This is a genomic window from Magnetospirillum sp. 15-1 (genome assembly GCF_900184795.1).
Classification (GTDB): domain Bacteria; phylum Pseudomonadota; class Alphaproteobacteria; order Rhodospirillales; family Magnetospirillaceae; genus Phaeospirillum.
Window position 1 is genome coordinate 57,672 of the sequence record NZ_FXXN01000015.1, and the last position, 57,671, is coordinate 115,342.

The 57,671-nt window shown below is 67.8% G+C and carries 47 protein-coding genes, 1 tRNA gene and 1 riboswitch (2 of these 49 cut by a window edge); of the genes, 24 read left to right on the top strand and 24 right to left on the bottom strand.

The window, feature by feature from the left end:
* The 3 genes from CP958_RS02545 to CP958_RS02555 all read right to left on the bottom strand — a co-directional run.
* On the bottom strand, nt 1–853 hold the 5' portion of the coding sequence (locus CP958_RS02545; RefSeq protein ID WP_197706337.1) for an HD-GYP domain-containing protein. The gene continues 731 nt to the left of window position 1, outside the view; 853 of the gene's 1,584 nt are visible here — the first part of the coding sequence; it begins with the start codon at nt 851–853; the stop codon falls past the left edge of the window.
* A gap of 61 nt (nt 854–914) precedes the next feature.
* Complete coding sequence (locus tag CP958_RS02550; RefSeq protein WP_096700448.1) at nt 915–1,685, bottom strand: alpha/beta fold hydrolase; 771 nt, start codon at nt 1,683–1,685, stop codon at nt 915–917.
* Nucleotides 1,685–2,029, bottom strand: coding sequence for a PilZ domain-containing protein (locus CP958_RS02555; RefSeq protein WP_096700449.1), 345 nt, complete (start codon nt 2,027–2,029; stop codon nt 1,685–1,687). The genes CP958_RS02550 and CP958_RS02555 overlap by 1 nt, the downstream gene beginning before the upstream one ends.
* Before the next feature lie 317 nt (nt 2,030–2,346).
* Here CP958_RS02555 and CP958_RS02560 point away from each other — a divergent pair, with 317 nt between their 5' ends.
* Nucleotides 2,347–2,532, top strand: a complete 186-nt coding sequence (locus tag CP958_RS02560; RefSeq protein WP_096700450.1) for a hypothetical protein — start codon at nt 2,347–2,349, stop codon at nt 2,530–2,532.
* A 30-nt stretch (nt 2,533–2,562) separates the two neighbouring features.
* Here the strand turns inward: CP958_RS02560 and CP958_RS02565 are convergent.
* The 3 genes from CP958_RS02565 to CP958_RS02575 all read right to left on the bottom strand — a co-directional run bounded on the left by CP958_RS02565 (nt 2,563) and on the right by CP958_RS02575 (nt 4,484).
* Nucleotides 2,563–2,639 (bottom strand) — tRNA-Arg (locus CP958_RS02565).
* Between the two features lie 39 nt (nt 2,640–2,678).
* Nucleotides 2,679–2,987 (bottom strand): ETC complex I subunit, encoded by a 309-nt coding sequence (locus CP958_RS02570; protein WP_096700451.1) that lies wholly within the window; start codon nt 2,985–2,987, stop codon nt 2,679–2,681.
* Nucleotides 2,988–3,110: 123 nt separating this feature from the next.
* Nucleotides 3,111–4,484 carry a carbohydrate porin gene (locus CP958_RS02575; protein ID WP_242442704.1) on the bottom strand — a complete coding sequence of 458 codons (1,374 nt, stop codon included), beginning with the start codon at nt 4,482–4,484 and terminating at the stop codon, nt 3,111–3,113.
* Between the two features lie 68 nt (nt 4,485–4,552).
* Nucleotides 4,553–4,802, bottom strand: a riboswitch (cobalamin riboswitch).
* Nucleotides 4,803–4,881: 79 nt separating this feature from the next.
* Between CP958_RS02575 and CP958_RS02580 the strand changes: the two genes are divergently transcribed.
* The 9 genes from CP958_RS02580 (at nt 4,882) to CP958_RS02620 (ending at nt 15,840) form a co-directional block, all read left to right on the top strand.
* Entirely contained in the window at nt 4,882–6,654 is a 1,773-nt protein-coding gene (locus tag CP958_RS02580) for a helix-turn-helix domain-containing protein (protein WP_242442705.1), read from the top strand.
* A 390-nt stretch (nt 6,655–7,044) separates the two neighbouring features.
* A complete protein-coding gene (locus tag CP958_RS02585; protein WP_096700453.1) occupies nt 7,045–7,788 on the top strand; it encodes a response regulator transcription factor in 744 nt (247 codons plus the stop codon).
* 3 nt (nt 7,789–7,791) lie between these two features.
* Complete coding sequence (locus tag CP958_RS02590) at nt 7,792–9,183, top strand: hybrid sensor histidine kinase/response regulator (RefSeq protein ID WP_096700454.1); 1,392 nt, start codon at nt 7,792–7,794, stop codon at nt 9,181–9,183.
* 5 nt (nt 9,184–9,188) lie between these two features.
* Entirely contained in the window at nt 9,189–9,740 is a 552-nt protein-coding gene (locus tag CP958_RS02595) for a SiaB family protein kinase (RefSeq protein WP_096700455.1), read from the top strand.
* Nucleotides 9,741–9,747: 7 nt separating this feature from the next.
* Nucleotides 9,748–10,131, top strand: a complete 384-nt coding sequence (locus tag CP958_RS02600; RefSeq protein ID WP_096700456.1) for a DUF1987 domain-containing protein — start codon at nt 9,748–9,750, stop codon at nt 10,129–10,131.
* The gene (locus CP958_RS02605) at nt 10,124–11,140 is read left to right on the top strand and encodes an ATP-binding protein (protein ID WP_096700457.1); all 1,017 of its coding nucleotides are present in this window, start codon (nt 10,124–10,126) and stop codon (nt 11,138–11,140) included. Before CP958_RS02600 ends, CP958_RS02605 begins: the two co-directional genes overlap by 8 nt.
* A gap of 66 nt (nt 11,141–11,206) precedes the next feature.
* On the top strand, nt 11,207–12,661 hold the full coding sequence (locus CP958_RS02610; RefSeq protein ID WP_096700458.1) for a diguanylate cyclase: 1,455 nt from the start codon (nt 11,207–11,209) through the stop codon (nt 12,659–12,661).
* Between the two features lie 323 nt (nt 12,662–12,984).
* Nucleotides 12,985–13,746, top strand: a complete 762-nt coding sequence (locus CP958_RS02615) for a transporter substrate-binding domain-containing protein (protein WP_096700459.1) — start codon at nt 12,985–12,987, stop codon at nt 13,744–13,746.
* Nucleotides 13,747–13,839: 93 nt separating this feature from the next.
* On the top strand, nt 13,840–15,840 hold the full coding sequence (locus CP958_RS02620; protein ID WP_096700460.1) for an NADPH-dependent 2,4-dienoyl-CoA reductase: 2,001 nt from the start codon (nt 13,840–13,842) through the stop codon (nt 15,838–15,840).
* 31 nt (nt 15,841–15,871) lie between these two features.
* Here the strand turns inward: CP958_RS02620 and CP958_RS02625 are convergent, their stop codons facing one another.
* The 5 genes from CP958_RS02625 to CP958_RS02645 all read right to left on the bottom strand — a co-directional run bounded on the left by CP958_RS02625 (nt 15,872) and on the right by CP958_RS02645 (nt 21,592).
* Nucleotides 15,872–17,554, bottom strand: coding sequence for a CHASE domain-containing protein (locus CP958_RS02625; RefSeq protein ID WP_141400395.1), 1,683 nt, complete (start codon nt 17,552–17,554; stop codon nt 15,872–15,874).
* 86 nt (nt 17,555–17,640) lie between these two features.
* Nucleotides 17,641–18,828, bottom strand: a complete 1,188-nt coding sequence (locus CP958_RS02630) for an NAD(P)/FAD-dependent oxidoreductase (RefSeq protein WP_096700462.1) — start codon at nt 18,826–18,828, stop codon at nt 17,641–17,643.
* Nucleotides 18,829–18,838: 10 nt separating this feature from the next.
* The gene (locus CP958_RS02635; RefSeq protein WP_096700463.1) at nt 18,839–19,885 is read right to left on the bottom strand and encodes a hypothetical protein; all 1,047 of its coding nucleotides are present in this window, start codon (nt 19,883–19,885) and stop codon (nt 18,839–18,841) included.
* The gene (locus tag CP958_RS02640) at nt 19,882–20,382 is read right to left on the bottom strand and encodes a hypothetical protein (RefSeq protein ID WP_096700464.1); all 501 of its coding nucleotides are present in this window, start codon (nt 20,380–20,382) and stop codon (nt 19,882–19,884) included. The genes CP958_RS02635 and CP958_RS02640 overlap by 4 nt, the downstream gene beginning before the upstream one ends.
* Nucleotides 20,383–20,425: 43 nt before the next feature.
* Nucleotides 20,426–21,592 (bottom strand): GNAT family N-acetyltransferase, encoded by a 1,167-nt coding sequence (locus CP958_RS02645; RefSeq protein WP_096700465.1) that lies wholly within the window; start codon nt 21,590–21,592, stop codon nt 20,426–20,428.
* A gap of 137 nt (nt 21,593–21,729) precedes the next feature.
* Between CP958_RS02645 and CP958_RS26210 the strand changes: the two genes are divergently transcribed.
* The gene (locus CP958_RS26210; RefSeq protein WP_096700466.1) at nt 21,730–23,334 is read left to right on the top strand and encodes an FAD-binding oxidoreductase; all 1,605 of its coding nucleotides are present in this window, start codon (nt 21,730–21,732) and stop codon (nt 23,332–23,334) included.
* Here the strand turns inward: CP958_RS26210 and CP958_RS02655 are convergent, their stop codons facing one another.
* Nucleotides 23,335–25,137 carry an ATP-binding protein gene (locus CP958_RS02655; protein WP_096700467.1) on the bottom strand — a complete coding sequence of 601 codons (1,803 nt, stop codon included), beginning with the start codon at nt 25,135–25,137 and terminating at the stop codon, nt 23,335–23,337. It abuts the gene before it with no gap.
* Nucleotides 25,134–25,973, bottom strand: coding sequence for a phosphate/phosphite/phosphonate ABC transporter substrate-binding protein (locus CP958_RS02660; RefSeq protein ID WP_242442706.1), 840 nt, complete (start codon nt 25,971–25,973; stop codon nt 25,134–25,136). The genes CP958_RS02655 and CP958_RS02660 overlap by 4 nt, the downstream gene beginning before the upstream one ends.
* A gap of 367 nt (nt 25,974–26,340) precedes the next feature.
* Between CP958_RS02660 and CP958_RS02665 the strand changes: the two genes are divergently transcribed.
* From CP958_RS02665 to CP958_RS02680, 4 genes are all read left to right on the top strand, one after another.
* Complete coding sequence (locus CP958_RS02665) at nt 26,341–28,647, top strand: helix-turn-helix domain-containing protein (protein WP_096700469.1); 2,307 nt, start codon at nt 26,341–26,343, stop codon at nt 28,645–28,647.
* Between the two features lie 78 nt (nt 28,648–28,725).
* The gene (locus tag CP958_RS02670) at nt 28,726–29,316 is read left to right on the top strand and encodes a hypothetical protein (protein ID WP_096700470.1); all 591 of its coding nucleotides are present in this window, start codon (nt 28,726–28,728) and stop codon (nt 29,314–29,316) included.
* A 162-nt stretch (nt 29,317–29,478) separates the two neighbouring features.
* Nucleotides 29,479–31,167, top strand: a complete 1,689-nt coding sequence (gene nifA, locus CP958_RS02675) for a nif-specific transcriptional activator NifA (RefSeq protein WP_096700471.1) — start codon at nt 29,479–29,481, stop codon at nt 31,165–31,167.
* Complete coding sequence (locus tag CP958_RS02680) at nt 31,164–31,736, top strand: protein-tyrosine-phosphatase (protein ID WP_096700472.1); 573 nt, start codon at nt 31,164–31,166, stop codon at nt 31,734–31,736. The genes nifA and CP958_RS02680 overlap by 4 nt, the downstream gene beginning before the upstream one ends.
* A 3-nt stretch (nt 31,737–31,739) precedes the next feature.
* Here the strand turns inward: CP958_RS02680 and CP958_RS02685 are convergent, their stop codons facing one another.
* The 3 genes from CP958_RS02685 to leuA form a co-directional block, all read right to left on the bottom strand.
* A complete protein-coding gene (locus CP958_RS02685; RefSeq protein ID WP_170958807.1) occupies nt 31,740–33,422 on the bottom strand; it encodes a monovalent cation:proton antiporter-2 (CPA2) family protein in 1,683 nt (560 codons plus the stop codon).
* Between the two features lie 55 nt (nt 33,423–33,477).
* Nucleotides 33,478–35,160, bottom strand: coding sequence for a methyl-accepting chemotaxis protein (locus CP958_RS02690; protein WP_170958808.1), 1,683 nt, complete (start codon nt 35,158–35,160; stop codon nt 33,478–33,480).
* Nucleotides 35,161–35,357: 197 nt separating this feature from the next.
* Nucleotides 35,358–37,019: a 2-isopropylmalate synthase gene (gene leuA, locus CP958_RS02695; RefSeq protein WP_096700475.1), complete on the bottom strand. Its 1,662-nt coding sequence runs from the start codon at nt 37,017–37,019 to the stop codon at nt 35,358–35,360.
* A 421-nt stretch (nt 37,020–37,440) separates the two neighbouring features.
* On the opposite strand from leuA, the gene CP958_RS02700 reads away from it, so the two are divergent.
* Nucleotides 37,441–39,090, top strand: coding sequence for an ATP-binding protein (locus CP958_RS02700; protein ID WP_170958809.1), 1,650 nt, complete (start codon nt 37,441–37,443; stop codon nt 39,088–39,090).
* Nucleotides 39,087–39,536, top strand: coding sequence for a response regulator (locus CP958_RS02705; protein ID WP_277948860.1), 450 nt, complete (start codon nt 39,087–39,089; stop codon nt 39,534–39,536). Before CP958_RS02700 ends, CP958_RS02705 begins: the two co-directional genes overlap by 4 nt.
* A gap of 25 nt (nt 39,537–39,561) precedes the next feature.
* Here CP958_RS02705 and CP958_RS02710 read toward each other — a convergent pair whose 3' ends face one another.
* From CP958_RS02710 to CP958_RS27290, 4 genes are all read right to left on the bottom strand, one after another.
* Nucleotides 39,562–40,728, bottom strand: coding sequence for a hypothetical protein (locus CP958_RS02710; RefSeq protein ID WP_096700476.1), 1,167 nt, complete (start codon nt 40,726–40,728; stop codon nt 39,562–39,564).
* Between the two features lie 145 nt (nt 40,729–40,873).
* Complete coding sequence (locus CP958_RS02715; protein ID WP_096700477.1) at nt 40,874–41,989, bottom strand: DUF2336 domain-containing protein; 1,116 nt, start codon at nt 41,987–41,989, stop codon at nt 40,874–40,876.
* An 80-nt stretch (nt 41,990–42,069) separates the two neighbouring features.
* Nucleotides 42,070–42,771 carry a glutamine amidotransferase gene (locus CP958_RS02720; protein ID WP_096700478.1) on the bottom strand — a complete coding sequence of 234 codons (702 nt, stop codon included), beginning with the start codon at nt 42,769–42,771 and terminating at the stop codon, nt 42,070–42,072.
* Between the two features lie 101 nt (nt 42,772–42,872).
* Nucleotides 42,873–44,564, bottom strand: coding sequence for a methyl-accepting chemotaxis protein (locus CP958_RS27290; RefSeq protein ID WP_096700479.1), 1,692 nt, complete (start codon nt 44,562–44,564; stop codon nt 42,873–42,875).
* Nucleotides 44,565–44,799: 235 nt separating this feature from the next.
* Here CP958_RS27290 and CP958_RS02730 point away from each other — a divergent pair, with 235 nt between their 5' ends.
* From CP958_RS02730 to CP958_RS02745, 4 genes are all read left to right on the top strand, one after another.
* The gene (locus CP958_RS02730) at nt 44,800–46,614 is read left to right on the top strand and encodes an ATP-binding cassette domain-containing protein (RefSeq protein ID WP_096700480.1); all 1,815 of its coding nucleotides are present in this window, start codon (nt 44,800–44,802) and stop codon (nt 46,612–46,614) included.
* Nucleotides 46,611–48,314, top strand: coding sequence for an HlyD family type I secretion periplasmic adaptor subunit (locus CP958_RS02735; protein WP_096700481.1), 1,704 nt, complete (start codon nt 46,611–46,613; stop codon nt 48,312–48,314). Before CP958_RS02730 ends, CP958_RS02735 begins: the two co-directional genes overlap by 4 nt.
* Nucleotides 48,315–48,393: 79 nt before the next feature.
* Nucleotides 48,394–48,840 carry a carboxymuconolactone decarboxylase family protein gene (locus tag CP958_RS02740; protein ID WP_096700482.1) on the top strand — a complete coding sequence of 149 codons (447 nt, stop codon included), beginning with the start codon at nt 48,394–48,396 and terminating at the stop codon, nt 48,838–48,840.
* Nucleotides 48,833–49,696, top strand: coding sequence for a sigma-70 family RNA polymerase sigma factor (locus tag CP958_RS02745; RefSeq protein ID WP_096700483.1), 864 nt, complete (start codon nt 48,833–48,835; stop codon nt 49,694–49,696). The genes CP958_RS02740 and CP958_RS02745 overlap by 8 nt, the downstream gene beginning before the upstream one ends.
* Here the strand turns inward: CP958_RS02745 and serB are convergent.
* Nucleotides 49,669–50,565, bottom strand: a complete 897-nt coding sequence (gene serB / locus CP958_RS02750) for a phosphoserine phosphatase SerB (RefSeq protein ID WP_096700484.1) — start codon at nt 50,563–50,565, stop codon at nt 49,669–49,671. The genes CP958_RS02745 and serB overlap by 28 nt on opposite strands.
* A 135-nt stretch (nt 50,566–50,700) precedes the next feature.
* Between serB and CP958_RS02755 the strand changes: the two genes are divergently transcribed.
* The 3 genes from CP958_RS02755 to CP958_RS02765 are packed head-to-tail and all read left to right on the top strand — an operon-like array spanning nt 50,701 to nt 54,712.
* Entirely contained in the window at nt 50,701–51,948 is a 1,248-nt protein-coding gene (locus tag CP958_RS02755; protein ID WP_096700485.1) for a DUF1015 domain-containing protein, read from the top strand.
* Nucleotides 51,949–52,007: 59 nt separating this feature from the next.
* Complete coding sequence (locus CP958_RS02760; protein WP_197706338.1) at nt 52,008–53,411, top strand: DegQ family serine endoprotease; 1,404 nt, start codon at nt 52,008–52,010, stop codon at nt 53,409–53,411.
* Nucleotides 53,408–54,712 (top strand): replication-associated recombination protein A, encoded by a 1,305-nt coding sequence (locus CP958_RS02765; RefSeq protein ID WP_096700487.1) that lies wholly within the window; start codon nt 53,408–53,410, stop codon nt 54,710–54,712. Before CP958_RS02760 ends, CP958_RS02765 begins: the two co-directional genes overlap by 4 nt.
* An 87-nt stretch (nt 54,713–54,799) precedes the next feature.
* On the opposite strand, the gene CP958_RS02770 is transcribed toward CP958_RS02765, so the two are convergent.
* The 3 genes from CP958_RS02770 to hpnI all read right to left on the bottom strand — a co-directional run.
* The gene (locus CP958_RS02770) at nt 54,800–55,108 is read right to left on the bottom strand and encodes a GIY-YIG nuclease family protein (protein ID WP_096700488.1); all 309 of its coding nucleotides are present in this window, start codon (nt 55,106–55,108) and stop codon (nt 54,800–54,802) included.
* A gap of 101 nt (nt 55,109–55,209) precedes the next feature.
* Nucleotides 55,210–56,652, bottom strand: a complete 1,443-nt coding sequence (gene hpnJ / locus CP958_RS02775; protein ID WP_096700489.1) for a hopanoid biosynthesis associated radical SAM protein HpnJ — start codon at nt 56,650–56,652, stop codon at nt 55,210–55,212.
* Nucleotides 56,649–57,671, bottom strand: the 3' portion of a protein-coding gene (gene hpnI, locus CP958_RS02780) for a bacteriohopanetetrol glucosamine biosynthesis glycosyltransferase HpnI (RefSeq protein WP_096700490.1). Its footprint extends 132 nt past the window's final position; 1,023 of the gene's 1,155 nt are visible here — the last part of the coding sequence; its start codon lies off the right edge, out of view — the gene reads right to left on this strand; its stop codon occupies nt 56,649–56,651. The genes hpnJ and hpnI overlap by 4 nt, the downstream gene beginning before the upstream one ends.

A 57,671-nucleotide genomic window follows, 5' to 3' on the forward strand; every position in this document is an offset into this window, starting at 1 on the left:
CCAGCCGGTCGATGTTGCTGTGCAGTTCGCCCAGGTCCTGGCGGGCCATGACGATCCAATCCGAGCCGGGCAGGCGCTGGGCCAGCACCACGTCGCGCCCGCCGCCGGGATGCTGCATCTGCATGGGGCTGGCGTCGTCGGCGGCCAGCCCGAACGCCTCGCGCACCTCGTCGTCCACATTGGCACCGCCGTGCCGCCGAGGAAAGAACACCTCGGCCGCCGCCGCGCCGCCGCGGCCGAGGATGATTTCGCCGGTCTGGCCCAGGGCCTCCACGTCGGCGGCCATGGCGTGCAGCCCCTCGGCGTCGAACAGCAGCAGGTCGTGCCCCTCGCGGGTGCCGTCCCGTCCCAGGACCGGCGCCGAGGCCAGCAACACCCAGCGCCCCCCCACCATGGCCGGCGCCCCCAACGCGGGCGGCTCGCCGGAATCAGGCGTCCACAGTTCGGGCGGAATGGCCTTGCCCACCGAGACCAGGGGCCGGAAGTCCCGCCCCAGCCGGGTGATGCCCAGCATCTCGCGCGACAGCTTCATGGAATCGACCAGCTTGTCGGCGGTGAAGGCCCGAAGCTCGTCGGCGGTCATGGCGCCCCGGTTATGGGCGGCCAGGGCATCGCGGATGACGCTGCGGCTGGTTACCTGCCGGGCCAGATCGCCGGCGCGGGCCACGTTCTCCCGCAATGTCGCCACCTGCAGGTCGAGGCCGTGGTCGAAGGACTTGTCCGCCGCCTCGGCCATCTGGCGATGCAGGGGAATGATCGAGGCGAACGCCACGCCCAACCCCACCATGGCCATGGCCAGTACCGCATAGACGATGATATTGCGCTGCAGTTTGACAGCGTCGATGACCTGCACTCGAACCGACCTCCACCCTGGAATTTGACTTTTATCAAATCAACGCGGGGGGCCGCAATGGCTACAGGAAAGACCCGACGGCCGCCATGAAGCCCGATGGGTTGTCGGCATGGACCCAATGGCCGGCGCCGGCAACCTCGACGGTGGCGGCGCGGGGGAACAGTTCGGCGATCACGTCCTCGTGGGCCGGACGGATGTAGTCCGAGGTCTCGCCGGCCACGAACAGGGTCGGCCCGTCGTAACGGGTGCCCTCGGGGAAGCGGGGAAAGGCCAGGATGTCGTCCATGTGGGCGCCCAGCACCGCCAGATTGGGCCGCCAGCGATAGCCGCCCGCTCCGCCTTCCAGGTTCTGCATCAGGAAGGCCCGCACGCCCCGGTCGGGAATGGCGGCTGCCAGGGCGGCGTCCACCTCGCCGCGCGAGGTGACTTCGGCCAGCGCTACTCCGCGCATGGCCTTGATGTAGGGAGCGAAGGTATGGCTGTAGGATACCGGCGCGATATCCACCACCACCAGCCGCTCCACCATCTCGGGACAGGTCAGCGCCAGGGTCATGGCCGCCTTGCCGCCCATGGAATGGCCCATCACCGCCGCCCGGCCGCCCAGATGCTCGATCACGGCGGCCACCTCGCGGGCCATGAAGGGATAGTCCATGATCTCGGTCCACGGGCTGGCGCCGTGGTTGGGCAGGTCCAGCGCCAGAACCCGGCGGGTCTCGCCCAGGCTCTTGACCACCGCCCCCCAGTTGCGGGCCGAGCCCAGCAATCCGTGCAGGATCAGCAACGGTATCCCGTCCGGGGCATCGGCTCCGGCTTCGATGGCGTTGAGCTTCATCAGTGCCTGAACAGGTGGGACCGGCCGACCAGCAGGCGGCCGATATGGCGCCCCACCACCTTCATCAGCGAGAAGGTGGGGCGGACGAACTCCACCGCCACCCAGTCGGGTCCGAGGGCGCGTACCATGGCCACGCCCTTGGCCAGGGGATTGGGGTCCTCGTAGGCCGAGCGCAGTTCGAAGGTGAAGCGGTAGCCGTGATTGAGCAGGCCGGGCGGTCGCCGGAATTTCAGCCCGCCGATGGAGATGTCGACGACCTCGACCAGGATGCCGTCGAACAGCATGAACAGGCCCTCGCCCTCGTGGCGATCATCGATGCGGCGGTCGTTGCTGGCGGACTTCACGAATGCTTCCCCTCGCGGGTGGACGACGAACCAGTCTATCAGGGCACGCCGCCCGGCGCATCCATCCTGTTGGCCGCCCCTGCTCCTCCGATAATGGCACGGAGAATACCCCCGGAGAAATACCAATATCAAAAGTATGGTATTAAGCCCTTGGTAGATTTCAATTTTACGGAGTTTACGAATCTCATACCAACACTGGGGACTCTCCTTCCAATGCACGCCCAAGGAGCGTTATTGGAATTGCTATAATTCAGCCACTTCGAATTCTCCGGCAATGCCGGCGAAGCAACATAAAGACCTGAGAGTGGGGAAACGCCATGACCGAACAGCTCAACTCCGTCACCGTGACGTCGTCGCATACGCTGCTGAAGGCGGCCTTGGAGGATCTGGAGCGGGCGGTGCCGCACTCACGCCCCGGCGACAAGGTATCGCTGGTCGCCAATCAGTGGCAGGACACCTTCATCATGACGGCCCGCTACGGCTGGCTGCGGATGCCCCACTGACGCGGCCCGCGCGCCGTCGGCAACAGGCGATGGCGCGCCCTGCTGGGCTCGAACCAGCGACCTGCCGCTTAGAAGGCGGCTGCTCTATCCAACTGAGCTAAGGGCGCCCGTCGTCGCCAGATGGGCCCGGCGGAATTGGGGCCGCTTTAGAAGCGGCCGAATTCCAGCTTGTCGAAACGGAAATTGTCGGCGTAATTCTTGGGCTTCTGCAGACGGGCGTTCTCGGTGGCCACCGTGTAGTCCATGCCCTTCTTCTTGGCGAAGGCCACGGCCTCTTCCATGGTGGCGAACTTGACGCGGACCTGCGAGGTGGTGTCGGTCGAGCCCAGCCAGCCCATCAGGTTGTCGGGCTGCTTCGGAGCGGCGGGCTCGTATTCCAGGACCCAGGACTTGGCGTTGCCGTTCCGGCCGGATTGCATGGCGGTCTTGGCCGGGCGATAGATGCGGACCTGCATCAAAGTCTCTCCTGCTCGTCATAAGTCCTGGTACGGGCGGGACCGTTTTAAATCAAGGGGTTGGCACCCATCGTACGGTTCCGCCCGCAAGGTATAATCGACGCCTGGGGAATCCGCAAGAACCTACAGCTTGAACACGGTCCTCAGGCCGATCACCGTGGCATCGGGGATGGTCTTGGACGAGTTCTCGGGCAGGGTGGCGGTACCGCCCGGATGGACCACGTACTGGACGTCCGGCACCACGGTCATCCAGGGGGTCACCTGGTAGCGGTAGGTCAGTTCGACGACCGCCTCGTAATCATGGTCGGGAGCGGTGGCGGTGCCCAAACGCCTGGCATCGGCGTCACGGGCGGCCAGGGCCGAACTCATCCGGCCGAAGGCGAAGCCCATGGCGGCGACGTCGTCGTCGCGACCTTCGAACGGTCCCTTGTAGCTGAGGCCGGTATCGAAATAGAACGGCATCTGGTTGCGGTCGTCGGGCAGGCCGGTGACCCGCAAAAAGGCCGACAGGCCCAGATCCTCGGTTCCCGCCTCGCGGTAGAGCATGCCTTCGGCGATGCCGTAGACGGCCCAGTTGCCGCGATGAGTCTTGGCGGCACCGGCCGAACCGTCGCCCAGCGATACCCCGGCCAGATCATAGCGCTGGTCGGTGGCGCGGCCGTTATAGTACCAGCCGCCCAGCTTGAACATGGCCGGCAGCCCCGCCGCACCCTTATCCTGATTGAGGCCGTACTGCACCTCGCCCATCCACACCGGCGGCTGATCGACGGTGTAGTCGACGCCGCTGCGGTTGCGCTTCTGGGCGTCGCCGCCGGCATTGGTGCCGGGGGCCACGTTGCCGGTGAACAGACCGGCCAGCAGCGCCAGTTCGCCGGTCGGCTGGACCTTGAGCCGAGTGCCCAGATTGGAGATGGGATAGCCGCCGCCGCCGCTCTGCATGTTGGCGGCGAAGGCGCCGGGCCAGCCGAAGGCGGAGTTGATCAGGTTGGTGGCCACCACGGAGTTGAAGAATTCCTCCTGCATGGGCAGTTGGCCGAAGCGCAGCGACACCATGTCGTCCAGCGCGCTCTGCTGCAGCCACAGAGAGAACAGCCGGGTCGAGGGCGCCGCCTCGATGTCGCGGACCGGGATCAGGTTGCCGATGAAATTGGCCGACAACTGGCGGCCCTGGATGTGCAGGCCGGTGACGTGGAAGGTGCCGCCCTTCCAACCCACGGCCTGCTCCAGATCGGCATCCACGTCCACCTGGAGCAAGGCGTCGGCCACGGCGCGGCGCCTGATGCCGCCTGACGGATTACCCAGCATCTCGGCGGTGTAGGCGGCGTTCACCTTGACGCCCTTCTCGGCCAGATCGGAGCGCAAGCCGCCCCAATCGCCGGTCAGGGTATCGCGCTCCCAGAAGCCCTTGGGCGCCTCGGTCTCGGCCCGCGAAGCGGCGAAAGGCAGGCACACCCCGACGGCCACGGCCAGTCCGGTGACGAAAAATCCAGTCTTCATGTCAAAATCCACCCTCAAATAAGCGGCGCAGGTCCACCCACCTCCGGGACACCCCGCCCGGGGAAGCGCGCGCACGCGACGATGATGGCAGGTCTCCTGGCTCGCGGGTCAAAGGAGCCTGCCCCAGCCTTCCCGGTTCGATACGGCCCCCCGGTGGACGTCGGGGCCGAAACCAGTGGCCTTCTCGGCGGGCAGCTCCTCTCCGCCTACAGTTGCGGGGGCAGCCGCGGGTTCCAGGCGACAAGCCCTTGACCGCGTTCCCTTTTCACCTCGGGTCGCCCGTGGGCGGCCGTCGGAACCATCTGGCCGAAGATGTACCCGCGCCTGTGTCCTAATGCAAGTTGGACCTCTGCCCAGGCCTGGGTTAGAGTTCGCGCCCAATGGAGATACCCCTGGGGTGAGACGGACGGATATGGCCGAGGCCGATTCGCATTTGCCACCGGCTTCCGATATGGATGAAGACACGGCACCGCCGCCGCCGGCCGAGGGCGGCTGGCTCACGGTCAGCGAGTCCGTGACGCGCCCGCAATCCGGCGGCGGACTGCTTGCTCCGCTGGTGCGGGGATTGGGCCGGCTGGCCGCCAGTTGGCGCTATCTGGCCGAGCCGGCCGAACGCCATGCCCTGCTGCAATATGCGCGCGGCGGCCTGTCCCGCGTGGCGCAATCGTTCCATCGCTCCCCCATGACCGCCAGCATGGAGGCGGGGGAACCGCCGGTCGTGCTGCCCTCCGCCATGTCCGAGCCCGATGCGGTGCCGCCGTTCGATCCGGAAGCGGCGCTGGCCCGCCTGCGCTCGGCCCTGCGCCAGTTGCCGGAAAAGGGCGAGGTGGTGGTCCCCGGCAACCTTCAATCCCTCGACCGCCTGCTGGGCGACCCGCCGCCGGCCATGGATTTCGAGGCGGCCGATCTGCTGCACGATTGCTTTCCGCGCGGCACCCGCCATTCCGGCAACCGGGTGCTGCTGGCGGTGGCCCGCAACCTGACCCGCAATTTCGGCCGCCCCGGCCGCCTGCCCATGACCAGCGGCAAGGCCTGGACCATGCTCGCTCCGGCGGTCTTCGCCGACCAGATGGCGGCCCAACTGGCCGAGATCAGCGACTTCATCCTGACCTGGCAGGCCCAGGAAAAGAGCTTCCTGATCCTGGAATTCGCCGAGGTGGAGCTGATCGAATATCTGTTCGAGCATCTGCACCCCCGGCGCCACGGCGTCCTGCTGATCAAGGTGATGGAGTTCAAGGTGCTGTCCACCCGCCGCGCCGGGCTGCTGCGCCGTATTCCGGCGCGGGTCAGGCGCTTCGTCCAGCACACGGCGGGGGCCGATCCCTCGGTGCCGCTGACCTATGCCCGGGATTCCGCCATCCTGCTGGAGCTGATCGAGCGGCGGGTGGGCTTCCGGCCGGTGACCGAAGCCGCCGCCGCCGCCCGCGCCGAGGTGGAGAAGATTCTCGCCCGCCTCTCTCCCCCGTCCCCGGAGCCGGGAGCGTCACCGCCGCTCGCCCCGCCGCCGGCCAAATCCGATCTCGAGCAGATCATGCAGACGCTGGGGGCGCCCCCCGCCCCCGCCGCCCCCACGCCGGCTCCGCGGGAGATGCCGGACCGCATTTCCGCCACCTCGCCGCCCGTACTGCCGGTTCAGGCGGTCTCGGTCGCCGCGCCACCCCGCCCCGCCGCCCCACCCCGCCCCGCCGCCCTGCCGGTACCGGCGGTTCCGCTCCGCAAGCGCTTCGGCAACCGGCAGAAGACCGAGGCGGTGATGCGGGTGCTGGCCGGGGAAAGCCGCGAGCAGGTGGCCGCCACCTGCGGCGCGACGCCGGAGATGCTGGACGGATGGCTGGAATCCTTCCTCAGCGGCGGAAGCTCGGCCCTGGCTCCCAAGGCTCCGGCACGGGCCAGGCCGCGCCAGGCCCGGACCAAGACGGCGGCGGTGGAGTCCGCCTCCCTCGACGACCTCAAGAGCAAGCTGCACGCCCTGCTCCAGACGGTCGAGGTCCTCAGCACCCAGATCCAGGCCCTGCCGCCGGAGCCGGTGGCGGCCCCGCCCGCCGCTCTGCCGCCGCCCGCCCCGCCGCAAAATGCCGCCGCTCCGGCCGAGACTCCGCCCGGCTTCCCCGCCGAGGACCCCAATCCGCCGCCCCGGCCGAAGCGCAGCCGCAAATCCCCGCGGCGGTGAGATACCGTGGAAATCAAAGCCAATAATTGACACGCCTCGTCACGCCACGCCTTTTGGGTGGCGTCGGAATATAGGAAGACGATCCGCGCCGTTCCATCCTCTCCGCCTCGACGGCCGGATCACCCGGCGATAAGTCGGATCGGATGATCGATTCGGGAGGATATTCCCGTAAGGACTATATGCCTTACGGCTATATCGCGCCGGCTCCATGACGAAACATGACGGAGATCACAGACAGCCAAAGCGGCAGACTGCCTTGCTTCCATTGAAGCAAGGGGGTGTACTGCCCTCCGGCGCGAAACAACGCGTCACATAGTGCGACGACTTGTTATTGTACGTAACTCGGTGTTTATGATTTCCCTGTCGTAATTATTCTGGAGGCTTGACCCCATGGCGCGGATCGCGGTGGTCGAGGACGAAGCTCCTCTTCGGGCGGATCTGGTCGAGTACCTTTCGGCGTGCGGGCACGATGTGATCGGCTGCGGCGACGGCAAGGAGCTTGACCGCGCCCTGGATGAACGTCCCGTCGAAATCATCATTCTCGACATCAACCTGCCGGGAGAGGGGGGATTCTCCATCGCCGGCCGGCTTCGTTCCCATTCCGACATCGGCATCATCATGCTGACGGCGCGCGGCCTGAACGTGGACCGCGTGGTCGGTCTGGAGGTGGGGGCCGACGTCTACATGGTCAAGCCGGTGGAACTGCGCGAACTGGAAGCCCAGGTCCGCACCCTGGCCCGGCGCATGCGCGTCTCCCAGCCCGCCCTGCAGCACGAATCCCGCCCGGCCCCCGAGGCACCGCCGCCGCCATCCGCCGCGCCGGCGGTTCCCACCGAGTGGATCTACGACCAGTTGACCTGGACGCTGATCGCTCCCGACGGCAAATCCATCAAGCTGACCGGCAACGAGCGGGTCTTCGTCTCGCTGCTGGTGACCCGACCGGGTGAGCCGGTGTCGCGCGACGAGATCTTCCGGGCTCTGGGCAAGCGCGGCTGGGACCCGGCCGACCGCTCGGTGGATTCCATGGTCCGCCGCCTGCGGGCCAAGGGCGACCAGGCCTTCGGCCATCCGCTGCCCATCGAGTCGGTCCACAGCGTCGGCTATGCCTTCGCCGCGCCGGTCGGCCTGCGGTAATCCATGGCGGGACCGCGCAAACTTGCGTTAAAGCCGCGCGGCACCCCCTCCGCCCCCGCCTCCTCGGCCCCGCCGTGGCCCATCCTGATCGTCGACGACGACGAACAGGTTCTGCAGATGACCCGGGTCATTCTGCGCGACCTGTCGTATCTGGGGCGGCCGTTCAAGTGCATCGAGGCGGCCTCGGCCGCCGAGGCCGCCGCCATCCTCGACCTGCAGCCCGAAATTCCGGTGGTGCTGCTGGACGTGGTGATGGAGACCCCCGATGCCGGCCTGCGCCTGGTCCGCCACATCCGCGAGGAGCTGGGCAACCGCACCGTCCGCATCATCCTGCGCACCGGCCAGCCCGGCGACGCCCCCGAGCGCGACGTGGTGCTGGCCTACGATATCAACGACTACAAGAGCAAGGCGGAGCTGACCGCCCAGAAGATGTTCACCGCCCTGGTGGGCGCGCTGCGCGCCTGGGGCGACATCACCACCATCCAGCGCCTCGCCGCCGAACTGTCCGATCTCAACGCCTCGCTGGAGCGCAAGGTGGAGGACCGCACGGCGGAACTGCGCGAAAGCAACGAGGCCCTGGCCCGCTCCAAGACCCGCACCGAGACGGCGCTGATGCGCGAGACCGAGGCCAAGGGGCAACTGCGCCAATTCCTCTCCATGGTCAGCCACGAGTTCCGCACCCCGCTGGCCATCATCGATTCCTCGGCCCAGATGCTGCGTATCCGGGTCGAAAAGAGCGATCCCGGCGGCGTGGCCCGCCTGGACACCATCCGGGGCGGCGTGCAGCGGCTGTTGGGCCTGATCGACACCTGTCTGGCCGACGAGCAGTTGGACAGCGGCCGCATCGTGCTGCACGAGAAGTCCTTCGACATCGGCCCGATGATCGAGGTGACCCTGTCCCATTACCGGGTGGCGTCGCCCACCCACCTGTACCGTGCGGAGGCGGCTCCCGGCCTGACCGTGTGGGGCGACCCCGGCATGATCGCCCTGGTGATCAACAATCTGGTGGGCAACGCGGTGAAGTACTCCCCGGCCGGTTCCCAGGTCAGGGTCGAGGCCGCCTCCGACGGCGCCGACGTGGCCATCAGCGTCACCGACCAGGGCATGGGCATCCCGTCCGAGGACCTGCCAAACATCTTCGAGCGCTTCCACCGCGCCGCCAATTCCAAGGGCATCCCCGGCTCGGGGATCGGCCTGCACATGGTGCGCCAGATCGTCGAGATGCATGGCGGCACGGTGACGGTGGAAAGCCGGCTGAAGACGGGTTCGCGCTTCACCGTGCGCCTGCGCCCGTCGCCCGGCGCGGGAGCCGAGGGAATCGACCCGGTACAAGACGGCTTGAGCGCCCCCGCCCCCGATGATACCGTCGACGCTCTTGGTGAAGGCAACAGGTAGCCGGCATGCTTGCGAAACAGTACCGATCGTTCAAGCACGACCTCGACCAGCGCGGCATCATCTTCTCGTTCTCGGGCTATCTGTCCGAGGAGATCCTGTATTCCCTGGGCAACGCGCTGCGCCAGAAGATGACGCTGGAGGATGCCAACGTCACCACGGTGAAGAAGGTGTTCTCGGTCTTCGTCGAGCAAGCCCAGAACATCATCCGCTATTCGGCCGAGAAGCTGTCGGGGGACAAGGGGCAATCCATCGAGCTGTCGTCGGGCATGGTGACCATCGGCACCGAGAACGACCGGTTCTTCATCGTCTGCGCCAACGTGGTGATGGCCGCGGACGAGCCCCGGCTGCGGGAACGGCTGGAACGGCTGCGCTCCATGGATCGCGAGGCCATCAAGGCCTACTACAAGGAGCAATTGCGCGAGGCGCCCGAGGAGCAGAGCAAGGGCGCCACCATCGGCCTGATCGAGATCGCCCGGCGCGCCAGCGCACCCATCGAGTTCGATTTCGACCCCATCGATGACCAGAAGTTCTTCTTCTGCATGAAGGTCTCCATCTGAGGTGCTTATGGACAATTTGACGATCGCGGCCACCGAACGCTCGCCTGCGGTGGATTTCGATTTCGCCGCCGGGCGCCTCAGCCTGAAGGGCGAGTCCTATCCCGAGGATGCGTCGGCCGTGTTCGGCCCCATCTTCTCGGCCCTGGAGGCCTTTCTGGGCTCGGCCAAGGGCCGCGACGTGGCGTTCGACTTCGACCTGACCTATTTCAACAGCTCCAGCGCCAAGGCGCTGATGAACATGTTCCAGATGCTCGACCAGGCGGCGGAAGCCGGTTGCCGCATCACCGTCAACTGGGCCTACGCCCCCGACGACGACACCATGAAGGAGTTCGGCGAGGATTTCGCCGAAGACCTGAACCACGTCGCCTTCAACCTGGTCAGCGTTGAGTAGCTTCAACCTCTTCGACGCCGAGGAAAAAAGCCTCGAACAGGCCGAAGACCTGCGCCGGAGGCTGGAGCAGGCCCCCGAGCCGGTGCGCGACGGCATCGCCACGCTGATCGAGGCCTACAGCCGCAGCGTCCGCGAGCAGCGCCGTCTGGTCCGCGTCTCGGACCGCCTGCAGGCCCAGCTCGCCTCGGTCAACCAGGAACTGGGCAAGCGCAAGGCCGAGGCCGAGGATGCCCTGGAAACCCTGAAGGCCGCCCAGGAATCCCTGGTCCAGGCGGAAAAGCTCGCCTCGCTGGGCGCCCTGGTGGGCGGCGTCGCCCACGAGATCAACACCCCCGTGGGGATCGCCCTGTCCTGCGCCTCCCATCTGGCCGATTCCACCGCCTCCATGCGCAAGCTGTTCGAGGCCGACGACATCTCGGTCGAGGATTTCGAGCGCTTCATGGACACGGTCAAGGACACCACCGGCCTGATCCTGACCAATGTGGAGCGCGCCGCCGAACTGATCCGCAGCTTCAAGCAGGTGGCGGTGGACCGCACCTCGTCGGAACGCCGCCGCTTCGATCTGGCCACCTATATCCGCGAGACCCTGGCCAGCCTGGGACCGCACCTGCGCCAGGCGGGCCACACGGTGCTCCTCGCCTGCCCCGAGGGCATCGTCATGGACAGCTATCCCGGCGCCCTGTCGCAGGTGCTGGGCAATTTCATCATGAATTCCCTGGTCCACGGCTACGATTCCGGCCAGACCGGCACCTTGTCCATCACGGTGGAGCGCGACGGTGCCGAGTCCGTGCGCCTGACCTATGGGGACGACGGCAAGGGCATCCCCGACGAGCATCTGGGCCGCATCTTCGATCCGTTCTTCACCACCCGACGCGGCAGCGGCGGCTCCGGCCTGGGGCTGCACATCGTCTACAATCTGGTGACCGGTCCGCTGGCCGGCAGTGTCGCCGCCGAATCGCCGGCCGGGCGCGGCACCGTCTTCACCATCCTGATGCCCCTCAGCCCCTAACCATTCGTCACACTCCGGTGCAAACCGGGGGTGGCATGACCAATGGCCTGGGTAGAACATGAGACAATGAGCAACAACCCGAACGTCACGGGCCCTGCCCCGGCCGGCAAGGCCAAGCTTTCGCTGCGGCGGGCCGAACATCCACAGCCGACCGATGGCGCCGCGCCATGGCCGGTGCTGGTGGTGGACGACGACCCCGACGTCCATTCCATGACCCGGGTGCTGCTGCGCGACTTCAGCTTCCAGGGCAAGGGGTTCGAGGTGATCAGCGCCATGTCGGGCACCGAGGCCCGCGCCGTGCTGGCCTGCCGCCAGGATATCCCGGTGATGCTGCTGGACGTGGTGATGGAGACGCCCGATGCCGGCCTGTCGCTGATCCGCCATGTGCGCGACGACCTGGGCAACCGCCGGCTGGCCATCGTGCTGCGCACCGGTCAGCCGGGCGAGGCCCCCGAGCGCGACGTCATGCTGGCCTACGACATCAACGACTACCGCTCCAAGACCGAACTGACCGCCCAGAAGCTGTTCACCTCACTGATCGGCGGGCTGCGCTCGTGGATTCACCTATCGACCATCGAGGCCATGGCCTCGACCCTCGAACGCCGGGTGACCGAGCGGACCTGCCAGTTGGACGAGGCGCGGCGTTTCGCCGAAAGCCTGGTGGAACTGCTGCCCAATCCCCTGTGGTTCAAGGACCCCGACGGCTCGCTGCGCCTCTATAACCGCGCCTTCCGCGAGATGTTCGCCGTCGGCCCCGAGGACTGGCACGGCATGCCGGCCGCCGCCGTGCTGCCCCATCCCCTGGCCGATCTGGACCAGCAGGCCGATGACGGCCTGTCGAGGGGTGGGCAGGGGGGAATGTCGTTCGAGACCTCGCTCGACCGGGCGGACGGCACCCGTACCCTGGTGGTCAGCAAGGGCATGGTGCGCAGCGATTGCCGCGGCACTCCGGACGAGCCCATGGGCACCATCGGCATCGTCACCGACATCACCGAGCGCAAGCGGATGGAAAGCCAGTTGCGCCATCTGGCCACCACCGACGACCTGACCGGCTGCCTCAACCGCCGCGCCTTCTTCGTCACCGCCGAGCAGGAATTGGAGCGTTCGGGCCGTTACGGCGGCTCAGTCTCGGTACTGATGATCGACATCGACCACTTCAAGCAGGTCAACGACCGCTTCGGCCACGCGGTGGGCGACCGGGCGCTGAAGGCCGCCACCGCCGCCATCCGCGCCAATCTGCGCGAGATCGATTCCTTCGGCCGGCTGGGGGGCGAGGAATTCGCCGCCATGCTGCCCGAGACGTCGCTGGCCGGCGCACTGCTGGTGGCCGAGCGCCTGCGTCAGGCGGTGGCCGCCATCGACCTGCCGCTGGGCGAGGGTCAGCCACCGCTGCGGATCACCGCCAGCCTGGGCGTCGCCGAACGGACCTCCGAGGCATCCGGCCTCGACCAGATCCTGGCCCGCGCCGACACCGCGCTGTATCGGGCCAAGGCCGCCGGACGCAACCGCGTCCTGACCTAGAAAAAGCCGGCAACCGCGTCCTGACCCAGAGCGGCGCGCCTCAAATATGAGGCGCGCCGCTCCAGCGCCCGTTGAGGGCGCGGCCAAGGGCGCGGATGCGCCCGCCCGGCGAGGGACAATGATAAAGCCTATAGCGTGATGCACATTTTGGGCATCACGCTATAGAAAAAGCCGGCAACCGCGTCCTGGCTTAAAAACCCCGTCCTGATTAATCGCGTCCTCGCCCGAGGGTTCAACCACCCCTTCCCCATCCCGCCTACTTCCGTCATAGTGTGACGAGGCGTGACAGGCCGCACCGAAATGCGGCGAAGAGGGGATCGCGGATGCTGAGAATTTGCCTCGTCATTCTGGGCATGCTGGCGGCTCTGCCCGCCTGGGCCGGGCAGGTGATCAAGGTTGGCGGCTACGAGTTCGCCCCCTTCGTGGAGACCAACGCGGCGGGTCAGCCGGATGGGCTGGCGTTGCGCCTGATCGAGGCCATGAACGCCCACCAGGACCGCTTCACCTTCCAGTTCGTCCCCACCTCGCCCAACCGCCGGTACAAGGATTTCGAGGCCGGCCATTTCGACGCCATCCTGTTCGAAAGCCCCGACTGGGGATGGACCGAGCGCAAGCTGCCCATCCGGGCATCCCGCGTCTTCCTCGACGGCGGCGAGCTTTACGTCGCCCTGGCCCAGCCGGGGCGGGGGCAGGAGTTCTTCGCCGACCTGTCGGGCAAGCGCATGGTGGGGCTGCTGGGCTACCATTACGGCTTCGCCGGCTTCGAGGCCGACCCGGCCGTGCTGGCGTCGCGCTTCCGCATAACCCTGGTCCGGGACAATTCCGCCAGCATCGAGGCCATTCTCAAGGATCGTGGCGACGTGGCGGTGGTCACCGACGCCTATCTGAAGCGCTGGCTGCGCAGCCGGCCCGAGGCCGCCCCGCGCCTGCTGGTCTCCGAACGCTTCGACCAGCGCTACGCCCACCGCGCCCTGGTGCGGGCCGGCGGGCCGATCACCACCGAGGACATGGACAAGATCCTGTCCGCCATGGACCTGGACGGCACCCTGACCCGCCTGTGGCGCGAGTTCGGCATCAGGGACTGAGGCCCTCCCGCCCCCTTTTTCGAAACGCTCGAAATATTGCGCCCCACGCCACATCCGGCATAATGGTACCGCAATGCCATTATGAGGGCCGCCATGCGCTACCGCCATCTGCTGTCGCCGATCACCTTCCGCGGCGTCACGCTGCCCAACCGCATGATCATGGGCTCCATGCATCTGGGCTTCGAAGGCCTGCCCGATGCCTGGCCCCGGCTGGCCGAGTTCTATGCCGAGCGGGCCAAGGGCGGCATCGGCCTGATCGTCACCGGCGGCGTGGCCCCCAACGAGCAGGGCAATTTCGGCCATGACGGCACGGTGCTGACCTCCGAGGCGGAGCTGGGCGGCCACCGGCTGGTGACGGGGGCGGTACATGCCCAGGGCGGGCGGATCATCATGCAGATCCTGCATTGCGGCCGCTATTCCCGGCAAAAGGACATCGTGGCGCCATCGGCCATCCGCGCGCCCATCAACAGCCAGACCCCGCGCGAACTCTCCGATGCCGAGATCGAAAAGACGGTGGCCGATTACGCCCGCTGCGCCCGGCTGGCCATCCAGGCCGGCTATGACGGCGTCGAGGTCATGGCCTCGGAAGGCTATCTGATCAACGAGTTCCTGGCGCCGCGCACCAACAAGCGCACCGACCGCTGGGGCGGCGACCTGCACGGCCGCATGCGCATCCTGGTGGAGATCGTCCGTGCCGTGCGCGCCGCCCTGGGCGAGGTCCCCATGATGAGCGTGCGCCTGTCCATGGTCGATCTGGTGGAGGACGGCCTGACCGCCGACGAAGTGGTGGCCGTCGCCCGAGCCATCGAGTCCGAGGGCTGCGACCTGATCAACAGCGGCATCGGCTGGCACGAGGCGCGGGTACCGACCATCGCCCACACGGTGCCCCAGGGGGCCTGGAGCTGGGCCACCGCCCGGGTCAAGGCAATGGTCGGGATTCCCGTGGCGGCCAGCAACCGCATCAGGACCCCGGATATGGCCGAATCCCTGATCGCCGAGGGCCAGTGCGACATGGTCAGCATGGCGCGTCCCCTGCTGGCCGACCCCGCCTTCGCCGCCAAGGTGGCGGCCGGCGAGCCCGACGGCATCAACGCCTGCATCGGCTGCAACCAGGGCTGTCTCGACCCCATCTTCTCGGGCGGCGCCGCCACCTGTCTGGTCAATCCCCGCGCCGGGCGGGAAGGCGAGTTCATGTCGCGGCAGCCCTGCGAAACCCGGCGCATCGCCGTGGTGGGCGGCGGCCCCGCCGGTCTGGCCTGCGCCCTGGAAGCGGCCCGGCGCGGCCATCAGGTCGCCCTGTTCGACGCCTCCCACGAGTTGGGCGGCCAGTTCATCCTGGCCCGCGCCGTGCCGGGCAAGGAGGAATACCTCGCCACCCCCGCCTATTACACCCAGGCCTTGAAGCGGGCCGGTGTCGAACTGCATCTGGGCCGCCCGGCCACCGCCCGCGATCTCGCCTCCTACGGCCGCATCGTGCTGGCCACCGGCATACGGCCGCGCAAGCTCGACCTGCCCGGCGCCGACCACGAAAAGGTGGTGGGCTACGAAGACATCCTGTCGGGTCGAAAGAGGGCCGGCGCCCGGGTGGCGATCATGGGCTCGGGCGGTATCGGCTTTGATACCGCGCTGTATCTGGTCGGCGAGGATCACGAGACGGATTTCAACGCCGAATGGGGCATCGACCGCGCCTTCACCGGACGCGGTGGCCTGACCGAGCCGGTGGCCCCGCCGCCGGCCCGGCGCGCCATCACCATGCTGCAGCGCAAGGCCGAGCGTCCCGGTACCGGCCTGGGCAAGACCACCGGCTGGATTCACAAGGCCCACCTGCAACGCCACCACGTGGACATGCTGGCGGGCGTCACCTACCGCTTCATCGACGACCGGGGCCTGCACATCACCCTGAACGGCGAGGACAGGCTGATCGAGGCCGACACCGTCATCGTCTGCATCGGCCAGGAGCCGCGCCGCGATCTGGCCGACGAGTTGCGGGCCCTGGGCCGTGACGTCCAACTGATCGGCGGCGCCCGCGACGCTTCCAGGCTCGATGCCCTGGCCGCCTTCGAGGAAGGAACGCGGCTGGGGCTGGCGCTGTAGGCCAACGGTCTGTCTCGCCCGCCATACGCCGTCAGCCGGCCTGGCCACCGGAGAGGCTGGGCGGGACGACGCGGAAAGTGGCGCCCTGGCCCGGCTCGGACTCGGCGGTGATCGGGCCGCCGCCGTCATGGACGGCCCGGTGAACGACGTCTGCGATATCCATCTGGGAGGTAAGCCCCTCCTTCATGAAGGCGATGTTACCCCCCAAGTACTGGGTGGGAGTATTGATCTCATGGGCGATGCCGCCGGCCAGGGTGCCCAGCGCCTCCATGCGCTCGATCATGGTGGCCCGCTCCTTCTCGGCGGCGCGGCGTTCGGTCACGTCCTGCAGGCTGATCAGCGTCACCGTCCCCGAGACCGGCAATCGCCCAAGGGCATGCACGATCCGCCCCGATTCGCCCACCTTGAATTCCAGATCCAGGGATACGCGATCCAGGGCGGAGAAGGCATCGGCCAGACGCCGGCGCATGTCGGGCTCCACATGGGCGAAGACCTGATGAACGGCGCCGCCGATCATGCCCTCGGGCAGGTCCAGCATGGCCGCCGCCCCCTCGCCGATGGTGAGTTCGCCGGTGGCCGGCTGGTATTCCAGATGGCTGAGCGAGGCGATCCGCTGGGCATCGCCGAGGCGCCGCTTGGCCTGCTCCATATCCTGGGCAAAGCGCATGGCCACGTCGGCCCGGTCCATGCCCGCATTGACGTAGAACAGGTAGAACAGGGTCGCCAGCAGCCCAAGCCCAAGCGTGACGTGGGAGGCCAGCGGCCGGCCGTTCTCGGCGAAAGCCGGACCGGGACTGGCCACCAGCCTCCAGACGCGGCCCGCCACCTCGAAGGATTGGGCCACGTGGATGCCGGCCTGAAGATCCTCCAGGGTACGGGTCGAGGCCTTGGGCGCCAGCAGGCTGCTCTCCGGCGGCGCCGAGGTGTCGAACAGGTGCAGGTCCACCAGACGGGGCCGTTGCCCGTTTTCCTCCGCCGCCTCGGACGAGGCCACCAGATCGCCCAGGCGGAAAACGCCCGACACATAGCCGAGCAGATTCCGCCGGTTACGCCCGAGATCGTCGGTGCGCCCGCCCTGGTAGACCGGGGCCAGGACCAGCACCCCGTATTGCTCGCCGGTCTCCTGCACCAGGGTGATGCGCCCGGTCACCACCGGCCGGCCGCTGTCGCGCGCCGCGCTCAGCGCCGCCCGGCGAACCGGATGGGAGGCGAGATCGAAGCCCGCCGCCTTCTCGTTCCCCTGCAGGGGCTCGATGTAATAGACCGGGATATATTCCGGGCGGCGGGCCACGGGAACCGGATTGCCCTGGTCATCGCGCTCGAAGATGAAGAAGCCCGCGCGCCCCTCGCGCCGCGCCAGAATATTGTAGGTGGACAAGGTCTCGGGGCTGACGCGCGGGTCCCAGGACAGGGCCTGGATGAAATCGTGCTTGGCCAGGGTGGTCTCCACCATGCGGCGGAATCCCACCGCGTCGGTCGCCAGGGGAGGCGTGGCGGTAAAGTGGCCCACCACCATGTCCACGGCGTTCAACGCGATGTCCACGTTGGCATGCACCGCGACCAGACGCTGCTCGGCCAATTGGCGGAAGCGGGCTTCCTGGCTGGCCTGCTCCAGGTGCGAGACCATCAGGAACAGTACCGCCGAGACGCCGAATCCCAGCAGCGAAACAGGCAGAAGCCGGCGGACGATCCTGGCGGATGGTGACATGGGCATGGCGAATTCCCTTTCGACCCCAGGGAACACTCTGCCAGGACACAATACCTTCGGTCACCCCCAAATGGTGGTATGCATAGGTGTTATTACAGATTCATCCCGGCCACCCAGCCCGACGACCACGCCCACTGGAAGTTATAGCCGCCCAGCCAGCCGGCCACGTCCACCGCCTCGCCGACGAAGAACAGGCCCGGATGGGATTTGGCCGCCATGGTCTTGGATGAAAGACCGGCCGTATCGACGCCGCCCAGGGTCACCTCGGCGGTGCGATAGCCCTCGCTGCCCGCCGGAACCAGCGGCCACTCGGACAACAGGCGGGCCAACGTGGCCAGGGCGGCATTAGTCGACTGACCGATCGGTCGGCCCAGCAATCCGGCCCGCTCGGCCAGGGCGCGGGCCAGCCGGGCGGGCAGCCACTCGCCGACGATGGTCTCCACCTGGGCGTTGGGGCGGGCGGCCTTGCGCTCCAGCAGCCGGGCGCCGGCATCCTGGTCGGGCAGCAGATTGAGCAAGATCGACTGACCGGTCTGCCAATAGGAACTGATCTGCAGGATGGCCGGCCCCGACAGACCGCGATGGGTGAACAGCACCGCCTCGCGGAACCGCGCCTTGCCGAAACGCACCTCGGCGGGAACGGCGATGCCGGCCAGATCGCGCATCAGGTCGAGGTCGGCGCCGGTGAAGGTCAACGGCACCAGACCGGGCCGGGGCGCCACCACCGACAGGCCATAGCGCCCGGCCAGGGCATGGGCGAAGCCGGTCGCGCCAATCTTGGGCACCGACAGGCCGCCGGTGGCGATCACCAGGGCGGCGGCCTCATAGGTTCCCCGGCTGGTCGCCACCCGGAAGGGGCCGTCGCCGGTCACCGCGCCGACCTTGGCCCCCAGCACCATCTCCACGCCCCCCGCCCCGCATTCGGCCAGGAGCATGGAAACGATGTCACCGGCCGAGACGTCGCAGAACAGCTGGCCGTGCTCGCGCTCGTGCCAGGCGATGCGGTAACGCTTCATCAGGTCGAGGAAATCGGCCGGGCCATAGCGCTTCAGCGCCGAGGTGGCGTAATGGGGATTGGCCGACAGGTATTGGGCCGGTGTCACGGTGCGGTTGGTGAAGTTGCACTTGCCGCCGCCCGAGATGAGGATCTTGCGCCCCGGCTGGTCGTTGTGGTCCACCACCGCCACCCGCTTGCCGCGCGCCGAGGCCACGGCGGCACACATCAGCCCGGCGGCGCCGGCACCGATCACGATGACATCGAAGGGGGAAGAAAGGGTCATGGGCTGGGTTCTACCCCATCCGGTCGCGCCACTCCAGCAGGCGGTAGACGGCGCGGCCCAGGGTCGCGGCGTCGGCAAGGCCCGAGGCTGTAAGATCGGCATGGGCCAGATTGCCCAGACGGTAGAGCCGCCCACGGGGCACCGCCGCCGCCAAGGCCTCGCCCTCGCCCACCGGCACGATGCGGTCGTCGCTGCCGTGGATGACCAGCACCTCCGGGGCAAAACCCGACAGATCACGCGCGGCGAGGTCCAGGCGGCTGATCTCGTCGCCGATACCAGGCGGCAGGCCATCGATCAATTCCGGCACCCTTGCGGGATCGGCGTTGTCGAGCAGCGCCATGACCGCGCGCCCCTGGGGCCCCAGCCGCCCGGTCAGATCGCCGATGGCCGCACCCAAATCGGCCATGCGCCGCCGGGCGACGGCTTCCAGCAGGATGCGGTCGCCGGAATCGGTCAGGCGGCGGGCATTGCTCAGCACGAAGACCCACTTGCCGTAGGCATTGGGCTCCAGCCGCTTGCCCCGCCAGAAGCCGGTGGTGAAGAAGCCGATCACCCGGCGCGCGTCATAGGGCGGCCCCACCGCCACCATCACGGCGACCTTGGCCGCCACATCGGGCTCCAGACCGGCCAGCACCGCCGGGACGGCGGCGTAGGAGATGGCGGCCAATGCCACTTTGTTCCCCGGCGCGCGGCGCACCGCCTCGGCTACCTCGGCGGCATCGGCGGCCGACAGGGTCAGGGCCTTGGCCCCCGCCAGATCGGGCACCATCACCCGCCAGCCCGCCCCCACCAGGGCGGCGGCGAAGCGGACCAGACGGGGATCATCCTTGCCGGCGATCGCGGCGCCGGGCAGCAGCACCAGCACCGGCCCCCTCTCGCCGTGAAGATCGGCGCGCCCGCCGCCATAGGTCATGGAGCGGACGGCGGCAGGGGCGGGAGAGCCGGCCAGGGCCACCATCAGGCGGGCGGTATCGATGGCGCGGCGGCCGGGCGGCGACAGCAGGCCGAGGATGGCGACGAGAAGGAGGGCGACGACGATGAGGCCGGCGCGCCTCACACCTCGATCTCCCCCAGCTTGGCCTGGGTCTCCTTCAGGCGGTCGGCCTTCTTCTTCATGTCGTGCTCCATGCGCTTGATGCGCTTGTCCAATTCCTCGATATGGGCGAGGCGTTCGACCCGCTTCTGCTTGTTGTAGCCTGAGGTGAAGCGCTTGATGCCCCAATCGGCGGTGACGAAGAACAGGGCGGCGCCCGCCACCAGCACGATGATGGCCGCCACGCCGCCATAGGCGCTGTTGACCGCCACCATGGCGCCCCAGAAGCCGATGGTCACCAGCGACGACGCCGAGGCCAGCACCAGCCGGTTGACCGTCTGGTCATGGCGCGTCTGGCGTTTCTCGTGCTCGCGCATGGCGTTGACGATCTCTTCCTTGGCGATGGCCTGCCAGGTGCGGAACGACATGCCCTTGACCGTCCGGTTGTCGCGGATGGTCTGTTCCAGCTTGCGCACCAGATAATCGGCCTTTTGTTCCGGCGTCGGGCCTTCGGCGGCCAAATCCCGTCTCCCGCGGTGTCGAGGTCCGCAGTCTAAACGCGGCTCAGCCTTTCCGGAAAGGCCCTTCCATGGCCTGCTCGGCCATGTCTTCGGCCACCATGGCGCGCTCGTGGGCCAGATAGCGGGCCACCGGCTCGGCCAGGCCGGGATCGGCGATCCAGTGGGCGGAATAGGTGGGGACCGGCAGATAGCCCCGGCTGACCTTGTGTTCTCCCTGAGCGCCGGCCTCGACGCGGGCCAGGCCGTGGGCGATGGCGAAGTCCAGGGCGCGGTAGTAGCACGCCTCGAAATGCAGGAAATCCACCTGCCGCCCGCCTCCCCCGCCCCAGGTGCGGCCGTAGAGCGTGTCGGCGCCCAGCATGTTGAAGGCGGCGCCCAAGGGCTCGCCGTCGGCTTCCGCCCACACCAGCACCACGCTGTCGGCCAGGACCGAGGCCGACAACTCCTCGAAGAAGGCGCGGTTGACATAGGCGCGGCCCCATTTGCGGTCCACCGTGGCCTGATAGAAGGCATGGAAGACGTCCCAGTGCCGCGCCTTGACGTCGCCGCCCACCAGGGTGGAGAGGCTGACTCCCGACCGCGCCACCGCGTCGCGCTCCTTGCGGATCTGCTTGCGCTTCCTGGAGGACAATTGCCCAAGGAAGTCTTCGAAACTCCCATAGCCCTGGTTGCGCCAGTGATACTGGCTGCCCAGGCGCTGCAGATAGCCGGCCTCGCCCAGGCCGTCATACTCGGCCTCGGTCGGGAAGGTGACATGCGCCGAACTGACGCCCAGCCGCCGGGCCAGATCGATCATGGAGCTTGCCAGCACCCGGCGCAGCCGCTGCCCGTCCTCGGCCGGATGGACCAGCAGGCGCGGCCCGGTGACGGGGGTGAAGGGCACGGCGCATTGCAGCTTGGGATAATACTTGCCGCCGGCCCGCTCGTAGGCCTGGGCCCAGCTCCAGTCGAAGACGTATTCGCCGAAGGAATGGCTTTTGAGATAAAGCGGCGCCGCCGCCAGCAGCCGCCCCTCGCCGTCGCGCACCGCCAGATGGCGCGGCAGCCAGCCGGTGCGCGAGCAGGCGGACCCGGACCGCTCCATGGCGTCGACGAAGGCGTGGCGGATAAAGGGATTGTCCGTGCCGGCACAGGCATCCCACTCGGCGGCCTCGATCTCCGAGACGGCGGACAGGATGGTGACGGTCAGATGTTTTTCTCCATCGGGCATGCCCCGAAGATGAGGGCGATCGGGAGGAATTCCAAGATGTGCATGCCCGTCATGACGCATCCCGCCCCTTCGGGGAGTATCAATTCCTGTGCCGGAAGTGCTATGGGAGGGCCCGCACACCCCGAACCTCGCGGATCATGAGCGCTCCCATCGATTTCTCCTCGCTGCCCCAGGCGGAGTTGACCGACGACGGCGGCAAGCCCATCAGGGCCCGCCTGCTCGCCACCCGCCATATCGCGTCGGCGGTGGCCGAGGCGGTGCGCGCCAACTGGGCGGTGATGCCGGCCGGCGGACTGACCAGCGCCATCGGGTCCTATGACTACAAGGACGAAGAGATCGCCGGTTTCGCCGGCATCGTCGCCATCCGCCCCAAGGGCGCGCTGACCGCCGAGATGGTCGCCGCCGATACGCCGCTCGCCCGGATCGAGACCCATCAGGTGGCCATCGATGCCGGCAAGGGACTGGTATCGGCCGGTGCCGGCCTGACTTTCACCCAGGTCAACGCCGCCCTGGCCGAAGCCGTCGGCCCCAACGCCCGCGTCCTGGTCGACCTGACCAGCATCGGTTCGGCCTTCGTCGGCGGCGTGGTAGCGACCGGCGGCATGGGGCCGCTGCGCCTCAGCCCGCTGGGCACCCTGGACGCCGTCTGCGTGGCCGATGGCGGCGACGAGCCCCGTCTGGCCGAGGCCGAGGCCATGGCCGACGTGCAGGGCATGCAGGGCTGGACCGGCATGGTCACCGCCGCCCGTTTCCGCTTCTTCGAGGTCCCGGCCGGCGAGTTCGGTCTGGTGCTGCCGGTGCAGGGCTCGGACGTGGACACCATCGCCGGCCTGTTGTCCTGGCTGCGCCCCTGGACCCGCATTTCCCTGCCCGAAGCCGGTGGCCGCGTCACCGGCGAGGGCGGCGAGACCGTGCTGAACGGCATCGAGCTGGTCAGCCGCGATTCGCTGGAGACCTTCATCGAGCACTCCGAGGAGCCGGCCCGCTCCAAGGCGCAGGGGCTGCTGCAATCGTGCGAGTATGCCGGCGCCGACATGCTGGCCTGCCTGACCGGCTGGTCGGAACTGTCCATCGACGATGTGCTGATGAGCCTCCTGGACCCCGAGACCGAGACCATCGGCGGGGTGATGATCGATTTCGGCGTCGGCTTCTCGTCGGGGGCCGAGATGGAGACCTTCCGCGCCATCCGCGAGGGTGCCCCCGATCTGGCGCGGACCAAGGCGCGCGTCGTTCAACCCGGCAAGCTGAAGCCGTGGAGCACCTCGACCGACATCAATATCGTGCTGCCCGCCGATACCGGCGCCATCGTCGCGGTACTGGAGGCCTATGCCGATTACCGCGCCGCCATCCGTTCCCTGGCCCGCGAGTTGAAGGGGGCCGTCGAGGTCGAACTGTCGGCCTACGGCCATCTGTCGCCGTCGGGCATCGATCCCCACCACCGCGTCACCCTGTTCGCCGCCCTCGGCGCCGAGGCGGCCCTGGCCGGGGCGCGTCAGGCGGTGGCGGCCAACAAGCGGACCCTGATCCACGATCTGATGTTCGCCGCCAGGAGCCATACCCTGCGGGTGACCGGCGGCGAGAAGGGGGCGCCGTCCCTGGTGGAGATCGCCCGCGCCGCCGGCGGCGAGAACCGCCTGCCCGAGGACCTCAAGGCCGCCTTCGCCCGTACCCGCGCCGCCGTGATGGCGGCACCGGTCCAGTTCAGCTTCCGCGCGCCACAGGAATTGCGGACCGGCGACTGATCACAGCGCTTCGGACGGCGCCGCCGTGGGCAGCCAAATATGCACGGTGGTTCCCTTTCCGGGCTCGGACTCCAGCCACAGCCGGCCACCGTGAATCTTGACCACCTTCTGCGCCGAGGCCAGCCCCAGGCCGGCACCGGGAAAGGTCGAGCGGGAATGCAGGCGCGAGAACGGCCGGACGATGCTCTGCAGGTATTGCGGATCGATGCCGATGCCGTTGTCACGGATGTCGATGCGCCAGCCGTCCTCCATGGCCTCGGCGGTGACGGCCACCTCGGGCACCACGTCGGGCCGCACGAACTTGATGGCATTGCTGATCAGGTTCTCGAACAGGATGAACAGCAGCACCGGATCGGCATGGAGAATGGGCAGGTCGCCGACCCGGAACTCGGCCTTGGTCCCACCGGACATGGCGCGGCAATCGACGATGGCCTGCTCCACCACCCGGCGGCAATCCACCGGGGCGAAGGCGGCCATGGGGCGGTTGGAACGGGTGTAGTCCACCAGCCCCTTGACCAGCAGGCTGAGCTGGTTGGCGCCCTCGCGGATGAAGTTCATGCTGCTGATGGCCCGTTCGGGCAGGTCGGCACCGAACTCGCGGTCCAGGCGCTGGGTATAGGCCAGGATATAGCGGATCGGCTCCTGCAGATCGTGGGAGGCGGCGAACAGCATGCGTTCCAGTTCCGCCTTGGCTTCCAGCAGCATGTCGGCGCTGTGCTTTTGCACCGTCACGTCGCGGATGGACGAGCGCGAGCCCAGCGGCTCGCCCGCCCCGTCGAAGATGGGTTGCCACGACATGGCCACCCACTGGACCGCGCCCGCCTTGGTCAGGATGCGGAACTCCATGTCGTGGCCGGATAGTCCGCCCTTGGCGGCCGCCAGGAAATCACGCACCTGGGGGCGGTCCTCCTCGACCACCACGGGCAGGGGGAAGTCCGCCATGGCGTGGCATTCGGCCACGCTGTAGCCGGTGATGCGCTCCACCGCCGGGTTGACCCAGCGCAGGTGACCGTCGACGTCGAACCAGTTCTCCCAGGCATAGGTGTAGTCGGCGATGGCGCGGAAGCGCTTCTGGCTCTCGTCCAGGTCGAGGATGCGCGATTCCACCGCGCTGGACATGGAGTTGAAGGCCTGGGTCAGCACGGCGATCTCGTCCTTGCCCTCCAGTTTGAGGCGGATGGAGAAGTCGCCGCCCGCCACCTTGAGCGACGCCCGGGTCAGCAGGGTCAGGTGACGGGTCAGCCAATAGCCGATGGCGGCCAGCAGGGTGACGGTCAGCACCACCTCGCCGATGGCGATGCCGACGCTCTGATGCAGCAATTCACGCCGCGCGATGCCGAGGAAGGCGGTGTCCAGGCCATAACGGGCCTCGCCATAGCGCTGTCCCAGGAACACGATGTCGAAGGCGCCCCGGTACTCGCCCAGGTCGGCCGACAGCACCTTGTCGGCGGGCGGCAGCGGCGCCGCCGCGTCCCGGCCCCAGGCGGCCACCACCTTTCCGCTGCTGTTGGTCACCACCATGTAGGTGATGCTTTTGGAGGTGCCCCAGCCCTCGACGATGCTTTGCAGCGCCGCGTAGTCGCGCTCGGCCAACTGGCCCGCCAGGGTGATGTTGAACGAGGCTTCCTGCGCCTGCAGCCGGAGTTCGGTGCTGGAGCCGAGATGGCTTTCGATCAGACGGACGCTGTTGGTCACCAGCAAGGTCAGCATCACCACCTCGACCACCACGCTGAACACCAGCAGGCGGAGCCGCAGGGAGTTGACCGGACGGACGGACGGAGGGCGCGAATAGCCGAAGCTCAATTCCCACTCCTGCTCTTATGACTGATCATGTCGGCATAGGGACGGGCCCGCCTGATGTCGTCGGCGTCGATGGGAACCAGCCCCTTGAAGCCGCCGGCCTTGAAGAACGCCTTTCCCCGCTCGGTATCGCCAAAGCGGCCAAGCGCGTCGCGGATCACCCGGACGGCTTCGTCTCCCAGCCGGGCATGGGCCAGGATGAACTGATGGGGCATGTGCAGACGGCTGGGAAAGAAAACCACCCGGTCGCGCAGATCCTCGGGAACCTGCTGCATCACCGAAGGGCTGCTGATGGCCGCGTCGGCGTCGCCGATGGCCACCGCCCGGATGGCGGTGGAATGGCTGGCTACCTCGCGCAGGTCGTAATCCTTTCCCGCCCGCAGGTGGTAATCGACCCACAGCCAGGTTTCGGCCACCACCGACAGGGCCGCCAGCCGGTCGGCGGTCAGGACGCGCCGGCCGCGCAATTGCGCCGCCTCGCGCAATTCGCTGCCCTTGGGCACCACGATCAGCGGCGTCAGTTCCTGGTCGTAGTGGTACAGCGGCACATAGCCGCGATCATAGGCCAGCACCCCGAAATGGGGCGCGGCGACCAGCACGTCGAATTCCTCGGCCTGCACGTCGTCCAGATAGGCCTGGAAGTTGGGGGCGGTATAAAGCTCCACCGGACGGCCAAGGGCCTCCTGCAGATGCTGGCGCAGGGGATCGTACAGGCTGAGCAGGCTGAGCGTGGCGATGGTGGGCAGCAGCCCGACCCGGACGGCGCCCGAGGGCCGGGGCTCGGCGTCCGCCCCCATGGGCGCCATCGCCGTCACCAGAACCAGGACAACCCGGAACATGAATCGGCCCAAACCCGGAATCATTGTTCTCCCCCGCCTGAGGCGGCAACCATAGCATGCCCGAAACACCCGGCAAGTCTATTGAACGGACCGTCCCGCCGTTCCCGCCCGGTAGAATCCCAAGCCTTTTGGAATAGGTCGAAATATTTGCGCTCAAGACATAAACTATTAAAATCTCGGGCGTACCGTGTAGGGTGGAATTTCCTCCCCGATGGGGAATCGGGAAGGAAGCGACAGGCGGGGTTCGGGAGCCTCCAGTCGGACAAGCATCGTTATGAAGCTTAAGGGCGGTTGTAAGGGTAAGTTTTCCACCAAGCGCATGGCCTCGGCGCCGCGCTGGAGGAAAACTCGTCCTGAATCCAGATCCTTGCACCACCTGACCCCGTTCGAACGTCTTGCCCTTCGCGCCGCCCAGCGCCGCCGCCAGATGGCGGAACAGGCAGAGCAGGCCGTGGCCCCGGAACTGTCCGCCCCCTTGCCTCCGCATGGTCCCGACCTGCCGCCGGCCCTGCTGGCCGAACGTCTGATCGCCTGGTCGAGGAACGCCCTGCGCGGCTCCGGCTCCACCCTGGCCGAGCTTCCGGCCAAGCTGCCGCAATCCGGCCTCCTGGGAACGGTCTGCCGCATCCTGGCGGCTCCCTGGACCGGTCTGGTGGGCGGATTGCGCGCGGCCTTCGCGCCGGTCACCGCCGAGGGGGACCGCCAGCGCGGCACCTCGGCCTTCCACGGCCCGCCGCGGGAAGTCTCCGCCCCGGCCGGCCCCGCCATGCACGACGACAAGGCCCGCGCCATCATCGCCGCGGCGCTGGCCGAGGTCCCGGACAAGGGTGATCCGACCCTGCCCGCCGACCTGTCGGCCCTGGCGACGCTGCTGTCCGAGCCGCCGCCCACCGACGATTTCAGGGCGTCCGATCTGGTCCGCGACTGCTTCGCGCCCCAGGGTGCCGTCGGGTTGCAGAGCCGGGCGCTGTTGGGCGTCGCGCTGCGCCTGACCCGGGAATTCGGCCTGCCGACCCGCCTGCCGCTGGCGGCGGACCGGGCGTGGCGCATGCTCGACCCCATCACCTTCCAAGACGAGATGGCGGCGCAACTGGCCGCCATCCATGCCTTCATCTCCGACTGGCAGAAGTCCCAGCAGACCTTCCTGGTCCTGGAATTCGGCGAGATCAGCCTGATCGAATGGCTGTTCGAGAGTCTGCATCCCGGACAGCACACCGACCTGTTGTTCGAGGTGATGAACTTCAAGGTCCTGTCCAACCGCCGGCAAGGCATCCTGCGGCGCATTCCCCACCGGGTCCGCAAATTCGTCAAGGATGCGGGCGCCGGGCACGAAGCCGTCCTCTATGCCGCCGGCACCCATGCCTATCTGAACCGTCTGGTCACCACCCACGGCTTCACGCCCATCGTCGAAACCGCCGTCACCTGCCTGGAAGAGGTGGAGAAGGTCCTCGAGAAGCTGAAGCCGCCGGCCGCCCTGCCGGGACCGGCCGGGGAAGGCGAGGGTCAGGCCCTGGCCCGCATCACCCCGGTCAAGATGCCGGCCTCGGAACTGGCCGACCGGGCCATCGCCGCCGCCCAGACCAATGCGGCCCAGTCCGCTCCAGTCCAATCCGCTCCGGCCCGGCCGCTCTCGGCTCCCCCGGCCCCGGCCGCAGCCCCCGTGGCGCCGCAGCCCCTGGCCATCCAGCCGCTGCCGCCCCGGCCCGCCGGCCAGGAAGTCCCGGCCCAGGTCCCGGCCCTGGCGACGCCGCCCCAGGCGGCGGAAGGTGTCCGCCCCGCCGTCGTCCGCCTGCTGCCCAAGCACATCCGCGCCGGCGCGGTGCTGACCATCCCGTCGCGCTCGGCGGGACGGATTCCCATGGGCCGCATGTTCTCCACCGACGGCGCCACCGCCGCCTCGGTACCGGCCATCTCGGTCAAGAGCGAGCTGACCCGGCCGGCCGGCCGGCCATCGCGCCTGCCCGGCCCGATCGACGCCGTCATCCCGCCCAGCCTGCCCCATCTGGGGCTGCCCGCTCCGACGGTCGAGGCGGCGCGAGCCGCCCCGGCCCTGCCCGCCCCTCAGCCCGCGACTGCCGCCGCACCGCCCGCACCGGCGCCGACCCATACGCTGACCGGCCGGGTCAATCTGGCCCCGCCCGGCAAGCCCGCCCCGGCCGCAGCCCCCACGGCGGCGGCCCGCGTCGCCGTGATCAAGCCCGCGGCGCCCAAGCCCGCGGCTCCTCCGGCCGTCACCCGGCAGACAGCGGTCGCCGTGGCCGCTGCCACCCCTCCGGCGACAGCGGGCGACAACATCACCAAGCTGACCATGGTGCAGAAGCGGCGCCTGCCCATCACCCAGGCCCTCAAGCGCCAGTCGGTGATGCGGGTGCTGCGCGGCGAGGATGCCGAGGCCATCGCCCTGTCCATCGGCATCAGCCGCGCCAAGCTGGACGATTGGGTCGACAAGTTCATCGCCGCCGGTGCCGGCGCCCTGTCCACCAGCCGCAAGCGCAAGTCCGAGGAACTGACCGTCGACACCCTGCGGGCCAAGCTGGCCGAGGTCCTGGCCACCGCCCAGCTGATCGAGCAGGTGATGGAATCCTCGCTGCCCCGCCGTCCCCTGATGCTGGCGGCACCCCAGGAGACCTCCGGCGAAACGCCGCCGCGCCGCTCGCGGAAGAAGCAGGTCTGATCCTCCTTTTCCGAGCTTCGCCATGCCACGGGCAAGGCCTATGCTGGCCCTGAACCCGCGATCATCGGGAGAGCCGCCATGCGCAAAGCGCTCCTCCTTCTCCTCCTGCCCCTGGCGCTCGCCGTCCCGGCCGCCGCGCAGGAGATGTCCACCGCCACCGTCGTGCTGTTCGACGCAATCTGCCTGACCTGCCACGAGGGAGAGTGCAGCGGCCGCATGGCCCTGCGCACCGAACGCAGCAGCGAGGGTCTCGCCGGTCATGTGGCCGGCTATGCCGGCAAGCAGGACGAGGGTATGGTCAGCCGGCTCAAGACCCTGATGAGCCGCGTCAAGACCGAGTGCCGCATGCCGTCGCCGCCGGTGGCCGTCCCCGCCAACGGCATCTGGGACCCCGGCAGCCTGGCCCCGCTCACCCTTCCCGACCGCCAGCGGCTGTTCGTGCCCCTGGGCAAGCTGGCGCCCGGCTCCCACTCGGCCGTCTTCCGTCTGGCCGAGCCCCAGCGGTTGCGGCTGCAGGTGGTGGCCGACAGCTTCGACATCGTCCTCGACGAGGACAGCACCGTCGGACCGGCCGGCACCAGCATCCGCTGGCGGGTGGACGAGCCCGGCGAATATTTCCTGCGCATCACCGGCCGCCAGCCCATCGGCGCCCTGCATATCGGCCCATGAGTCTCTCCCCCCACCCGCTCGGGGAACCAAGCGGGTGTGGACGGCGGCCCGGCGATAGACTAAGAATTATGAGCAAAATCAAGAAAAGGTGGGGGGAGCGGGTCGCGGCGCATGGCTGCGGCGTTGTTCTCGTGTGATGGCCTATTGGTGGATTGAATGCGTATGACGGCCCAGAAGAGTGACGAAAGCGCCCTGCCGCTGATCGGCATCTATGAGATCAGCAAGATTCTCGGTGCCACCCTGGACCTGGACAAGGCGCTCCACGACGTCCTCAACGTGCTGTCCTCCTACCTGAACATGCGCCACGGCGCCGTGGTGCTGAAGGACGAGGCGGGCCAGGCCCATCTCGCCGCCGTCACCGGCATGTCGCTGCGTCTGGCGCGCGAAGGCGTGCTCAAATATCCCTTCGCCGCCGTGGAGAAGGTGGTGTCCACCGGCATTCCCATGGTGGTGCCCGACGCCGCCGAGGAACCGCTGCTGGCCGAATACATCGCCGAGAACGACGAGGCGCTGGAGGACGAGCGGGTGTCGTTCTTCTGCGTGCCCATCAAGACCACGGACAAGCCGTTCGGCGCCCTGTCGGTGGAGCGTTCGTGGGACGGCAGCGCCCAGTATGTGTTCGAGCATGACCTGCGTTTCCTCACCATGGTCGCCACCCTGATCGGCCAGACCGCCAGCCTGCACCGCAAGCTGGCCAACGACCGCGAGACCCTGATGACCGACGCGGCGCGCCTGCACAAGCGCATGGCCGAGGTCCGCCCGACGCTTCCCATCCGGGGACTCGAGGACGTGGTCGGTAATTCCGAGGCCATGGCCCGCGTCTTCGCCCAGGTGCAGCAGGCGGCGCCGACCAAGGCCACCATCCTGCTGCGCGGCGAAAGCGGCACCGGCAAGGAACTGGTGGCCCGCGCCATCCACATCCTGTCGGCCCGCGCCCAGAAGCCGTTCATCAAGGTCAACTGCGCCGCCCTGTCGGAAAGCGTGCTGGAATCCGAACTGTTCGGCCACGAGAAGGGCGCCTTCACCGGCGCGGTGGCCGAGCGCAAGGGCCGCTTCGAGCTGTCCACCGGCGGCACCCTGTTCCTGGACGAGATCGGCGAGATTTCCGCCAATTTCCAGGCCAAGCTGCTGCGCGTGCTGCAGGAGGGCGAATTCGAGCGGGTCGGCGGCAACAAGACGGTCAAGGTGGACGTCCGCCTGATCGCCGCCACCAACCGCGACCTGGAAGCCGGGGTGGCCGACGGCTCGTTCCGCGCCGACCTGTATTACCGCCTCAACGTGGTGCCCATCTTCCTGCCGCCGCTACGCGAGCGCTCGGGCGACATCCCGCTGCTGGCCATGTACTTCCTGAAGCAGTTCAACGAGGAGAACGGCCGGGGCATGGTCTTCTCCCATAACGCCCTCGAGGCGCTGCAGCGCTGCTATTTCCCCGGCAACGTGCGCGAGTTGGAGAACTGCGTCTACCGCACCGCCACCATGAGCAAGGGCGAGGTCATCGACGAGATGGACCTGTCCTGCAAGCAAGATACCTGTCTGTCCTCGACCCTGTGGCACAAGCGCAACCCCGCCGACAGGGCGGTCCCCACCCTCAGCGCTCCCATTCCGGTGCCCACCGGCCCCATGGCCGCGCCGCCCGCCGTGCCGGCGCCGGCGCCGGAGGTGGCGGCTCCGTCCGTCCCCGCCGCCGCCGCGTCCTCCGACGACGAGGACCTGTCCGAGCGCGAGCGTCTGGTCCAGGCCATGGAGCGTTGCGGCTGGGTCCAGGCCAAGGCCGCCCGCCTGCTGGGCCTGACGCCCCGCCAGATCGGCTACGCCCTCAAGAAACACAACATCGAGATTCAACAGCTGTGACGATCAGGCCCCCGCTGCTGCCCTTTCCGCTGACCATCTGCGGTATCGACGAACTGCCCGCCCATGCCGGCGCCGGAATCAGCCACGTGCTGACCATCCTGGACCCCGGCTGGCCCGACCCCGAGCATTTCGCCCTCTATCCCCCGCACCGCCGCACCATCTGGCGCTTCCACGACATCGTCAATCCGCAGGAGGGCCAGACCCACGCCACCGCCCGCGACGTGGAGGCCATTCTGGATTACGGCGCGGGACTGAAGGACGAGGCGGTGGAGCATCTGCTGATCCACTGTCACATGGGCATCTCGCGCTCCACCGCCACGGCCATCATCCTGATGGTCCAGCACAATCCGGGGCGCGAGGCCGATGCCTTCACCCATCTGGCGGCCATCCGCCCTTTCTCCTGGCCCAACTCGCGCATGGTGGGCATGGCCGACGAGATGCTGGACCGCCGGGGTGCCCTGATCGAGGCCATGCGCGGCCATCACCACGGCGTGGCCCGAATCCACCCCGACAAGATGCACTATCTCAGGAGCAGCGAGCGCGCCGCCGAGGTCCCGCCGGAGGAGTGACCCTCACTCCTCCGGCCGGCCGTAGCGGCGGTCGCGGTAGCCCTTGATGCTGCGCTCCACCGCCGCGTCGTCGATTCCCGCCGAGCGCAGCACCGAGCCGGCCATCTGCAGGCTGGCCTCCACCGTCTCGGGGATGACGGCGGTGGCGCCGATATCGCCCAGAATCTGTTCCTGGATACGGTCGCGGGCGCGGGCCACGATGGGCAGCCTGGGCGCCGCCTGACGGATACAGGAAATGGCGCGTTCGGCCTGGCGGGCCTCGTTGACGGTGATCACCGCCGCCCTGGCCCGCTCGATGCCCACCGAACGCAGGATACCGGTCCGTCCGGCGTCGCCGTAATAGACCGGCACGCCGTCGGTGCGGGCCTTGGACACCCGGTCCACATCCATGTCCAGCGCGATGAACGGGATATGGTGCTCGGCCAGCAGGCGGGCGATGGCGCGCCCCACCCGCCCATAGCCGGCGATGACCACGTGATCGCTCAGATGCCGCACCGCCTCGGGGATGGGCTCGCCGCTCCGTTCGGGAGTCAGGCGCAAGGACAGCCGCCGTCCCAAACCGGCCAGGGCGGGCGTCAGCACCATGGACAGCGCCACGCCGGCCACCAGGGCCTGCCCCAGCCCGCCGTCGAGGATTTTCAGTTCGAGGGCGCGGCCGAACACCACGAAGGCGAATTCGCCGCCCTGGGCCAGCAGGAACCCCACCCGCAGCCCATCGGCCAGCCCCACCCGCATCAGCAGGCACAGCAGGACCACCACCACCGCCTTGACGACGACGGTGCCCATGGTCAGGGCGAGGACCAGGTCCAGCCGGTCGGCGACGAAGGGCAGGTTGATGGACATGCCCACCGTCATGAAGAACAGGCCGAGCAGCAGGCCTCGGAACGGCTCGATATCGGCTTCCACCTGATGGCGGTAGCGGGAATCGGCCAGCAGCAGCCCGGCCAGGAAGGCGCCCAGCGCCATGGACATTCCCGCCTCGCCGGTCACCCAGGCCACCGTCAGGACCAGCAGCAGGTTGGCGGCGGTGAATACCTCGGGATTGCGGGCGCCGGCGATGAAGCGGTAGGCCGGGCGCAGCAGGAAGCGGCCGACCACGAAGATGGCGGCCATGACCAGAACCACCTTGCCGCCGGCCAGGGCCAGGGCCTCGGCGACGTGCCGCTCCTGGCCGGCCAGGAGCGGCAGCAGCACCAGCACCGGCACCACCGCCAGATCCTGGAAGATCAGCACGGCGATGGCGATGCGGCCGTGATGGTCCACGGCCTCGCCACGCTCCACCAGGATGGCCAGCACCGTGGCGGTGGAGGAAAAGGCCAGGGTCAGGCCCACCACCAGGCAGACCGCTCCCGACAATCCGAAGAAATAGCCGATGGCGCCGATGACCAGGGCGGTGACCACCACCTGGGCGAGGCCGAGCCCCAGGATGTAGCGGCGCATGGTGCGCAGGCGCGACAGCGGCAGTTCCATGCCGATGGCGAACAGCAGGAACACCACCCCGAACTCGGCCAGCGGCCGGGTGACCTCCAGTTCGACCACCGGACCGGGAGTATAGGGTCCCAGCACGATTCCCGCCGCCAGATAGGCCAGCACCGAGGGAATGCCGAAGCGCTGGAACAGCGGCACCAGGACCACCGCCGCCAGCAGCAGCGACAAGATATCGAACAACGCCCCAGAATCGTGCACGCCCTTACCCCTTCCGACCGGCTGGCCGGACAGAGTATAGAGCGGCCCAACGCCGTCAGATAGCCTTGGCGTCGGCCAGGAAGCCGGTGATCGTCCCGCGCAGCGACTGGGCGCGCAGGGCCAGGGACTGGGCCATGACGGCCATGTCGCCGGCCAGGGCGCCGCCCGCCTCCACCTGCCGCGATACCTTGGAAATGCTGTCGGTGACCAGACGGCCGCCCTCGGCCGCCTCCTGCACGTTGAGCAGGATGGCGTCGGTGACGCGGCCCTGTTCCACGGCGGCGTCGGCCACCGCCGCGGCGACGGCGTCGATGCGCCCGACGAATTCGGCGACGCGGCGGTTGGAAACCACGGCCTGCTGCACCGTATCCTGCATGGCCGCCACCTGCTGGCCGATCTCGTCGGTGGCCCTGGCCGTCTGGTTGGCCAGATTCTTCACCTCGCCGGCCACGACGGCGAAGCCCTTGCCGGCCTCGCCGGCACGGGCCGCCTCGATGGTGGCGTTGAGGGCGAGAAGGTTGGTCTGGGACGCGATGTCATTGATCAGGCTGACCACCTCGCCGATACGGCGCGCCACGTCGTCCAGGGATGCCATGGTGGTTCCCGATCCCTCCATGATCCCCACCGCATCGCGGACGATGGCCGAGGTTTCGTGGATACGCTCGGAGATGCCGAGATTGGAGGTCCGCAACTGCCCGGTGGCCGAAGCCACCTCCTGCACGTTGGCGGAGGACTGGGCGGCGGCGACGGCCACCGAGGCGCTTTCACGCCCGGCATCATCAACATTGTGGTGAAGATTCTCGGCGGTGGACGATACCGTCCGCACCACGTCGCCCACGTCGCCCAGCAGCGACTGGACCACCCGGTCGAATTCGGCGGTGCGGCGTTCCAGCCGCTCGGCCCGCTCGGCCCGCTGGCTCTGCTCGGCGCGGGCGGCGGCCTCCAGTTCCAGGTTGCGCCGCATGTTGTCGCGGAATACCAGCAGGGCACGGGCGATTTCACCGGTCTCGTCACCGCGCCCGGCGTCCACCACCGCCTCGTCCAGGTTGCCCTCGGCCATGCGCCGCGTCGCGTCGGCCACCCGTCCCAGCGGCCCGGAAACCGAGCGGCGCACCATGATCAGGGTCAGGATGCCGCCGCCCAGCAACGCGGTCAGGGCACCCAGCAGGATGCCGACCTTCAGTTGCCCGGCGAAGACGTCCATGGCCTGATGGTATTCCTCCACCTCGCGGTCGGCCGCGTCGGAATACTCGTCCACCAGCTTGCCCAGCCGCTGCCGGTTGGCGCGGTTGGCGTCGTTGTCGCCGAAGGTCCGCGCCGCCGGGGCGCCGCTCTCCAGGCCGAGGCGGATCAGTTCCCGCCGGAAACGGATGAAGCTGGTCAATTCCTCGTCCAGCTTGGCGAAGGCGGCGGCCTGGGAAGCCGGCACAGCCCCCCGCCACTCCACCGCCAGTTTCTCGAAGGCGTCGAGGGTCTTGCCCATGGGAGTGGCGAATTTCTTCACCTCGGCGGCGTCGCGCGCCATGTAGACGCCGCGGGAATCCATCACCACGGAATAGATGGCGGCACCCGCCTTCTGGCCGAAATCGGCCCGTCGCGAGGCGGCGAGAATATCATTGGTCCGCGCATCGTAGGTCGCGATGGCCCACTGGCCCAGAGCGGCGATCATCACCGCCACCACCGCCATCACCCCCATGAGAAGCTGAATCTTGACTCCGATGCGCAGTCGTCCGGCCATGGCGCCCTCCATTCTCGCCTGCGCGGCACACGGCACGGGAGCCGAGACAAGCCGCAACACCGCCAAGAGTGGCGGCGAAGCGGTAGGGGAGTCAACATATTTTACATACTTAATGTATATAAATGGGATGTAACTACCCTTTGTCTTCTGTATGCATTTGGAGCGAGGCGGCGTTATACACCGCCTCGCCGTATATTCTATGCTGCCCGGTTCAGGGCACTGACCACCGCCTTGAGCGAAGCCATGGTGATGGAGGGGTCGAGGGCGGCGCCATGGACCGAGGTGCCGCCCTCGTCGGCGATCTCCACATAGCAGGCGGCCTGGGCCTCGGAGCCCGAGCCAAGGGCATGCTCGTGGTAGTCGCGGACCTTGACCTTGCGGCCGAGGCCGGTTTCCACCGCATGGATGAAGGCGTCCATGGGGCCGTTGCCCCTGCCCTCGATGCGCTTCTCCACGCCTCTGTCGCGAACGGTGGCGGACAGCACCCGCGCGCCGTTGCGCCCCTCGGAATGGGTTTCGTACTCCACCAGTTCCAACGGCCAGTCCTTGAGGTAGGTCTGGGAGAAGGCGGCCATGATCTCGCCCGAGTCCAATTCACGGCCCACCTTGTCGGCCATGGCCTGGACCACGCGGGCGAAATCGATCTGCAGCGAGCGGGGAATTTCCAGCCCGTGGTCGCGCTCGAGCACGGCGGCGATGCCGCCCTTGCCCGACTGGCTGTTGATGCGGATCACCGCTTCATAGCTGCGGCCCACGTCGGCCGGATCGATGGGGAGATAGGGCACCTCCCACACCGGATCGTTGGCCTTCTTGCGGGCCGAGAAGCCCTTCTTGATGGCATCCTGATGCGAGCCGGAAAAGGCGGTATAGACCAGTTCCCCGGCATAGGGATGGCGCGGATGGACGGGCAGGCCGGTACATTGCTCGGCGGTGCGGCGCACCGTGTCGATGTCCGAGAGATCGAGGGCGGGATCGACGCCCTGGGTGTAGAGATTCAGCGCCAGGGTGACCACGTCCACGTTGCCGGTGCGCTCGCCGTTGCCGAACAGGGTGCCTTCCACCCGGTCGGCACCGGCCATCACCGCCAGTTCGGCCGCCGCCACGCCGGTGCCCCGGTCATTGTGGGGGTGGACCGAGACGATGAGGGAATCGCGGTTCTTCACCGTGGCGCAGAACCACTCGATGACGTCGGCATAGATGTTGGGGGTGGACATCTCCACCGTGGCCGGCAGGTTGCAGATCATCCGGCGGGTGGGCGTGGCGCCCCAGGCCTCGGCCACCTTCTCGACGATGTCCACGGCGAAGTCGGGCTCGGTGCCGGTGAAGCTTTCGGGAGAGTACTGGAACACCACCTCGCCCTCGGGGCGGGCGGCGGACAACTCGCGGATCAGCCCCACCCCGCCGAGGGCGAGATCGATGCAGCCCTGGCGGTCGATGCCGAACACGATGCGCCGCTGCGCCTCGGAAGTGGAATTGTACATGTGCACGATGGCCCGCCTGGCCCCGGCCAACGCCTCGAAGGTGCGGCGGATCAGTTCCTCCCGCGACTGGACCAGCACCTGGATGGTGACGTCGTCGGGAATGTGGCCGCCCTCGATGAGCAGGCGGATGAAGTCGAAATCGGTCTGCGAGGCGGCCGGGAAGCCCACCTCGATCTCCTTGAATCCCATGCCGACCAGGGTCTGCCACATGGCCATCTTGCGCTCGGAGCCCATGGGATCGATGAGCGCCTGGTTGCCGTCGCGCAGATCGACGCTGCACCACACGGGCGGGCGGGTGATGGTGGCGTCGGGCCAGCGGCGCTGGGCGAGACGGATGGCGGGATAGGCGCGGTATTTGGTGCTGGCGGCAGGCATCATGGCCCGGTTCTCCTTATGGTCGTCGTTTCTGCTGATATGGGGAGCGCGGCCCGGTCCTGGGGCCGCCGGGCGGCCGCGAAAGACCTTAAGCCCGGCGACCGGAGGTTAGTCGCAGCAGCGCCAAGCCGCCGAGCATGCGGCCCGGAGCGGAAACCAAGGAGGAGACGATGGAGAGATGAGACATTGCAGCGAACCCGACCCGAAGGCTGAAACCACGAAAACCCGGAACCGAACTTACGATTCCAGGGTGGATAGCAGCAGCAGGGTGGTCGCGTTGCGTGTCATAGTCCCGGCAGAGTGCCCGAAACGGATACCAGCGGTCAAGTCATAATACGTCAGGTATAATTGGGCATGTCGTGGGCGCCTGGAATAGGCTAGAATCCGACAAATCTGATCGCCACCACCGGCTGATGGACCGGCCATGCCCCTCGACGGCACCAGTGATCCGCACTCCCCCGCCGCGCCCAGGGCCGGAGGGTACAAGGCCGTCATCACCATGGCCCTCGTGGCCGTCGCGTGGATCGCCGTATCCCTGAGGATCGCCGGCTTCTACAACGACTATCGCGAGGCGCAGTTGCGCGGCCAGGCCTCGGCCCTGGCGGTCACCTCGGCGGGGGCGCTGACCAATGCGCTCAATCAGCGCCTTGCCCAGGTGCGGGGACTGGCCGCCTTCGTGGCGGTCAAGGCGGCCGAGCACCAGCCGGGTGAGATCGAGCGGGAATTCCCGGTCTTCGCCGCGTCCTACTACCAGCAGGTTCCCGGCATCCGGAACATCTCGGTCGCGCCCGATTTCGTGGTCCATCAGGTCTATCCCCCCGATGCCGGCAACCTGAAGGTGCTGGGCAACAACCTGCTGGAGGATAAGCGCCCCGGCTTCGCCGAGGCGGTCAACCGCGCCATCCAGACCAGGGGCCTGGCGGTGCACGAGCCGGTGGAGATGATCCAGGGCGGACTGGGCCTGCTGGCCCGTCACGCCGTCTTCGTGGGCGACCGGCCCTGGGGGGCGGTGGGCATGATCTTCACCGTCTCCACCATGCTGGAATCCAGCAGCATCGGTATCCTGGAAGGCTATACCTGGGGGCTGCGCACCGCCGCCGGAACCATGGTGGGCGGGGATGGCGGCATCTTCACCATGCGTCCGGTCTCGGTGCGCATCGACCTGCCCGATGGACACTGGGAATTCGCCCTGGCCCCCTCCGGCGGCTGGAAGGCGGCCGTGGCCAAGGGGGCCGAGGTGACCGCGCTGCGCTTCGGGCTGCTGATCATGGGCATCGGCATCCTGTGCCTGACCTGGATCGCCCTGCAGCGGCGCGAATCGCTGGAACGGCTGGTGGAAAGCCGCACCCGCCAGTTGACCGCCGCCAACCGGGAACTGGAGCGCTTCTCCTTCATCGTCGCCCACGACCTGCAGGAACCGCTGCGCTCCATCATCTCGTTCAGCCAACTGGTGGAACGGGGCCTGTCGGCCCAGCTGACCCCGGAGCAGCGCGAGTGGCTGAGCAGCCTGGGCACCGCCACCCGGCTGATGCGGGCGCTGCTGCACGACGTGCAGATCTATCTGGGCGAGAACGACGCGCCGTTGCCCAAGCGCCAGATCAACGCCGCCGAGGCGCTGACCACCGCCCGGCGCAAGCTGAGCGGCCGAATCCACCAGACCGGCGCCGTCATCGAGGCCGGAACGCTCCCCATGGTGTGGGCCGACCATCACCGCCTGAGCGAGGTGTTCGTCGCCCTGATCGGCAATGCCATGGAGTACCGCTCGCCCGACCGGTCCCCGGTGATCCGCATCTCCAGCCGGACGGAACGGGGATTCGAATTCATCGATGTCGCCGATAACGGCATCGGCATTGAAGAGGCCTATTTCGAGCGCATCTTCGAGGTCTTCCAACGCCTTCATTCGCGCATGGCCCATCCCGGCACAGGAATGGGGCTGGCAATCGCCAAGAAGATGGTGGAACATCTGGGCGGAACCATCCGGGTCCGTTCGACCGTCGGGCAGGGGAGCATTTTCTCCATCGTCCTGCCCTCGGCTCCGGCGTGGACCTCGAATGCCCGATTGGAGCGACTGTGACTGAAGCGAGCGAACAGCAATTCAAGGTCATGCTGGTCGAGGATGATCCCGGCGACGCCGGCCTGGTCAAGGCGGCCTTCGCCAGCAGTCGCTTCGCCTGCCGCATCGAGCATATTCCCGACGGAGTCGAGGCCATGAAGCGCCTGCGCGCCCTGGCCATCGAGGGGGCCACCGCCCTGCCCGACCTGATCCTCCTCGACCTCAACATGCCGCGCAAGAGCGGCCACGAGGTCCTGACCGAGATGAAGGCCGACGACGATCTGAAGGACCTGCCCGTGGTGGTGCTGACCACCTCGGACGCCGAGCGCGACGTGGCCGCCGCCTATCACAGCGGAGCTTCCGGCTTCGTCACCAAGCCGGTGGACGTGGATGCCCTGTTCGAGTCCATCCAGGGCATTCTGGAATACTGGTTCGGGTTGATGCGCCTGCCGGCCAACCGGCCGTAGACGGACACTCATTCTTCCCGAAGAGCTACAGGCCCTTCTCGAAATCCGCCGGTGCCCGCAGATAGGCTCCGAACACGTCGGGCAGCTTGGCGCGCAGGTCGGTATCGGGATCGTCGGCGTCCAGCTTCCACAGCTTGATCTTCTCGCAGAAGATCTTGACCAGCTTCTTGTTGCCGGGAACGCCGAAAATCTCGGTGAAGGTATCCTCGCCCAGCTTGTCCGTGCCGACTTCCAGGAAAATGGGAATCTGCGAGTAATTGAGGAAGCGGACGATCTGGTTGATGGACTCGCCCGACAGGATGTGCAGATGGCTGGCCATCTGTTCCAGGTCCTTGGCGTTCTGGACCTCCATGGCCTCGAGACGGTCGCAGTCGACGCACATCTCCCAGAACTTCTCGCCCATCTTGTCGTAGACGGTGCCGTGCAGGAAGTCGTAGCGCTCCTTGCCCAGAAAGGCGACGCCCTTGGCGGCCAGCGGCTGGGTGTCGAGCATCTCGCGCATCATGGCGTCGGACAGGATGCGCTTGGCCGAATCCATGGAATGGCGGCCGATATCGGCCAGGGCGGCGATGCCTTCCGGAGTGCGCAGCGTGGTGACGCCCCGGCCCATCTCGCGGATCAGTTTGACCGGCAGTTCGGCGAAGCAGGGGATCAGCGGCACCTGCCAGTCGTAATCCAGATAGTCCTTGATGGCCCCATAGAACTGGTCGGCCTGGGTGGGCGACGACTTGGGGACTTCCATATCGCCCCACTTGCCCGAGACCAGGGCCTGGATCTTCTCCAGCAGGTTCTTCGGCTCCTTCTTCGGCGCCATCTGGGCGGCCGGCTTGTCGGCGGTGCCGAAGCGCTTTTCCGCATAGGCCTTGGCGCCGGAACGCACCACCATGGAGATCACCTGATCCAGCGAGCGCTCGCAGCGCAGCAAGCCGTCATCGGTGGTGACCGCATTGCCGTCCCGGTCGACCAGCAGGTCCTGGAACTGTTCGCGCTTGGTCTTGACCAGTTGCATGCAGGCGTACAGCAGGTCCGGCGTGGCCAGTACGGCGGCATAGGGATTGGGAAAGGCGCCCAGGGCCGGAATCAGCTGGGTGACGCGGGTGGTCACCGGCCCCTTGATGGTCGTGATGATTTCCTTGCGGTTGGCCGCATCCTTGTCGAGCGGCTTGGCTGCAGGCTTCACGCTGCCGGACATGATTTTCCCCTCTTATCCCAGCAGGTCAATAAATTGGCCCGCCTATTGTCCCTCGGCCTAAGCGCGGGCGTCCGCCCGCTTGGCCGCCGCCCCAATGGCGGCCCGAGGCCGGCCGAGTTGTCTGGCAAAAAGTCGGCCGGCCCGATCAGTCGCCGAGCATGGTGGCCGGCAGTTGATTCATCTTGGACAGCAGGTATTCCAGGTCGTCGTTCTCGAACTCCACGCCCAGATCACCATACTGAGTCAGGATGCGCTCGATCATGCGGCGCGAGAAACGCTCGCGGTCGTTGGGACCGCCGTCGTATTCCATCTCGTAGGATACGTCGATGGCGGCGCGCATGGCGGCATAGAAGGCCTTGGGCAGGCCCGCCTTCTCGAACAGCGCCTCGAATCCCCGCTTGCCGGCGTCGTGGATCAGGGTGCGGCAGTTCTCCACCTTGATCTTGGCCAGCTTGGCGATGGCCACCTCGAAGAAGGTCAGGTCGCCCATGCACACGGCGCGCAGCATGATGGACGGCGTCAGGCGCCCCACGTTGTAGAGGTGGCCAACCAGCTGGGCCACGTCGCCTTCCGAATTGGACAGGCCGAGAACCGCCAGTTCGCGCGCCTGGATCATCATGGCGGCGGCGGCTTCGGGGGTGAGGTCGGGCCGCGCCATCAGGTGCTGGCGCAGGTTCTCCGACACCTTGGTCATCAGGCGCTCGGCCACCGTGATGGGCAGCACCTTGCGCTCGACCAGGGACTGGCCCACCTGCTCGGACTCGCCGTAGCGGTCCACCACGCGGTTGAGCGTGTTCTCGTTGAGATCGGCGCCTTCGTTGGAGACCAGGGTCGCCACCGCCGCCTCGTTGCCGGTATCCACCAGGGCGTCGGCCAGGCTGGCGGAGACGTGGTGGCGGCCGGCGACCGCCACCTGCTTTTCCGGGCTCTGGCTGTGGACGATCTCGATCAGATCCTCGTCGGTCAGCACCTCGGAGAATTGCAGCATGGGCAGCGACACGTCCTCGACGTCGCGAGCCAGCGACAGCGCCACGTCATGGGGAACCGTGGGGTTCTCCTTGAGCTGGCGGGCCAGCGCCTCGCGCACCCGCACCTCGGCATCGCGGACCATCAGACGGAAGATGTCCTCGGCCAGCTTGCGTTCGCCGTCGCTCAACCCCTGGTGCTGAGACGCGATCTTGTCGGCGATTTCGGCACGCACGTCCCCGGTCGGATTGGAGAGCAAGCGCTTGACGTCTTCTTCGTTGAGCTTCTGGTCCACGGCTGTGTTCTCTTGCCCCTTTGGGCGGACTATACAACGCTTCCCTTGCCCTGAACAGGCGGGAAGCCCTCGGACGTGACTTACATCATACCAGACAAAAACGCGGCCAGCACCCTCGGGGCGACCGATTCCAGCCCGGCGGCATAACGGGCGGTGTCGGCGCGCAGTCCGGGCACGGACAATCCCGGTACGCCGCCGATCTCCGAGGCGTGGCCGATGAACCAGCGCTCCAGCCCCGCCCCGGTGGCCTCCACATGGAATTGCAGGCCCAGCGCCGCCTTGCCCCAGGAAAACGCCTGGTTGCGGGTGACCGAGGTCGAGGCGAGCAGAGTGGCGCCGTCGGGCAGATCGAAGGTGTCGCCGTGCCAGTGCAGCACCGGAACCCCGTCCAGAACCGCCAGGGACGAGGCGCGACCGGCCCCGGTCAGCTCCAGGGCCGACCAGCCGATCTCCTTGATCCCGTTATTGGGATAGACCCGAGCGCCCAGGGCGCGGGCCATCAGCTGGGCGCCCAGGCAGATGCCGATAATCGGCCGGCCGGCCCGCAGCCGGGCCTCGATCAGCCGCAATTCCGGGCCGAGGAAGGGGTAGTTGTCATCCTCATAGGCACCGATGGGGCCGCCCAGCACCACCAGCAGGTCCACGGCGGAATCGTCGAGAGCACCGAGATCATCGAGACCGGCCTCGGCATAGCGGATGGAATAGCCGGCCGCCTCCAGCGGCGCCTGGAAGCTGCCCAAATCCTCGAACGCCACATGGCGGATGGCGACGCAGGTCTTCATGATTCCCCCCACCCGAAATCAGGGACAGCCCTCCCCGGCCGGAAACACTTCATACCCGACCGGGGTCGCTGCGTCGAGGCAGTCTTCCTATGCCAGGGGGTCTAGGCGGCTCGCACGTCCTTCAGGAAGGCCTCGATGGTCGAGCGCAGGTTGGACGATTGCTCGGCCAGGGTGCGCGACGCCTCCAGCACCTCGCGCGACGAGGTTCCGGTCTGGTCGGCCGCATCCTGCACCTGGACCACGTTGCCCGACACCTCGGCGGTACCGGCGGCGGCCTGCTCGACGTTGCGGGCGATCTCCTGGGTGGCGGCGCTCTGCTCCTCCACCGCGGCGGCGACGTCGCCGGAAATCTGCCCGATCTCCTCGATGACCTTGACGATGGTCCCGATGGTGCCGACCACCCGATGGGTCTGGTCCTGGATGGCGGCGATCTGGGTGCCGATCTCGTCGGTGGCCCGGGCCGTCTGGTTGGCGAGGTTCTTGACCTCGCCCGCCACCACGGCGAAGCCCTTGCCCGCCTCGCCGGCCCTGGCCGCCTCGATGGTGGCGTTCAGCGCCAGCAGGTTGGTCTGGCTGGCGATGTCGGTGATCAGGTTGATCACCTCGCCGATCCGCTGGGCGGTGTCGGCCAGTTCGTTGACCACCTCGCCCGCCTTGGAGGCCTCGCCCACCGCGTCTTGGGAAATGCCCGAGGAATGGGCCACCTGACGGCCGATCTCGTTGATGGAGCCCGACAGTTCCTCGGCGGCGGCGGCGACGGTCTGCACGTTGACCGAGGCTTCCTCCGAGGCGGCGGCCACGGCGGTGGCCTGATGGCTGGTCTGCTGGGCGGTGGCGCTCATGGCGCCGGCGGTGGACTGCAATTGCCCGGCGGCGGCGGCCACCTGCTGCACCATGGCGCTGGCGGCCGCGTCGAAATCGGCGGTCAGCCGTTCGATGCGCAGCGCCCGCTGGCGGGACGCCTCGTCGGCCTGCCGCTGCTTTTCCTCCAGTTCGCGCTGGCGGATCAGGTTGGCGCGGAAGACCTCCATGGCGGCGGCCATCTCGCCGACCTCGTCGGCGCTGCTGGCGGCGGGAATGGCCACCGAGGTGTCGCCCTTGGACAGGCTGTCCATGGCCCCTGTCATGGCCACCAGCGGCGGCACGATGGAGGCGGCGGTGCGCTGGGCGGTGATCATGGCGGCGAGCAATCCGGCGATCACCGCCACCACCGCCACGGTGATCATCGTGTTGACCAGACCCGACACCTCGGCGGAATCGGCGTCGAGCATCTGCTTCTGGTTATCGATCATGCCGCCCGAGCGCTTGCCGTCGGCGCCCTTGACCCCCGAGAACACGACGACCAGCTTGTTAACCCGCGGCACCGCCTCGGCCACCAGCACATCGATGGCCTCCTTGGTGGCGCCCAGTCCTTCGGCCTTGGCCTGCGCCACCTTCAGTTCCAGCAGCAGGGTGCGCGCTTCCTTCCAGGAATCCTGGTTGCGGGGATTGGTGAAGCGCGCCATCAGCGCATCCATCTCGGCAATCTGGCCGTCAAGATCCTCCCAGGCCTCGGCCCGCTCGGTCTTGAAGGAATCCTTGCCGGTCAGCAGGTAGCCGCGCAGGGCGGCCAGCGACGCGTACATATGTCCCTCGATGCCCGCGCTGGTCTGGGCCACCGGCATGCGCAGCCCGATCATCCGCTCCGACGCCCGGTTCACCCCCAGGGCCTCGAAAATAATGGTTCCCGTCACCACCGCGATCAACGCGCACAGAACCCCGAACCCCAACCAAAGACGCTTTCCGATTCGCATTCCTGATTCCCCCCTCCGTGACATGAACCCTTCCCCTTCCACGTTCCAGGTCCCCACCGGCCGTTCACCCTTTTGCCGCGCAAAAGACAGCCACCGTTGATATACGTCAAAAGACGTTACCAAAAAGTGGACTGTAAAATCCACATATTAGAACTTATACCTACGCACTTCGCACCGGGCGGCGGAGATACTTATCCCTTTGCATCTCGGCCGAGGCAGGCGACAATCTCCGGTGATGAGCGATTCGAAGACATCCTGGCTGAAAACCGTCATAGAGCCACTGCGTCCCGTCATGCGGGAGTTGTTGGCGGCCTCGCTGTTCATCAACCTGATGGCGCTGGCGGTGCCCATCTTCGTGATGCAGGTCTACGACCGGGTGATCGGCCACAACGGCGTGGCGACGCTGAAGGGGCTGGTGATCGGCGTCGGCGTTCTGCTGGCCTTCGACTGGATCATCCGCACCTCGCGCGGGCGGATCATGCAGACGGCGGCGCTGCGCATCGACGTCGAGGTCGGCACCAAGCTGTTCGACAAGATCATGCATCTGCCGCTGCGCACCCTGGAAAGCCGCCCGGCCTCGTTCTGGCAGACCCTGTTCCGCGACGTGGACGGCATCCGCAACACGGTGTCGGGTTCCACCGCCGTGCTGCTGACCGACCTGCCCTTCGTGCTGATCTTCCTGGGGGTGATCTTCGTCATCGGCCGCCCGCTGGCCCTGGTGTTCATCCTGCTGTTCGTGGCGTTCCTGGTGCTGGCCTGGCGCTCGGGCGGGGCCATGAAGGAGAGCAGCGGCAAGGAAAAGAACGTCCAGCAATCCCGCGACGGGCTGGTGGCCGAGATCATCGCCGGCCGCGCCACCGTCAAGGCGGTGGCGCTCGACCGCGCCATCCGCCCCATCTGGGAGGAGCGTCAGGCCGGCGCCATCGAGCAGTCCATCCAGCGCGGCGCCACCAACGACGAATACGTCAATCTCGGCCAGATGCTGACCATGCTGGGCAGCGTCCTGCTCACCACGGTGGGCGCGGTGTTCATCATGGACCACGAGCTGACCATGGGCGCCCTGGTGGCCTGCAACATGCTGTCGTCGCGGCTCTACGGCCCCATCAATCAGCTGGTGGGCGCCTGGAAGAGCTTTTCCTCGTTCCGCCAGTCGGTGGACCGCCTGGGCGAGGTCTTCGCCGAGGCCGAGGAGCGCCGCCACAGCGCCATCCAGCGCGAGCGCCCCACCGGACTGATCACGCTCGAGGACATTTCCTTCGCCTATGACAAGAAGTCCCAGGCGGCGTCCTCCATCGACCGCCTGGAAATCCGCCCCGGCGGCATCACCGCCGTGCTGGGCCGCAACGGCTCGGGCAAGACCACGCTGCTGAAGATCATCCTGGGGCTCTATCACCCGGCCAAGGGCCGCGTCCTGCTGGACGGCGCCGACATCGCCCAGTTCACCCGCGCCGAACTGGCCGGCTGGATGGGCTACGTGCCCCAGGAATGCGTGCTGTTCAACGCCTCGATCCGCGACAACATCGTCTATGGCTGCCCCGGCGCCAGCGACGAGCAGATCCTGGTCGCCGCCAGGGAAGCCGGTGTGCACCAGTACATCGTCGATCTGCCCGACGGCTACGGCACCTCCATCGGCGAGGCCGGATCGCGGCTGTCGGCCGGTCAGCGCCAGCGCATCGCCATCGCCCGCGCCCTGCTGGGCGACCCGCCGGTGCTGCTGCTGGACGAGCCGTCGGCCAGCCTGGACCGTCAGGCCGAGGAAGACCTGCGCGCCACCCTGGCCGAACTGGGCAAGACCCATACGGTGATCATCGTCACCCACTCGCCGGTGCTGCTGCCCATCTGCCGCGACGTGGTGGTGCTGGACAAGGGCAGCGTCGCCGCCGCCGGCCCGGCGGCCGAGACGCTGCAGCGCCTGTTCGGCGCCCGCCCGGCGCAACCGCCGGCACCGCCGCAGCCGCAGCCTCATCCCCATCATCCGCCCCACGTGGTGGCCCAGCCGGCCCAGCCCCTGGGCGGCGGTGTGCATATCGGCGTGGGAGGCAAGCAGTGACCGGCTCCCCTCCGCCCGATCAGGCCCCCGTGCCGCAGGCCCTGGGGCAGATCGCTCCCGCCCAGGTTCCCGCCGATCAGGCCGTTCCCGGCACGCCCCCGCCCGCCGGTGGTGGACAGCCGCAGATGAGCCAGGAGCAGATGCTGCAGGCCATGGCCGCCATGATGGGCGGCGGCGGTCCGCCCGCCCCGCCTCCCACGGCGGGGGCCTCCATCCGGGCCGGGCTGCGCACCTTCTGGGCGACGCTGTGCTGGCTGCTGGCCGCCCCGGAAAAGCCCGAGAGCGCTCCCAAGGGTATCCTGGCGTGGCCCCGGCGCGCCCTCGTCGGCCTGCGCGACTGGTTCCTGCCCGCCCTCAACCCGGTGGGCCAGGCACCGCTGCAGGAATACCACGCGCCCGAATTCGGCTCGCGGCTCTACACTCTGGCCAATTCCTACCCGCTGCCCACCTGGCGGCCGCTGGCCCGCGTGGTGATGACGCTGACCGCCATCTTCATCCTGTGGGCCTTCGCCGCCCACCTGGACGAGGTGGCCATCGCCGAGGGCGAGATCGTCCCCGAGGGCAAGGTCAAGGTCATCCAGCACCTGGAAGGCGGCGTGGTCCGCGAGATCATGGTCACCGACGGCTCCGAGGTGAAGGAGGGGGCACCGCTGATCCTGCTGGACCTGCCGGTCAGCTCGCTCAACAAGGAGGAGCTGCAGGCCCGCATGGACGGCTACACCCTCCAGCGCGCCCGCCTTGAGGCCGAACTGCACGAAAAGCCGGTGGTCTTCCCCGAGGAGGAGGCCAGGCGCCAGCCCGGACTGGTGGAATCCGAACGCCGCTCGTTCGAGGCCCGCCGCCAGGCCCTCAAGGCGACGCTGACCGTGCTCAACGACCAGGTCCGCCAGAAGGGCCTGGAGGTGCAGGAATACGAAACCAAGCAGCGCTCGCTGTCCACCAGCCTGCGGCTGTCCCAGGAACGTTTCGCCATGTCCAAGGACCTGATCAAGTCGGGTCTGGCCTCCAAGATGGACCACGTCCAGATGGAAGCCCAGATGGAGGACCTGAAGGGCCAGCTGGACTCGGTGCGGGCCTCCATCCCGCGTGCCCAGGCCGCCCAGCAGGAGGCCAGGGGCCGCGTCGAGGAGGAGATCGCCCGCTTCCAGCGCACCGCCCAGAGCGAGATGTCGGAAGCCGAACTGAATATCGCGCGGACCCGCGAACTGTTCATCCAGGCCACCGACCAGCAGCGCCGCACCCTGATCAACAGCCCCATCGACGGCATCGTCAAGAACATGCGCTCCAACACCATCGGCGGCGTGGTGCGCCCCGGCGACCCCATCATGGAGATCGTGCCCCTGCACGAGCGGCTGCAGGTGGACGCCAAGCTCAACCCCATGGACCGCGGCTACGTCCAGGTGGGCCAGCGCGCCTTGGTGAAGATCAGCGCCTACGACTACACCACCTATGGCGGGCTGGACGGCGACGTCATCTTAGTGGCGCCCGACACCACCGTGCCGCAGACCCCCAATGCCCAGCCCTATTACCGGGTGGTGGTGCAGACCGACCGCGCCTATATCGGCGACGAGAAGGCCAAGCAGTTGATCAGCGCCGGCATGCAGGCCACCGTGGAAATCCACACCGGCACCCGCTCGGTCATGGAATTCCTGGTCAAGCCGGTGATCAAGCTGCGCCACGAGGCGTTCCGGGAACGGTAAAAAAAACACGCCGGCCCTGTCACGTTCCCGTGGGCCGGCGCGTCATCAAGGCGTATCTCATCGGATAAGGATCGCCTTCATGAGCACGCGTTTCGATGTCAGCGCCCTGGCGCCCAAGGCCTACCAGGGCCTCTATGCCGTCTCCGAGACCCTGGCCGGGTCCAGCCTGGGGGCCGGTTTCAAGCATCTGATCGACCTCCGGGTCTCGCAACTCAACAACTGCCACTTCTGCCAGAACCTCCACCGCGACTGGGGCCTGCGCGACGGCGTGACGGAAGAGCAGTTGCGGGCGGTGGCCGAATGGTCCGCCTCGCCCCTGTTCAACGCCGGGGAAAAGGCCGCCTTCGCCTGGGCCGAGGCCCTGACCCGGCAACAGGAGGACAAGGTGCCCGAACTGCTGGCCGAACTGCGCCGCCACCATGCCGAGACCTATATCGCCGAGCTGACCATGATCATCGCGGTGATCAACGCCTGGAACCGGGTGGGCATCTCGGCCTACGCGGTGGGACCGGCGGCCCATGGCTGAGGGCCAAAGCCCCGCCTTGCTGCACTTCCTGGCCCAGCGGCCGCGTCTGCGGCTGCTGGCCTACCGCCTGCTGGGCAGCAATGCCGACGCCGACGACGTGGTGCAGGATGCCTGGCTGAAATGGTGCCGGGTGGCGGAAGGGGTGGACGAGCCCGCCGCCTTCCTGACCACCCAGGTCACCCGGCTGGCGCTCGACCGCCTGCGCAAGGACAAGCGGCAGGCCCGCCTCGGCGCCCAATGGCTGCCCGACCCCTGGGTCGAGGCGGTGGAGCCGGGCGAGGCCGATCTGTCCACCGGGCTGTTGCTGCTGCTCGAGCGCCTGACCCCCGACCAGCGGGCGGTCTATGTCCTGCGCGAGGCCATGGATCTGGACTTCGCCGACATCGCCGACATCCTGGGCAAGAGCGTCGCCACCTGCCGCCAGATCATGAGCCGGGCCCGCGCCGCGCTCAAAGGCATGCCGCGCTACGATTGGGATGCGGCCCAGACCGCCACCCTGGCCCGCCGCTTCGCCACCGCCTGCGACCAGCGCGACTATGCCGCCCTGGTGGCCCTGCTGGGCACCGAATCCCGGCTGATCAGCGACGGCGGCGGCAAGGTCAAATCGGCCCGCAACCCCATCCTGGGCCCGGACCGCATCGCCCGCTTCCTGCTCGGCGTGCGCCGCAAGTTCCAGCCCGCCGACTTCGCCTTCCGCATCGCCGAAATCAACGGCCTGCCCGCCCTGATCGGCGAGGCCCAGGAGCAAATCCGCTGGGTGATCACCCTCGGCTGCTCCCAGGGCCGCATCGGCGGGGTCTACCTGCTGGCCGACCCCGACCGGCTGCCCTATTCCACCATCTCGGCGTCGGAATAGCCCTGGGCGTAGAGCAGGGTGACCAGATCGCCGTGGTCGACGCGCACCCGGGCCTCGGCGGCCACCACCGGCTTGGCGTGGAAGGCGACGCCCAGCCCGGCGGCGCGCAGCATGTCCAGGTCGTTGGCGCCGTCGCCCACCGACACCGCCAGATAGGGATCGATCCCCAGCTCCGCCGAGACGGCGTTGAGCGTCGCCAGCTTGGCCTCGCGGCCGATGATGGTGTCACCCACCTGACCGGTCAGTCGATCATTCTCGACGATCAGTTCGTTGGCGATGTCGCGGTGAAAGCCGCAGGCGTCGCGGACCTTGGAGGTAAAGAACTTGAAGCCGCCCGACACCAGCACGGCATAGGCGCCGTGCCTGGTCATGGTACGCACCAGCTTGTGGGCGCCGGGAGTGAACTCGATGCGCTCCCAGGTCTTCTGCAGGCACTCGGCCGGCAGGTCCTTGAGCAAGCCGACCCGTTCGCGCAGCGCGGCCTCGAAACCGATCTCGCCGTTCATGGCCCGCGCGGTGATGCGGGCGATGTGGTCCTTGAGCCCGGCGAAGTCGGCCAGCTCGTCCAGGGTCTCGCCGGTGACCATGGTGGAATCCATGTCGGCGACCAGCAGCTTCTTGCGGCGCCCCTCGGCCTTCTGGGCGACCACGTCCACATTCCAGCCTTCCAGGATGCGCGCCGCCACCTGATCGGCCTCGCGCGGGTCAAGCTCGGAAAAATCCAGATCGCAGGCATGCTCGGGCGCCAGCCAGCGGGCATGGCCCACTTCGGCGCCCAGCGCCCGCAGCGCACCGCGCACCTCGAACACCAGCGAGGAATCAAGCCCCTCTCCGCCATGTCCGGCGATCAGGGTCAGAACATTGATCATGGCGGGTCCTTGCGGGAAAGGGAAAAACGGTCCCGTTTACTGCACCGCAGCGCGGATTGGCAAGCAGGAAGCCCTTGGCGGATGCCCGGCGGAGGGATAAACCGGAAGAAGGAAGACGTTCAAGGGAGGCCCCAAGTGTCCGTTCCGCTGCTCCGTCCGTTCCCCGGTCTGCGCCCCACGCCCGCCTCGGCGCCCCAGGTGGCGGCGCCGCCCTACGATGTGCTGTCGTCCGACGAGGCCCGCGAGATGGCGGCGGGCAAGCCCCACTCCTTCCTGCACGTCTCCAAGCCGGAGATCGACCTGCCCCCCGGCACCGATGCCTACTCCCCTTCCGTCTACGCCAAGGCGGCGGAAAACCTGAAGGCCATGGTGACGGCCGGCGTGCTGGTCCGGGATGCCAGGCCCTGCTTCTACGTCTATCGCCTGAAGATGGGCGAACACGTGCAGACCGGTATCGTCGGCGGCGGCTCGGTGGCGGCCTATGACGCCAACCGCATCCGCAAGCACGAATTCACCCGCCCCGACAAGGAGGACGACCGCGTCCGCCAGATCGACGCCTGCGACGCCCAGACCGGACCGGTGCTGCTGGCCCACCGCGACACGCCGGAGATCGCCGCCGCCATCCAGGCCGTCACCGCCGGCGCGCCGGCCTATTGCGTCACCGCCGCCGACGGGATCGAGCACACATTGTGGGTGATGGACGACGAGTCCCGGATCAAGGCGGTCACCAAATCGTTCGATTCCATGAAGGCGGTCTACATCGCCGACGGCCATCACCGCTCGGCCGCCGCGTCCCGCGTCGCCATGGTGCGGCGGGAGAGAAAGTGCTGCGCCAGCGGCGAGGAGGCCTATGAGAGCTTCCTGGTGGTGACCTTCCCCATCAACGAGATGAAGATCTTCGACTATAACCGGGTGGTCGCCGACCTGAACGGCCTGTCGCCCGAGGCTTTCCTCGGGGCGCTGGAGGCCGAGTTCACGCTGGAGCCGGTACCGGAGCAGGCCCGTCCCGCCCATGCCCGCCAGTTCGGCCTGTATCTCAAGGGCCGGTGGTACCGGCTGGGCCTGAAGAACCCGCCGCCCGCCGATCCGGTGGCGCGCCTCGACGTCAGTCTCCTGTCCGATCGCCTGCTGGGACCGGTGCTGGGCATCACCGATCTGCGCAAGGACAAGCGCATCGACTTCGTCGGCGGCAAGCGCGGCCTGGGCGAGTTGGAGCGCCGGGTGGATTCGGGCGAGATGGCGGCCGCCTTCGCCCTGTTCCCGACCCAGATGGAGGATCTGGTGGCGGTGGCCGATTCCAATCAGGTGATGCCGCCCAAATCCACCTGGTTCGAGCCCAAGCTGGCCGACGGGCTGGTCAGCTATCCCCTGGACTGGCGGTAGCGCATTCGCGGGGAATGACCTTATATAGGGGGACCGTTTCTTCTGCTCAGCGGGCTCCCATGACCACGTTCCTCAAGTGCCTTGCCGCCGCCCTTTCCCTGGTGCTCCTTGTTCCCGCCGTCCAGGCCCAGACCCAGGTGGTTCCCACCTCGCGCGAGCAGGTGAAGCTCACCTTCGCGCCGGTGTCCCGTCAGGTGGCGCCCGCCGTGGTCAACATCTACACCAAGCGGGTGGTGCGCGCCGCCGCCTCGCCGCTGTTCGCCGACCCGTTCTTCCGCCGCTTCTTCGGCGACGTGCCGGGCATGAGCCAGGACCGGGTGCAGCGCTCGCTGGGCTCGGGCGTGCTGATCGCCGCCGACGGCACGGTGGTGACCAACCACCACGTGATCAAGGACGCCGACGAGGTCACCGTGGTGCTGTCCGACCGCCGCGAGTTCGAGGCCCGCATCGTCGGCTCCGACGAACGCACCGATCTGGCGGTCCTCAAGATCGAGGGCGGCCGGGAGACCTTTCCCACCCTGATCCTGGGCGATTCCGACGCCATCGAGGTGGGTGACGTGGTGCTGGCCGTGGGCAATCCGTTCGGCGTCGGCCAGACGGTGACCCAGGGCATCGTCTCGGCCCTGGCGCGCACCAATGTGGGCGTGTCCGACGTGCAGAGCTTCATCCAGACCGACGCCGCCATCAATCCCGGCAATTCCGGCGGCGCCCTGGTGGATTTACAGGGCCGGCTGATCGGCATCAACAGCGCCATCTATTCCAAGGACGGCGGCTCCAACGGCATCGGCTTCGCCATTCCCACCGCCCTGGTCAAGCAAGTGGTCGCCTCAATCACCAAGGGCGGCAAGGTGGTGCGACCCTGGCTGGGTGCCAGCGGCCAGGCGGTGACCGCCGACCTGGCCCAGGCGCTGAAGCTGCCCCGGCCCATCGGCGTGCTGGTCAACCACATCCACGGCGAATCCCCCGCCGCCCGCGGCGGGCTGGTCGACGGCGACGTCATCGTGGCGGTGGAGGGCCGCGAGGTGGACGACCCGGAAGGCCTGCGCTTCCGCCTCGCCACCCTGCCCATCGGCGGCGACGCCCGCCTGACCGTGCTGCGCAACGGGGCGGAGAAGACCGTCACCGTCCGGCTGGTGGCACCGCCCGAGACGCCGCCGCGCGACAAGACCGAGATTGCCGGCCGCAATCCCTTCAACGGCGCCACCCTGGTCAATCTCAACCCGGCCCTGGCCGAGGATCTGGGCATGAATTCCAGCCTGACCGGCGTGATGGTCTTCGCCATCAAGCGCGGCTCGGTGGCCAACCGCCTGGGGGTGCAGCCCGGCGACATGCTGCTCAAGGTCAATGACCGCCCGGTGACCAGCGTCGCCGAGGCCCGCAAGCTGCTGGAGGTCGAATCGCCCCGCTGGGCCATCACCATCAAGCGCAACGGCGAAGTGATGAGTCTGGTCCTCGGCGGATGACCGGCCTGTTCGACAACCCGGCGGCCCCGACTTCCGGCGATCGGCCCCTGGCGGAACAGCTGCGCCCGAAGACCCTGGAAGAGGTGGTGGGACAAAGCCATCTGCTGGCCGCCACGGCGCCGCTGGGCCGCATGCTGGCGGCGGGGCGGCTGGCCTCGGTGATCCTGTGGGGACCGCCCGGCTGCGGCAAGACCACCATCGCCCGGCTGCTGGCCGAGCGGGTGGGCCTCTACTTCGAACCGCTGTCCGCCGTGTTCTCCGGCGTCGCCGATCTGCGCAAGGTGTTCGACGCCGCCGAAAAGCGTAAGCAGACCGGTCGGTCGACTTTGCTGTTCGTGGACGAAATCCACCGCTTCAACCGGGCGCAGCAGGACGGTTTCCTGCCCTATGTGGAGAACGGCACGGTGGTGCTGGTGGGCGCCACCACGGAAAATCCGTCCTTCGAACTGAACGGGGCGCTGCTGTCGCGCTGTCAGGTGCTGGTGCTGCACCGCCTGGACGACGGTGCCCTGGACCTGCTGCTGGCCCGCGCCGAGGAGGTGCTGGGCCACCCCCTGCCGCTCGACGCCGACGCCCGCGCCGCCATGCGCGCCATGGCCGACGGCGACGGCCGCTATCTGCTCAATCTGGCCGAGGATCTGGCCGCCCTGCCGCCCGAACCGATGCTGGATTCCGCCGGGCTGGCGCAGGCGGTGCAGCGCCGGGCGCCGGCCTACGACAAGGATCGCGAAGGCCATTACAACCTGATCAGCGCGCTGCATAAGAGTCTGCGCGGCTCGGACACCGACGCGGCGCTGTACTGGATGGCCCGTATGCTGGAAGGGGGCGAGGACCCGCTGTTCATCGCGCGGCGCCTGACCCGTTTCGCGGTGGAGGATATCGGGCTGGCCGACCCCGGCGCCGTCACCCAGGCCATCGCCGCCTGGGACGTCTTCGAGCGCCTGGGCTCGCCCGAGGGTGAGCTGGCCCTGGCCCAACTGGTGATCTATCTGGGCACGGCGCCCAAGTCCAACGCCGCCTACATGGCCTATAAGGCGGCACGCAAGGCGGCCAAGGGCACCGGCTCACTGGCGCCGCCCATGCACATCCTCAACGCGCCCACCCGGATGATGAAGGACCTGGGCTATTCCAAGGGCTACCAGTACGACCACGACGACCCGGACGGGTTCTCGGGCCAGAACTACTTCCCCGACGGCATGGAGCGCGCTCGCTTCTACCGCCCGGTGGAACGCGGCTTCGAACGGGAAATCAGGAAGCGCCTGGAATACTGGGACAAGCTGCGCGCAAAAAAAGGGGGCTGAAGCCCCCCTACCTCTATCGTCTATACGAAAAAGCTTTTTCAGCGGCTCAAGCGCCGCTCGGGCTTAAGAGTTCTTCGACTTTCCGATTCAGCTTAAATGCGAAAAACTCCAAGCCAGCCGCTCGTAAAGATCGTCCCAATTGGGATTGCCTGCCAGAATCAGCCTGACCTTCCACGCTCTGGGCCAGTGCTTGAGGTTCTTCTCACGCTGAATGGCTGTCCGGATATCCTCGTGGCGCTCGGCATACACCAGCCGTTTCAAGTCGTACCGCTTGGTGAAGCCGTCCGCGACGCCTTCCCGGTGTTCCCATGCCCGACGCACCAGATCGCTGGTCACGCCGACGTAAAGCGTGCCATTGGGCCGGTTTGGCATGATGTATATCCACCCGCCCTGCATGGAAAAATCATGCCGCCAGCCTCGGGAGACCGCAACCAGCAACGTGGACGGCCGGGTCAAGCCCGGCCATGACGTATAAAGAATCGGTCCTTAAGGCCCGATCAGCATTCCATCGGCTTGTCGCGGGTGCGCAGGAACTGGAAGAACTCGACGCCTTCGCGCAGGCGGCGCTTCATCATGTCCCAGTCCTGCAGCATCTCCCAGACGATCTCGCCGATCTTGCCGGGGCGGAAGTAGAAGGCCTTGTAGAAGTCGGCCACGCCCTTGAAGATTTCCTCGCTGGTGAGATCGGGATACGACAGCGCCGCAACCTGATAGCCACCGCCGCCCGTCTCCTTCATCAGGAGGTCCTTGTCCTTCTTGAACCAGCCGTTGGCGATGGCCTGCTCGTACAGTTCGGTGCCGGGATAGGGCGCCGCCATGGAGACCTGCAGGGTGCGCGGATTGACCTCCTTGGCGAAGGCCAGGGTCTGCTTGATGGTTTCCCGGGTCTCGCCCGGCAGGCCCAGGATGAAGGTGCCGTGCACCACGATGCCCAGTTCATGGCAATCCTGGGAGAAGCGCTTGATGATGTCGATGCGCAGGCCCTTGCGGATATTGTTGAGGATTTCCTGCACGCCGGATTCGTAGCCGACCACCAGGACGCGCAGGCCGTTGGCCTTGAGCACTTCCAGGGTCTTGCGCGGAATGTTGGCCTTGGCGTTGCACGACCACGGCACGCCCAGATGGCCGATGCCCCTGGCGATTTCCTCGACCCGCTCCAGGTCGTCGGTGAAGGTGTCGTCGTCGAAGAAGAATTCACGGACCTCGGGGAACATCTTGCGGGCCAGGGTCACCTCCTCGATGACGCTCTTGGCGCTGCGCGCGCGGTAGACGCGGCCGCCGATGGTCTGCGGCCACAGGCAGAAGCTGCACTTCGACTTGCAGCCGCGGCCGGTGTAGAAGGCCATGTAGGGATGACGGATATAGCCGATGAAGTAATCATCGGGATTGAGATCGCGGCGATAGACCGGGCCGACGAAGGGCAGCGCGTCCATGTCGTGGATCAGGGCGCGGTCCTTGGTGTGGACCGGCTTGCCGTCGGGACCGCGGAAGGTCAGGCCGTCGATCTCGGCGAAAGGCTTGCCCTCGGCCACCTCGACGATGGTGTAGTCGAATTCGTGGCGCGCCACGAAGTCGATGGCCTCGGAGGCCAGCAGCGATTCCTCGGGCACGGTGGCCACATGGGCACCGACCATGCCGATCATGATGGCGGGGTTGGCGGCCTTGAAGGCCTCGGCCACCTTGCACTCGGAGGCGTAGGTGGCGGCCCCGGCATAGATCACCAGCAGCTCGTAATCCTTGGCCAGCTTCAGGCAATCGTCCAGGGTCTTGCCCGAGGCGGGGGCATCCACCAGCTTGGACTCGGGCACCATGGCGGCGGGTTGGGCCAGCCAGGTGGGGTACCAGTTGGACTTGATCTCGCGCTTCGCCTGGAAACGGGCGCCGGCCCCGCCGTCATAACCGTCGAACGAGGGCGGATTGAGGAAAAGCGACTTCTTCATGTCTGACTGCCTTCAACCTGATCAAGTGTGCCGTCGGCACGGACGGCAAATTGCCGGCCACGCCATACCACAGTCCGTCCGCTACATGCGACAACATAGACGACGAACGACAGAATTTCCCTCACCGCCAGCAGGCCGAGGCCGCCCCGGGGAAGCCCCAGCGCCCGCTCCTCCACCCGGACCGCCCACAACCGGCAAAGCGCCGCCAGCGCCAGCGCCGCCAGCGACGGAAGCCATCCTCCGCCCGCCAGCACCGCCAGAACAGCCAGAGCCACTGGCTGGGTGATCACCGACGCCATGTAGGAAGCCCGGTCCACCGCCGCAATGGTCCGGCCCCAACGAATCTCGTGATCGAGCAAAGTTTTCAGATCGGGCTCGTGCACGGTGATGTCCACCGGACGGGCCGAAAGCGCTATTTCCAGCCCCTGGTCGCGGGCGATACGGCCCAGCACCCAATCGTCGGCCAGCACCTGCGACAGGGACTGCAAGCCGCCGCCCTTCTCCAGCACCTCGCGCCGCACCGCCATGGTGGCGCCGAAGCAGCCGTCCTTGCGGCCGATGGCGCGGGCCAGCACCGCGCCGGGCAGAAAGCCGTGGTTGATGCCCAGGGCGCCGAGCCGGCTCCACAGGCCGGGCACCGGCCGGCCCACGTAGAGGCAGGTCACCACGCCCACCTTGGGATCGGCGAAGGGTGCCGCCAGATCGTCCAGGTAGCGGGGGCCGACGCGGATGTCGCTGTCGGCGATGGCGATCAGGTCGTGACGGACCTTGGGCCACATATTGAGCAGATTGCCGACCTTGAGGTTGAGGCCGTGGCGGGTCCCATCGGCCACCGTGTCGATCGTTACGCCCGGCAGGTCGCGGGGCAGGCCATCCACCACCGTCAGGGCCGGATCGGCGGCATCGGCCACCCCGAACACCATCTGGAATTCGGGATAGTCCTGGCGCAGGCAGGATTCGAGGTTCTCCGCCATGCCGGGCTCGGCACCGCACAAGGGCTTCATCACCGAGATGGGCGG

What these genes read in the sequence shown, in the direction of transcription:
- CP958_RS02590 (WP_096700454.1), top strand. Translation starts at nt 7,792, where the DNA reads ATGGCGGGACCGCGCAAACTTGCGTTAAAGCCGCGCGGCACCCCCTCC.
- CP958_RS02630 (WP_096700462.1), bottom strand. Translation starts at nt 18,828, where the DNA reads ATGACCCTTTCTTCCCCCTTCGATGTCATCGTGATCGGTGCCGGCGCC.
- CP958_RS02610 (WP_096700458.1), top strand. Translation starts at nt 11,207, where the DNA reads ATGAGCAACAACCCGAACGTCACGGGCCCTGCCCCGGCCGGCAAGGCC.
- leuA (WP_096700475.1), bottom strand. Translation starts at nt 37,019, where the DNA reads ATGATGCCTGCCGCCAGCACCAAATACCGCGCCTATCCCGCCATCCGT.
- CP958_RS02585 (WP_096700453.1), top strand. Translation starts at nt 7,045, where the DNA reads ATGGCGCGGATCGCGGTGGTCGAGGACGAAGCTCCTCTTCGGGCGGAT.
- CP958_RS02625 (WP_141400395.1), bottom strand. Translation starts at nt 17,554, where the DNA reads ATGCCCATGTCACCATCCGCCAGGATCGTCCGCCGGCTTCTGCCTGTT.
- CP958_RS02700 (WP_170958809.1), top strand. Translation starts at nt 37,441, where the DNA reads ATGCCCCTCGACGGCACCAGTGATCCGCACTCCCCCGCCGCGCCCAGG.
- CP958_RS26210 (WP_096700466.1), top strand. Translation starts at nt 21,730, where the DNA reads ATGAGCGCTCCCATCGATTTCTCCTCGCTGCCCCAGGCGGAGTTGACC.
- nifA (WP_096700471.1), top strand. Translation starts at nt 29,479, where the DNA reads ATGACGGCCCAGAAGAGTGACGAAAGCGCCCTGCCGCTGATCGGCATC.
- CP958_RS02770 (WP_096700488.1), bottom strand. Translation starts at nt 55,108, where the DNA reads ATGCAGGGCGGGTGGATATACATCATGCCAAACCGGCCCAATGGCACG.
- CP958_RS02575 (WP_242442704.1), bottom strand. Translation starts at nt 4,484, where the DNA reads ATGAAGACTGGATTTTTCGTCACCGGACTGGCCGTGGCCGTCGGGGTG.
- serB (WP_096700484.1), bottom strand. Translation starts at nt 50,565, where the DNA reads ATGATCAATGTTCTGACCCTGATCGCCGGACATGGCGGAGAGGGGCTT.
- CP958_RS02550 (WP_096700448.1), bottom strand. Translation starts at nt 1,685, where the DNA reads ATGAAGCTCAACGCCATCGAAGCCGGAGCCGATGCCCCGGACGGGATA.
- CP958_RS02760 (WP_197706338.1), top strand. Translation starts at nt 52,008, where the DNA reads ATGACCACGTTCCTCAAGTGCCTTGCCGCCGCCCTTTCCCTGGTGCTC.
- CP958_RS02620 (WP_096700460.1), top strand. Translation starts at nt 13,840, where the DNA reads ATGCGCTACCGCCATCTGCTGTCGCCGATCACCTTCCGCGGCGTCACG.
- CP958_RS02670 (WP_096700470.1), top strand. Translation starts at nt 28,726, where the DNA reads ATGCGCAAAGCGCTCCTCCTTCTCCTCCTGCCCCTGGCGCTCGCCGTC.
- CP958_RS02660 (WP_242442706.1), bottom strand. Translation starts at nt 25,973, where the DNA reads ATGTTCCGGGTTGTCCTGGTTCTGGTGACGGCGATGGCGCCCATGGGG.
- CP958_RS02710 (WP_096700476.1), bottom strand. Translation starts at nt 40,728, where the DNA reads ATGTCCGGCAGCGTGAAGCCTGCAGCCAAGCCGCTCGACAAGGATGCG.
- CP958_RS27290 (WP_096700479.1), bottom strand. Translation starts at nt 44,564, where the DNA reads ATGCGAATCGGAAAGCGTCTTTGGTTGGGGTTCGGGGTTCTGTGCGCG.
- CP958_RS02600 (WP_096700456.1), top strand. Translation starts at nt 9,748, where the DNA reads ATGGACAATTTGACGATCGCGGCCACCGAACGCTCGCCTGCGGTGGAT.
- CP958_RS02745 (WP_096700483.1), top strand. Translation starts at nt 48,833, where the DNA reads ATGGCTGAGGGCCAAAGCCCCGCCTTGCTGCACTTCCTGGCCCAGCGG.
- CP958_RS02570 (WP_096700451.1), bottom strand. Translation starts at nt 2,987, where the DNA reads ATGCAGGTCCGCATCTATCGCCCGGCCAAGACCGCCATGCAATCCGGC.
- CP958_RS02765 (WP_096700487.1), top strand. Translation starts at nt 53,408, where the DNA reads ATGACCGGCCTGTTCGACAACCCGGCGGCCCCGACTTCCGGCGATCGG.
- CP958_RS02690 (WP_170958808.1), bottom strand. Translation starts at nt 35,160, where the DNA reads ATGGCCGGACGACTGCGCATCGGAGTCAAGATTCAGCTTCTCATGGGG.
- CP958_RS02560 (WP_096700450.1), top strand. Translation starts at nt 2,347, where the DNA reads ATGACCGAACAGCTCAACTCCGTCACCGTGACGTCGTCGCATACGCTG.
- CP958_RS02645 (WP_096700465.1), bottom strand. Translation starts at nt 21,592, where the DNA reads ATGCCCGATGGAGAAAAACATCTGACCGTCACCATCCTGTCCGCCGTC.
- CP958_RS02720 (WP_096700478.1), bottom strand. Translation starts at nt 42,771, where the DNA reads ATGAAGACCTGCGTCGCCATCCGCCATGTGGCGTTCGAGGATTTGGGC.
- CP958_RS02615 (WP_096700459.1), top strand. Translation starts at nt 12,985, where the DNA reads ATGCTGAGAATTTGCCTCGTCATTCTGGGCATGCTGGCGGCTCTGCCC.
- CP958_RS02740 (WP_096700482.1), top strand. Translation starts at nt 48,394, where the DNA reads ATGAGCACGCGTTTCGATGTCAGCGCCCTGGCGCCCAAGGCCTACCAG.
- CP958_RS02595 (WP_096700455.1), top strand. Translation starts at nt 9,189, where the DNA reads ATGCTTGCGAAACAGTACCGATCGTTCAAGCACGACCTCGACCAGCGC.
- CP958_RS02730 (WP_096700480.1), top strand. Translation starts at nt 44,800, where the DNA reads ATGAGCGATTCGAAGACATCCTGGCTGAAAACCGTCATAGAGCCACTG.
- hpnJ (WP_096700489.1), bottom strand. Translation starts at nt 56,652, where the DNA reads ATGAAGAAGTCGCTTTTCCTCAATCCGCCCTCGTTCGACGGTTATGAC.